The sequence below is a fragment of the Pseudorhizobium marinum genome (assembly GCF_000705355.1).
Classification (GTDB): Bacteria; Pseudomonadota; Alphaproteobacteria; order Rhizobiales; family Rhizobiaceae; genus Neorhizobium; species Neorhizobium pelagicum.
On record NZ_JMQK01000004.1, the window covers coordinates 1 to 57,671 of the forward strand.

The window sequence follows — 57,671 nt, forward strand, 5'->3', positions numbered from 1 at the left end:
AAATCCTGCCCCCGCAACCAAACAAACACACAACGCAAACTTCGACAAAAAAGCTCCTCCGCGTAAGCGTCGAGGAGCTTTTTGCGTCTGTCCTCGGTGTCCAACTCACCAGTGGCCATACGCGCCATGAAGTCGTCCTGAGCCGCGGCCAGAAACTGCCGAGCCATCAGGTCAATGCCCTCCATCGATACCATGATGTTGGCGATCGAGCCATGGACCTGCAGGGCTGCCGGCTGATGACCTGGTGTCTTGCAGACGCGCCCGCAATTCGGTCATGGAAGCGGTCCTGATGCGCACCCAAAAGCAGACATCGCTCGCTGCGACGTCAAGTCGCCTGTGCCGAAGCAACACGGTGCGATGAATTCGGCTTTCGCTAACTTTGCAGGCGCCCTAGACGTCCTCTTTCAGAAAGTCGAATGCCAGCTCGCGGTTCTTCGGACGCTCATAAATGGCGGGATTTTCCAGCGTGCGTCTGGCGTCCTGATAGCCGGCTTTCCAGTGGTCGAGCATTGTAAGCCGCGAGAACTCGTAGTCCTTGGAATGCCCCTCGTGCATTTCCGTCCCGTAGATGAGGTGAACGACGCTACAAACCTTGTGATCCGCCATTTAGGCGAGTAGCTCCACATCCTCGCGGTTCTTCAGTTCTGCTGGCGAGCTTCTTGGGGAAGCCCCAGAGCTCGCGTCCACCGGCAATCGATGGATCGTCATTCAAAAACATGCAGTGCGTATAGCCGCCTTGTCTGCCTTGAAAGGAGACGGGAATGACCTAGCCGCTTTCCGTATAGCTGCCAAAGCCGGTGGAATCCGGCATGCGGATGAATTCGTATTTGACCACCGGATTGTTGCGGGCGATCTCCAGCGGTTCCGGCACCAGCCTGCGCAGAATATCGGATCGGTGCGGTAGGTGATGATCAGGTATTCCCGATCGAAGAACCGGTATGGCCCTCTCGGAATGCAGGGCTGGTGAGAGGCATGGCGAAGGCATGTGTCAGTATCTCTGCTTCATTCATGATGCTCTCCGGCTCCATGGGGACCGTAAATCGCTTACTCAAAAGAGCGCCGCCCGCAGGCGTTGCAGGCCTTGCCCGCCCGACCGGGCAAAAGCGTTCGAACTCCGCGGTTGCCGACGAGGCCATGCCTTCAGATCGACTCTTCTCGGGTGATACTCTGGAACGATCCCCTGGCTGCTTCACGACATCCTCGTCGCCTCGCCGATCGCCGTGATCGACGCCATTGGCATCGTGATCGGAGGGTATGGCTACTGGAAACCGGCTATGCGGGCATCGAAAGCGAGCGCAATAGGTGGACTGCGGGGCGGGACTGGCGGAGATCCGGCGTTACAAGACCGACGGAATGCGCCGGAACGGGTGGATGCCTTCGAAAAACTCGCCTTCGACTGCCACTGCGGAGCCTGCGATCATCGCCGACAGAAGGGGTGCCAGCGGTCAGACTGGCATGGAGCGTCTTCATGTCGAGGTCCTCTTGGGGTTCCGTGACCGTGCTTGCGACCTGGTCACGGAATTGTCCGGTGTCTTGAATGAACAGCGATCAGTTCGGGCGTACGTCGCCTTCGAAATAGTCGCCGCTGTTGATCGCCGACATTTCCTGGCGACCGGCCTTTGCGGAAGCACCCGCGGTCGAGCCGGTATAGCCGAAGCTGCGGTCGACGGTGGACGGTGCGAACTGCTGAGCGGAGGCGCCTTCGTAGTAGTCACCTTCGCTGGCCAGAGCCGGTACGGATGCCAAAGCGGCGAGAACGATGGCGGTCATGGTGGTCATCGACTTCATGGTTTCAATCCTTGTCTGATGCGCGTCTTGCGCGACTGTTGGGTTTGGCATCCATGCTTCCGCTGGAAGCATGTGGCCGCTAAAAATTACCACGATAGAGAAAACGGTGGTTTTGCATTGCCTGAACCTCCTTTTCGCCCGCAATTCCGGTTGAGGTGTGCCGATCAACTGCCATGCGAAAAGGGCGGGGTGGACGGATGATCTTTTAGCCGTCGGCTTCTTCAGCCGGAAGTGAGACGGGAGCATCTCACAGTGAGCGATTGCGTTGGTGATGCTCAGCACCTCCTGCGGCCGCGCCCCACGTTTGACAACTGCATCAGGTGGTCATGCGGCGAAGCGGGCATCAGTGCTGGCCGCGGGTTGCTGTCGGTGGGCGTGACGGCGCCTCAGTCAGTCGAGGCGAGGCGTCATCGTCACTGCCGAGCCTCAACCTGCCGGTAAGACACTCTCCGGATCGTCCACTCGGTCCGCTGTCCTTGCGGAGAATGTCATCTCCTGGCGCGCGCCCGGCAGGGGACTCTCGCGGTCCTCATGGAGGACCCGCTCTGCCCCACCAGAAAGATCGTCGTACTGGCCGTTTGCGAGACTCCATAGGAAGGCGGCGAGAGCCGATGCGCCGAGGATCAACGCCAGCGGCACGAGAAAAAGGGCGTCATCCAAGCGATTTCTCCTTCTCGGGTGCGCCGGCCAGCCGTAGCGCATTCAGGACGACGACCAGGGAGGATGAAGACATCGCGATGGCGGCCAGCAGCGGCGTGAGGAAGCCTGCGACCGCCACCGGCACGGCCATCGCATTATAGGCGAGCGAGAGAACGAAATTTTGCCGGATCAGGCGGGCACTGCTCAACGCGATGCGATGCGCCAGAGGAATGGCGGCGAGGCTTTCGTGCAGGAAGATGAGATCAGCGGCGGTCCGCCCGACATCGGAGGCGGAAGCCGGTGCGATCGAGACATGCGCGCTCGCAAGTGCGGCTGCATCGTTCAACCCGTCGCCGACCATCAGCACCGTGCGACCCTGCTGCTTCAGCTCTTCCAGTCGTCGGACCTTGTCCGAAGGTGTCGCCTCAGCTCTGTAAACAAGGCCCAAACGCCCCGCCAGATCCGCCACGGCGGATGCCCGATCGCCGGACAACAGCTCGACGGCCAGCCCGCGCGCCTTGAGGTCCGCTATCGCCTCTACGGCACCTTCGCGCAGACGATCGCGGAACCGGAAGCTCGCGAGTGGTTCTCCGTTGCGGCTCAGAATGACGCTCGCGTCCGCGGCGACGACGTGTGACGGCGCCGCCCAGCCCGGCCGGCCGAGGCGGAAGACGACGCCTTGGATGCGCGCTTCGAGACCGTAGCCGACCTGCTCGGTCACGGCCTCTGCGCCAATGGCAACCCGTTGCGGACAGGCCGCGACGATGGCGCGGGAATAGGGATGGCTGGAATGCGTAGCCATGCCGGCGGCGACCGACAGAGGGCTGCCTTGATCCTGCTTTTCTGCCTCTGGCCAGGTGAGTTCCGGGACGCCCGTCGTCAGCGTGCCGGTCTTGTCGAACACGACAGTGTCGATTTCGCACAGCCGCTCCAGGGAACTGCCGTCCTTGATCAGGATGCCGTTGCGAAACAATCGTCCGGCAGCCACCACCTGCACCATGGGCACGGCGAGACCGAGCGCGCAGGGACAGGTGATGATCAAGACGGCAATGGCCGTCGTAAGTGCCTGATGCAGGTCGGAGCCCATCGCCAGCCAGCCGAGGAGTGTCAGCGCGGCTGCTGCATGAACGACGGGCGCGTAAAGCGCCGCAGCTCGGTCCGCGATCCTCCGGTAGAGGCCCCGACCGGATTCCGCGGCTTCCATCATCCGTGTCATTTCGGCCAGGAAGGACTGATTGGAGGGCCTGAGCACTCGCACGGTAAGGGGGGCTGCAAGATTGAGGACGCCCGCCTGCAGTTGATCACCCGTCGAAACGACCACCGGCGCGCTTTCGCCATTGACGAGGGAACAATCTGCCTCGGACGTGCCCCCGATGATCTGCGCATCGACGGGCACGCGCTGCCCACGAGCAATGGCCAGCACCATGCCGGGCATCACCTCTTCAAGGGGGACTACGCGCTGCGTGCCGTCCAGCGCGATCACTGTTGCACACGGCGATGCCAGCCGTGCGATGCCGGCGACGGCGCTTCGCGCGCGTGCCCGCATCATGTGATCCAGCGTGCGGCCGATCAGCAGGAAAAAGAGGAGCGAGACAGCTGCATCGAAATAGGCATGCGGACCGTGTTGCATCGTTTCCCACAGGCTAAGCCCGAAGGTCAGCGTCACGCCGATGGAAATCGGAACGTCCATGTTGGTGCGACCATGTCGGACCGCTGTCCAGGCGGAGCGATAAAAGACCTGTCCCGAATAGAGGACGGCCGGCAGGGCAATCAGACCGGACAGCAGGTGAAAATATTGCCGCGTCTGCGGATCTGCCCCAAACCAGACGGCAAAGGAGAGCAGCATGATGTTGCTGGAGGCGAATGCCGCCACCGCAAGCGCCCGCAGGAGGGCGCTCAATTCCGCGTCATGCTCCTTGTCGGCCAGTTCGGCGGCATGTGCCTGAAAACCGATCCTTTCCAGGGTCTCGATCAGCGCCGGCGGATGATCCGTGTCGGTCCACTCAACCGAGACCCGCTTCGTCGACAGGTTGACGCGAGCCTGCCGCACGCCGGGCAGGGTGGAAAGCGCCATTTCCACCCGGCGCATGCAGGCGCCGCATTTCATGGAGGGGACCACCAGTTCCGCACGCCGGGAGGATCCGGCTCCGGCCAGTCTGTTGCTGAAGAAGGCAAGCTCGCGCGCGCGCTCCGCACTTGATGGGGCACAATCGGGTGACATTGACATGATGACGTCCTTAAGCCGGCCTCAGCGCGCGGTAGCTGTGCCATGTCCCGTGTCCAAGCACGGGAAAGACGATGATCAGCGGCAGCAGGCCGAGCGCGACGCTCACGGCAAAAAGCGCCGCGACGATGGCTGCCCAGGCCAGCATGACCCTGAGATTGTGCCAGACGAGCACCAGGCTGGTGCCCATTGCTGTCAATGCATCGGAATGTTCCTGAAGCAGCATTGGAAGCGACAACGCACCGATGGCAAAGGCGAAGGCGGCGAACAGGCCGCCGACGGCGCTGCCGACAATCAGCGTCGCCCAGCCTGCCGGCATGAAGGCGAGCATCGGGACCACCTGGTCGAGCCCCGGGAAGGGCAGAAGACCAAAGAACAATGCATAGAGGATGACGGCGGCCCTGAGCCACACCATCATCAGCAGGCAGAGCAGCGCGCCGGCAAACAACACCTGATAACCGGAGGCCGGACGCACGAAGATCATGTCGAGAAGGCTTACCGGGAGGCCGAGCGACAAGCGCTGGCTCTTCTCGTAAAGGCCCATTGCCAGCACCGGGCCGATCACCATGATGCCCGAGAGCGCCGGAAACAGGATGTAATCTGCGCCATAAGCGATCAGCGACCATAGGGCGCCGGCAAGCAGGACCCAGACAAAAAAACCGTAACACAGGCTGAGGTGAGGGCCGTGCATCAGGTCGCGCCAGCCCAAGTCCAACCAGACGAGAGCCTCGCCCGCTGGCAGGTTGCGTGCCCAAGGGTCGTTCGTGGGTTCGGCCGGCATGATTTGCGGAAGGGCGTCGTTCATCGGTCACTCCGCAGGTGGTGGAACTGCATGGATGATCTGCAGGAGGATGCGGCTGCAGCAAAGGTCTCTCTGTTTGGGCGCTCGCCGATCCGATGGTGCGGAACGCAGTCCGGCTGCGAGGCGAACGAAACATAGAGAAGATGCGCATTGGCACCGATGACGAGCGCAAGCAGTGCTGCGGCGGTGAATATCAGCGTGGTGCGGCCGCGTGCCGCTTCGGTCGGCGCGCTCATGGTCGTTGCGTCCTGAGGTCGGAGATATAGGCTGCCAGCAGCTTGACGTTGCGCGCCCCCAGACGCGCCTCCCAACCGGGCATTTGCCCCTGCCGACCGTACCACACAGTCTCGAAGATCGTCTGGAGATCGCCACCATAGAGCCAGTTGCTGTCGGTAAGGTTCGGCGCGCCGAGCTCGGCATTGCCTCGGGCATCCTCGCCATGGCAGGCGGAACACTGGGCACTGAAGATCTCTGCACCATCGGAGTGGGCAAGGTTCGCGGCGGCAATCCCATCGCGGCCAAGGTCGTGAACATAGGCGATCACCGCATCGACTTCGCGGCGGCTGAGAATGCCATCCTTGCCGAAGGCCGGCATCTGGGCGGTTCGGGTTTCCGGATGGGCGGAGTTGACGCCGATGCGGATCGTTTCCTGCATCACTTCGGGGCTGTCTCCCCAGTTCAGTGTGCCGGTGGCGAGATTTGGGAATCCGGCATTGCCCATCGCATTGGTGCCATGGCAGGCCGCGCAATTCTGACCGAAGAGCAGGCGGCCCGCCTCACGGATCTCGCGCATCACCGCCTCGTCGGCCGCAAGGGCGACAAAATCCTGCCGGTCCAGCAGCTCATGCCAGGGCGCCTTTACAGTGGCGGCGCGGGCGAGTTCGCGTTCGACCACCTGACGTTCGTCATAGCCCAGCAGGCCCTTGGTATATGTGGTGCCGAGCGGCAGGGCCGGCATCAGCAGGCAATAGATCAGGCTGAAGGCGGTGGTGAGGATCAGAAACACATAGACGATGCGTGGCACCGGCGAGTTGAGTTCCTTGATGCCGTTCCATTCGTGCCCGGTGGTGAGGTAGCCCGTCACCGGATCGCGTTCGCCTAGCGCCATGGCCGGTCCTCCCGGTCGAGGATCGCTACGGAAGCATCGTGGAACTCCTTCTGGCGCGACGGCCAGAAGGCATAGGCAAGGACCGCCGCCGACAGGATCAGCAGATAGATCAGCCCGAAGGTCTTGGCGACCCAGACCAGTGTATCGTGGGAAAGATCCATGGGTTACTCCAGGTCCCCGGCAGGAGTGTTGCGACCGGCGGCATCGGTAAGCCGCCCGAGAATCTGCAGATAGGCCACCAGCGCATCCATTTCGGTCAGACGGTCGGGCGCGCCGTCGAAGGTGCGGGTGGTCGTCGCCTCGCCGTAACGCGTGATCAAGTCCGTAACCCGTCCGGTGTCGGGATTGGCCTGTGCATAGGCGTCGCTGGCGGCGTTGTGGATCATCTCCGGCGTATAGGGAACGCCCACTGCGCGCTGGGCGGCCAGTTGATCGGAGAGGTCGTTGGTGCGCAGATCATTCTCCATCAGCCAGCCATAGGCCGGCATGATTGAAACGGGCACGACCTCGCGGGGATTGATGAGGTGGCGCACATGCCATTCGTCGGAATATTTGCCGCCGAGGCGGGCGATGTCCGGTCCGGTGCGCTTGGAACCCCACAGCATGGGATGATCGTATTTCGATTCCACGGCCAGGCTGTAGGGGCCGTAGCGCTCCACCTCATCCCGCAGCGTGCGTATCATCTGCGAATGGCAGGCATAACAGCCCTCCCGCATGTAGATATTGCGGCCGGCAAGCTCCAGCGGCGTATAGACCCGCATGTCCGGTGCCGCCTCGACTGTCTGGTCGATGGTGAAGAGCGGTGCGATCTCCACGAAGCCGCCAATGCTGGCGGCGGCGATGATGGCAAGCGTCATGCCGATTGCCCGCCGCTCCAGCCTGTAGTGCAGTTTTGAACATGGCTTACTCCGCCGGCTGCGTGGCCGCGTGGCCGAGGCCGTCGCGGAGCGGCTCAAGCGAGGCCGTGTCCGTCGCCGGTGCGGCCAAGCGGATCGTGAGATAGAGATTGAGACAGCCGGCCAGCGCGCCGAGCAGAAAGAGCAACCCGCCGACGGCACGCGCGATGTAGTAGGGCTGCATGGCGACGACAGACTCGAGGAAGGTGTAGGCCAGATTGCCGTTTTCGGTGTAGGTGCGCCACATCAGCCCCTGGATGATGCCGGCATTCCAGAGGGCGAAGACGTAGATCGCCGTGCCCGACAGAGCGAGCCAGAAATGTGCCTCCACGAGGGCCGGCGAATACATGCGCTCGCGCTTCCACAGCCACGGGATCGAGGCATAGAGTGCGCCGAAGGTGATCATCGCCACCCAGCCGAGCGCGCCGGCATGCACATGGCCGACCGTCCAATCGGTGTAATGGGAGAGCGAATTGACGGAGCGGATCGCCATGAACGAGCCCTCAAAGGTGGTCAGCCCGTAGAAGACGGCCGCAATCATCATGAAGCGCAGCGTCGCGTCGTCCCGCACCTTGTGCCAGGCACCGTTCAGCGTCAGCAGCGCATTGGCTGCCGACCCCCAGGAGGGCACCAGAAGAACCAGCGAGAAGGTCATGCCCAGCGTCTGCACCCATTGCGGCAGTGCGGTGTGATGGAGGTGGTGCGAGCCCACCCACATGTACATGAAGGTGATGCCCCAGAAGCTGATGATCGACATTCGATAGGAGAAGATCGGCCGTCCGGCGCGGATCGGCAGGTAGTAATACATCATGCCGAGGAAGCCGGAGGTGAGGAAGAAGGCCACGGCATTGTGGCCGTACCACCATTCCGTCAGCGCATCCTGCACGCCCGAAAACAGGGAATGGCTCTTGGCGCTCAGAAATGACACCGGCACGGCGAGGTTGTTGACGATGTGCAGCATCGCCACCACGAGGACGAAGGCCATGTAATACCAGTTGGCCACATAGATGTGTGGCTCCGCCCGGCGCGCCAGCGTGCGCATGTAGAGCACGAAATAGACGGTCCAGACGATCACCAGCCACAGGTCGGCATACCATTCCGGTTCGGCATATTCCTTGGACTGGGTGATGCCCAGCATGTAGCCGGTCACAGCCAACACACAGAAAAGATTGTAGCCGAGGAGTACGAACCAGGGGCTCAGCTGGTCCGGTAAGCGCACGCGGCAGGTCCGCTGCATCACATAGAAGGAGGTTGCAATCAGCCCGTTGCCGCCAAAGCCGAAGATGACGCCGGTGGTGTGGACGGGGCGAATGCGGCCGAAGCTCGACCATCCGCTGCCCGTCGTCCAGGTTGGCTCTACCATCAGCCAGGCCAGCCAGTCGCCGACGAACATGGCGAAGGCTGCCCAGGCGAAGGTCAGGATGACGCCGACCTTGCTCGGATCGTCATAATAAGTGTCCAATCGCTCGGCCGGCGGTTCTGGGTCGTCAAGATGCGTCATGACGAGGAAGGCCAGGGCAATCGCCAGAACCAGAACCAGGGCGCCATGCATGGCGATCGGATCTCCGTCTCCGGCCGCGGCAAAAAGCAGCCCGACGAGCGCCATCACGATCAGGATGAGCAGCGCGTTCCATCGTTCGCCTGTCGTCAAGTTGGAGATCACGTTCAGGTCCTTCCGTCTGGCCGTAACGATGGCCATTCATGCCGAAATTTGCCGAGCTGGCCGGGATGACCGCCGGCGTGAACGCGTGGTTCGCGTTCACGGGCAGATCACGGCCCAGCCGGGCGCATTGCACCGGCTGCTGCCGCGGTTTGATACTTGCTCGTATGATGGTTCCCGACGGACCACGGCCGTCAGGCCTGCATGACTGCCTGCGGCGTTGAACCGCAGGCAGCCTCGTCCTTGTCCCGACACGCGAAACAGCCATGGGGAGGTGGGCTACGGATGTTTCCCGCCGGGTCCGGCATGAACGCAGGAAATGCGAGGGTGGACAGGCAGCTTTCTAGCGGAAGGCTCAGGGTGCCGGAAGTGAGTTCACCGTCAGCTTACTGTAAGTTGCGGTAAGGGCGGCTCAAGCAGATCGTGCGCTCGCGGCTCTTGCCTCGCCCGTCAGCGCTCTGAACCGGTCGAGGTTGCGGATGGCGTCGAACCGTCGGTCCATCCTCAACCAAACGGTAGCCAATTCCCGATGCCGGAAAGCGAGCTCCAGATAGCGTATACCGGCCTCGCTGTCACCAACGGAGCAGGCGAGGGTGGAGTGGGCGAAGTAACTGGCCTTCGGGTTGCCTGTCTTCAACAGGGTGATGGCGCGATCGGGGGATCCCAGCCAGGCCTCTAGTTCGGCATTGGCGAAGATGAGCAGCGGATGCGTCATCATCATCTTGCCAAGCGGCTGCAGACAGCGATGGGCAAATTCCGGATTGCCGGAAAAATGGGCGCCGAGAGCCAGATAGAACAGGGACTCCATCGGCGCGTTGCGCAAAGCCGCGGCGGACGCCGCCTCGGAGAGCTTGGGAAAATTCCGCGACTGGAACCGGCTCAACGCCTCCGCAATATCCTGTTGCTGGGAAAAGGGCTCGATCCGCCTTGCCTCGTTGAAGAGCCGTTCGGATTCCTCGTGCCGGCCGCGCGCCGCAAGATAAGTGCCGAAAACGCGCGCGGTTCTGGCATAATAGCCGTAGTTCATCGCAGCATTGAAACTGGTTTCAGCGGCCACCCAATCCCGCTCCAGCCATGCCTGGACCACACCCAGCGCCGTCAAGGCTTCTGCGGATTGCGGATCTATTTCGAGCCCTTTTTCCGCGGCAGGACGCGCAAGGGAACGAGCAGTGGCCGCATCGACCATTCCGATGCGGAACATATCGCAATAGCAATCGGCAATTCCGGAATGTCCCCGCCCAAAATCGGGCGCATCTTCGGCAATCTTGGAGAAGATGGCGAGGGATTCGCGCAGGCTTTGCGGCACCTGAAGATCGAGCAACTGGCGCGCCCTGTATAACTGACCATACGCGTGAACGGCGGCAGGCCCGGGCTTCAACAGGCGTGCGCGCATTTTGGATGTATCAAACCTGTTGCGGCTGACGAAAGTGGTGGCAATTCGTTCCGGAAGGTCTGCGAGTTGATCGACGGAGCCCTCGAACCGATCGGAGGTGACCACCATGCCGCGAGGATCGGATACTTCGATCGTGACGCGGATAACGTCCATGTGCTCGCGCACCGTCCCTTGAATGACGGCATCGACCCCCAGCTCGGCAGCCAGATCTCGTATCGACGGTTGCTTGTCCTTGTAGGCAAAGGTCGTGGCGCGCGACAGAATGTTCATTCCGGGTTCGGAACCCAACGCGAAGATCAGCTCGTCCGTGATGATATCGGCGAATTCCTGGCTGGCCGGGTCGCCAGACACCGGACGGAAGGGCAGTATGGCGATCACGGCGCCGTGCCCACTTCGAAATAAATCCTTGCCTGGTTCCTGCTGCGGGGGCGAAGTGTCCTGCGAACCGGATTTTATCACAAAAGCGGGAACATAGGTTCCCGTGGGTATCATGATGCTGATCGGGTCCGATTGCCCATAGAGGCGGCTGTGCTCCTCCAGCTTCTTGCGCAATCGCCTCGCTTCCACGCGAACGGTCGAATCGATACGTGGATCATACGGCGGCTCACGCTGATAGACGGCATTGCCGATAACCGCCTCTTTCAGATCCGCTGCCCGTCCGTTCAGAGTTTCCTCCACCACGTAACTGAGCAGTTCGATCAGGCGATCGGAACCCGAAAACGCCGGACTTTTACGCAGCAGGTTCATCTGCTCCCGTATGGCCGAAGCTGGAAGGTCTGTCTTCATGAGAGTCCCGATAAATCAAAGGTTTAGGTGCTGCGCCCGTGTAGAATTCCAAGTCATTCGACGTGCCGCTTCGGGCGTTTCCCCCAACCGCGCTTCAGTCAAATGAGATGAGTTGCGGTGAACTCACGGCAAGCTAACTTCCGTTAATGCAATTCAATATTACTTTCGCGCGGACTTCAACATCAGGTGGTGCCGCAGCATATGGGCCGAACACGGCAGAGGCTCCCTCCCGGCTTTAATGCCAGCCGCAACGAACCCTGTTCATCGGCCATGAGTGGGGACGCTGCTCCATTCAGCCGCAACATCTTTGCGCGCGATGGGCTGCTTTATTGGGCCGTGGATTGCGCTTGGTTTCGGGCCATGCTTCAGATTGCAAGCGTGCAGACTCTCCTCCTGGTGACAAACAATCATTTGAACTTCCGCTTCCTCTGAAAGGTTCTGATAATGGTCAGTAAACTCGGTGCAGCACTCGGCGTCGCAAGCATCGCGGGTCTTGCCGTGCTGTTGTGGTTTTCCACCCGCCCCCCGGAGCTTATCGTGCAGGGAGAAGCCTCCGCGGATCGCGTTGACGTCAGTCCGCGCGTCTCCGGCCGTGTCGCAAAACTGGAGGCCGACGTGGGCGATATGGTGAAGAAGGGTGTCGTGCTTGCCGAGCTTGAAAGCCCGCAGCTGGCCGCGGCCATGCTGTCGACGCAAGCGGCGCTGGCCGTGGCAAGAGCGGATTTGGACCGTGTCAGCAGCACCCGACCCGAGGTCATTGAAGCGCACAAGGCCCAGGTGCGTGCCGCCGATGCCGACGTGGTCCTCTACCTTTCCGACAAGGAGCGCCAGACCAAGCTTGCGGAAACCAATGTGGCTTCACAGGCTCGGCTGGAACAGTCAAGCCGCAATCTGGAGGCGGCGCTGCGGGCTCGAGAAGCGGCGCAAGCCAATCTGGATCTGGCCATCGCTGGTGCCAGCAAGGAAGAACGGGCTCTGGCGAGGGCCAAGGTCGAGCAGTCAGAAGCGATGTTGAACCAGCAACAGACAGACATGAAGGAGCTGACGCTCATTGCGCCCATCGAAGGACAGGTGACCACGCGGATTGCGGAACTGGGCGAGAACTTCAGCGCCGGTGCGCCTCTCTACTCAATTGTCGATATCACGCACCCGTGGTTTACCTTCAACCTGCGCGAAGATCTGTTGAGGGGACTGAAGGTCGGTGACAGCCTGTCCGTCGTCGTGCCCGCACTCGAAAACGCGACGGTAAGCGCGCGGGTGACCGTGATCAACGCCCAGGGCCAGTATGCGACCTGGCGGGCCACACGCGCCACCGGTGATTTCGATCTGCGGACGTTCGAAGTGCGCGCCCAGCCGGTGGACCCGGTGGACGGGTTGCGGCCGGGTATGAGCGCCATCCTCTCCTGGCCCCGACCGGAGCGATGACATGCGCGGAAAAGCCAGTCTGCGGCCGGGTCTCCTGCTCGTCTTCGTGCGGGAGCTCGGGCAATTTCGCAAATATCCGGTCCTGCTCGCTCTGACGGTTGTTCTACCGCTCTTCCTCATGGGAATCTTGTCTGCCGTGTTCAGCCAAGGCCTTGCGACGCGACTCCCGATCGCGGTTCTCGATCTGGATGGCGGGGATCTCTCCCGCACGATAATCCGCACCATCGATGCTACACCGGATACGGCGGTTGCCCTGCCTGTCGGCGACCTTGCCGAGGGCCGCCACCTCATTCTGTCCGGTCGGGTGCATGGTCTGCTGATGATTCCCGCCAATCTCGAGCGTGACGTTTTTGCCGGCAGACGCCCCGAAGTGGTGTTCTTCTACAATACGCAAACCATGACACCTGGCCTTCTGTCCTTGCGCGGCGTCAGTGCCGCTGTCGCCAGCCTGGCAGGCGGCATCCGGCTGTCTCTGCGAACAGCGCGCGGCGAACCCGTCGATATCGCGCGAGCCTCGCTGTCGCCCATCCCCGTCCAGATCAATCCCCTCTTCAACCCGACGCTGAACTACAGCCATTTCCTGCTGGCGGCGCTTATGCCAACGGTGCTGCAGATCATTGTCGCCACATCGACGGCCTATGCGGTGGGGCGCGATGTGGAAACCCGCCATCGCCTGCGCGTGCTGCGTCGACTGGGCGGCGGGCTGTGGCCGGCGATGTTCGGTAAGCTGTTGCCCTATACGCTGGTATTTCTGTTTGTCTTGGGCCTTGCCGATCTCGTTCTCTTTCTGTGGTTCAAGATGCCGCTGCGAGGCGACCGGATGCTGCTATTGATGGCGGGCACGCTTTTCATTCTGGCAAACCAGCTTTTCGGCGCGCTTCTGGCCGTCGTGCTTCGCTCGACGGCCACCGCGATCAGCGTCGCCTCATTGGTCACGGCGTCGGCCTTCGGGTTCATGGGCGTCGGATTTCCGAGATTCGGCATGACGCCCTTTGCCTACTACTGGGGCGGGGCATTGCCGGGCACCTGGTATATGACGGCGCGAATAGACCAGACATTGCGCGGCACGCCGGCGGATCTCTCGCTGCAGCCGCTGGCCGTACTCCTGTTTATGGTCGTTGTGCTTGCGGCATTGACGGCCTTCTGCCTGCAACGCCAGGGCCACAAGCGGCAAAAAGCGGATCTTGCTCTGGAGGCGTTGTCGTGAGTCCTGTGCTCTTCATTTCGCGGATGGAACTTCGTCGGATCCTGACGCTGCGCCCGGTTTTCTCGGTTATGATCCTGGCCGTCGTGATCTATGCCGGCTTCTTTCCGCAGCCTTATCTCGCCGAAGCCCTTCGGGACGTGCCGATCGCGCTTGTCGATCTCGACGGCAGCGACAGCAGCCGCATGTTTGCACGCAGGCTCGACGCCTCCGCCGATGTGGCGATTGTTGCGGCGTTGCCTGATGTGGCGACAGCGCAGCGCGAGGTCTTCGTGCGAAGTCTCCATGGCATTCTGGTCATTCCGAAATTCTTCGAGCGCGACCTTCTGCATGGCCGAGGCGCCCCGCTAGCCCTCTATGCCGATGCCAGCTACTTTCTGATCTATAGCCGTATTTCGGGGGCTGTGACCGCCCTTGCCCGGACGATGGGGGCAGAGATCGAGGCGAAGCGCCTGGTCGCCGCCCATGTCGATCCGGATCTTGCAGCGGCCGCGACTGACCCGGTGCCACTGACAGCGATTCCGCTCTTCAATCCGCAGGGCGGTTATGCGACCTATATTCTGCCGGCAGCTTTCGTGCTCTTGCTGCAGCAAACTCTTCTGATGGGCGTGGGCCTGCTCGGGACCTACCCGAACGAATGGGAGCAAGGCGCCCGTGACCGCAGGATCGGCGCTTTCGACCGCGTCATTGGTCGCCTGTTGGCCTATCTCGTGGTCCAGGCTTTCACCGTCTCCTTCTATCTGATTGTTCTGCCTTATCTCTACGGGATCCCACGTCTCGGCTCCATCGGGCCGCTGGCAGCAGTTGCCTTTCCCTTCATTCTGGCTGTGGCTGGCCTTGGAATGCTGATGGCCCGGTTGTTGCGCAATCCGGCGCTCGTGCAGCTCATTGCCGCAGGCCTGGGCATGCCGTTTATCTTCATGGCAGGCTTTGCCTGGCCCGCCGAAGCGATGCCGGAGATGCTGAAAACAATAGCCATCGCCATACCCAGCACCAGCGCCATCAATGCTCTGGTCAATCTTGGGCAAATGGGGGCAAGCCTGCAGGATGTGGGATCGCATGTGCTGACGCTTTCGAGCCTCGCTGTGATCTATTGCGGGCTGGCGGTGCTTCTCGAAGCAAAGGCAGGCGCGGAACCACGGCCTGAGATGATTTGACTTGGTTCCATCGCCATCTGGGACCCTTGACGTTTCAATCCGATCAAGCCGATCCGGCGGCAGTCATGCAATCTCGGGCCAGTTGATCAAGATAGCACCGCATCATCGCTTGCCGCCATCTTTCATCGTTCTTTCAAAGGGAGGTGTGTCCCTGATTGATGAGGAGATCGTGGTCGCCGAAAGCCCGCTCGCTTGAAGCCTGCCGTGTTCACGCCGCGCTAAAGGCCAGAGATCAATCGCACCATCAGCGCGGGATCGCCGAAGCCGCCTGACTTCGAGAGAAGCGTTAGGCCGTGCCATCTCCCGCCGTGGATACGGGACACAGGCACGCCGGGCGCCGCGTCTCCGATACACTCCAGAGAGTCGGCACCGGTCACCTCGAGAACAACGGAAAGGGTGTCGCCGCCGGTGACCAGCAGGGATGTCGAAGCCACATCCTCGAACACGATCGCCGGCACCTCACGCCTCAAGACATCCGAGGTTTCTTCGGCGTTCGCGGCCGTAAGGCCCGGCGAAAGCAGCCAGGCTTTCCGGTCTGCTTCACCGCGGTACGCGAGTGCCGAGATCGGACGGAGCATGTCGGCTGCCAGCGCCGTCGAGACCTGATCGCGCGTGGCGGGATGGCTCGTACCGACGATCATTCCGCGGAGGGGGGGAAGGGGAGGCATTGCCCCACGCGCGGGCGCAAGGGCAGCCGCAAGGCCCCCGGTGCCGACCCAGAGCATCCTTCCCTTGGCCGAGGATGCAGCAGCAAGCGCTCGCTGTTGCAGGAGGTGCTGGCTGTCGGCTTCAACGAATGTCATCGTCACCGTTGCGGCGACAGAAGGCTGTGCAACCGATCCGAAGGCATGTCGGAAATCGGCCCCGACCGGCTGCGGCGGGCCGGACCGTCCGGTCACGAACTGCTGCGTTCCAACGGTGATCCGCCCCATGTCGGGATAGGCTGGTGCGAAGATGCAATGGGAGAAATTGCCAGCCTCCAACGCCGCCTTCGTTTCGGCGAACGGATGACCGCGCAGGACGCTGTCGATCTTCTTGAACCAGAGGATCGCCGGGTCCTCGCACGCCAGGTCCGCCATCGCCTTGAAGACACGCGCGACGGCATCGGACACAGGCATGTCGCGCGTTTCGGTGCTCACCGCCAGTCGGTTCCCCGCCGGAAGGGGGCGGCCGGGCACCGCGACATACACCGGCGTGTCGGGCGCGGCGAACGCGCAGCCGCTGTCGAGTGCACCGGTCAGGTCGTCTGCCAGCAGCCGCAACCCGGTCATGGGCGCACCTTCGCATCCAGGGGCGATGACGGGACGATTTCAAGCGGGATGCCTCTCGCGCGGATGGCTGCCCCATGTTCGGCCGGCAGCTTGTCATCGGTGACGATCAGATGCACATCCGCCAGCCGCCCGAATGTGCAGAAGGCGGTGCTGAAGAACTTGCCGCTGTCGACCAGGAGGATGATGCGTTCGGCTGCGCGGAGGATCGTGCTCTTGATGTCCGCAAGCTCCGTGGAGGTATCCGACAAGGTCTCCTCTGTCAGGGCGTGGGTGCCGACGAAGGCCAGGTCGGCGCGAAGGCGACCCATCATCTGCACGGCGGTTGATCCCATCAAGGTTGCGGAACCCGGACGCACCTGTCCGCCCGTGACTGTCGTGTGAATGATGCCGCTGCCGGCAAGGATCGCGCCGATGGTGAGGTCGTTGGTCACCGCGGTAAAGGGGATGTTGCGATCCCTGGCGGCTAGGGCGGCCGCTCCCGTCGTGGTGCCGCTGTCGAAGATCACCGTGTGGCCGGGCTGTATAAGGCTTGCCGCCCAGCGGCCGATCGCCAGCTTTTCCCGGCTCGCGATAGCAAGGGCGATTTCCGGTGCCGGTTCCAGTGTCTTCAGCCCCGAGGCTTCCAGCATGGCACCGCCGTGCGTGCGCACGAGCAGGCCAGCCTCGCAGAGATAATCGACATCCCGGCGCGCCGTGGAAATGGATATGCCGACGACATCGACAATGTCGTGCATCGAGACGGCGTGTTCGGTGCGCAGCAGTTCGATGATTCTGGCGCGTCTCTGGGCTTGCAGCATGGGTCCGGTGGTCCATTCGTTGATGCTCTGCAAGGGGTGCGGCGACCCTGAGCCACACCGCGAGCATTCCAACAAAGTTCATAACATTTCAAATTCGCTCATGTCCATGATTGAAGATGGTAGAAAATGACGTAATGTGGTTGAGCAGTCCGGCCCGGACCGCCCGGCCGTTGGTTCCCTATGGCCGGACTGCCAAGATCCTGTCAGCGACGAAAGCAGCGCCATGAACCCGAAGACCCTTGCCATCACCATCGGCGATCCGGCTGGCATCGGGCCGGAAATATCGATCAAGGCCGTCAATGCCCTGGCCGAGAGACTGGCAAACGGAGAGTTTCGCCTCCTTCTCGTGGGCGATGCAGGCACGCTGCAGCGCGCCGCCGACCAGCTCGGCATGGCGTGTCCGCCGGTCATCGGCCGCGACCAGATTGCAGACGGGCCGAGTGCGGCGATCGTTGCGACAGCTGCGCTCGCGACCCCACCCGACATCGGCAAGGTTTCCGCAGTCTGCGGACAGCAGGCTTTCGAGGCGCTGCAGATGGCCGTCGATCTTACGCTTGCCGGGACGGTGGCCGCCGTGGTGACCGCGCCGCTCAACAAGGAAGCGCTCCATCTCGCCGGCCACAATTATGCGGGCCATACGGAGATGCTGGCGCACTTCACCGGCGTTCGAGACAGCGTGATGATGCTGGCGCATGAAAATTTCCGCGTGAGCCACGTCACGACCCACTGCGCGCTGGAAGACGTGCCGAGGAAGGCGACGGCGGAGCGCATCGCTCGCGTCATCGATCTGACGCATCAGGCATTGAAGGATCTCGGTATCGCCGACCCACGCATTGCGGTCGCCGCGCTTAATCCGCATGCGGGTGAAGGCGGCATCTTCGGCCGCCACGACATCGACATCACCGCGCCGCTGGTAGAGCAGTATCGAGAGCGGGGCCTGCATCTGGACGGCCCCATTCCGGGCGATACGGTCTTCGTCAAGATGCGGGCCGGCCAGTACGATGCGGTCATCGCCATGTATCACGACCAGGGCCATATTCCCGTCAAGCTGCTCGGCTTCGGCGTCGATACGGTCACGGGCGAATGGACGGCACTCAGCGGCGTCAACGTCACGCTCGGCTTGCCGATCATCCGGACGTCGGTCGATCACGGCACCGCCTTCGACATCGCCGGCACCGGCAAGGCGCAGGCCACCAGCCTGCTGGACGCAATCGACTATGCGCTGAAGCTATCGGATGCAACGACACGCGACAGGGTGAGCGCTCACTAGAAGGTCATCCTGCCGGGGTCGCGGGCGGCTTTATCAAGGACCTTGGCCGGGAGATCCTCGTGCCTTTACCATTGTGTCTATCAATTTGAGAGTTTCGCCTAATTACTCCACATAGACTGCGCCCATTGAAAATCGCCCAATCCGGTGACCGAACTTTGCGAGGCGGCGTTTCAAGGAGCGGTACTTTCGAATCCGCTCACGGCGAATTCACAAGTCTGTGTGGCTTCAAGCGCCCGCAACCAAACAAAAACACGACGCCAAACCTCGACAAAAAAGCTCCTCCGCGTAAGCGTCGAGGAGCTTTTTGCGTTTGGCGACCGGATACTGGCGATTTGCGGACGGATCGCAACGTGCCGATCGATCAGGTCGCCCGCGTTTAGATACCCGGTTCGATCTGCTCATAGATCCCACGCGCAATGGGGAGAAGCTCCTCACGTGTCACTGGCCCGCTCACGACATAGCCCATGGAGCGATCCCGCCACAGGAAGGCGGACACACCATCTTCTTCGACAAACCGGAAGGCCGTGTCCTCGGTCTCGTCTGTCTTGATGTACAGTGTCAGACGCAAGCCGCCTTCGGAATCATACATCAACATGGCTGCAGGTCCCGTGGTTCCAGGCAGAAGGCGCCCCCCCATCAGGCGATAGCCAAAGGCTGACAGATCGGGAGCCGCAATGTCCGAACGCAGTCTCTTCGAGAGCCATTGAACGAGATGCGCCTCTTCATCCGCCCCGACTTCTACCGGATGGGCGACCTCCACCACATAGGTGCGATAGGCAGCGATGGCATCGTCGGCCATCCGCACGGATCGTGCTGGCGAGGCGGGAAGCGTCGTCAGCACATCCTTCGCCGTCCAGCCTCCAGCCCCGCCAACGACCAGGATGGCGACGGCTGCTACCGCGTTGCGCAGAGTGGACACACGTCGAGAGCGAATGCCTGCCCTTATATTGGAAATACGCAAACGAGCGGGAATGGGCTCATCTGCCTTGAACTTCAGCCGTTCCCGCAGATCCTCGGTCAATCCACGATCACGCTCAAGGCTTGCAGCGACATCCGGATGAGATCGAAGGAACTGCTCGACGGCTTCACGACGATCGGGGGCAAGCCTATTGTCGGCATAGGCCTGGAGATCATCTTCGCCGATGGGAAATGGTGAGCTTGAGCCGGCGGATGTCATTTCACCCTCCTCAGCCCGGGACGTACGCCGTCGTCGATGAAACGGCGCAGTTTTTCTCGAGCGCGGGACAGGCGGGACATCACTGTGCCGATCGGCAATCCGGTCACCCTGGACGTTTCCTCGTAACTCAAGTCTTCAACACCAACCAATAGCAGCACGCTTCTTTGCTCTTCGCTCAGCATGTCAAGAGCGGTGAGCACGTCCCTTGCATACGCAACTTCACCTTGTCCACCTTCGACGGAAGGCTGCTGCGTCAGTTCGTCAAAGGTGACATGGATACCACGCCGGCCCAGCTGACGCATGGCCGAAAGGTGATGGTTTCGCAATATGGCATAAAGCCACGCGCGCAAGTCTCCGTCGGTACGTCGCAGGTGCCAGCGTGATACCGCACGTTCCAGGCAATCCTGGACGAGATCGTCCGCAGCGTCGCCATTGCGCACCAGCGAATAGGCATAGCGCCTAAGCCCCGGGATCAGCGGTTCGACACAGCGTGCGATCTCGTCCTCGCGCATGGAAGCGTCTGCCTTATTTCAAAAGAGCCGGATCGATCTGCCAGATTTCATCCGTAAGCTTGCCGTCGCGATACACGAGCACGTAGCGCACCGGGATCTTGTCCTTGCCTTCGAAGACGACGTTGGCGGTGACGGTTGCGCCCTTCGGGTTCATCGCCTCGACGACGTCGGTGGTCTTGGCCTTGAGCTTCGGCTGGGCCTTGGCGAACTTGCCCCAGACTGAAGCGATCTCGCCTCCATGGTACGTACCGTCGAGCGGACCGCCGATCCAGTGCAGCGTGGCACCTTCGGCATATTCCTTCGAAACGGTCGCGGTATCACCTGCTGCGATGGCGGCGATGCGCGCCTCCGCCATTTCCATGGCAGGTCCCGCGTGGGCTGCAACAGCGGTAACCAGTGTGAATGCAGTGCCGATCATAAGATTTTTCATCGAAGCGTCTTTCCTTTCAGGAGTGATGACACTGCCGAGACGCTATGAACGTCCGTTTATTCCAGCGCTGGTCAATTATTTTTTTGATGTGGCAAGGGGAATATTGGACCCGCCTCGGCGTCTCTTGATGGACACCGGCCGACATTTCCGTCGGCACTGTCAGGAAATGACGAGGAACTCAACATGCAGACACTCTCCTGTTATGCGGCCATCGTGCTCGCAGCCACTGCAACCTTCGCGCATGCGGAAGGGCAGGTGTCCTACGATCCCTCCATCCAGCACCAGCCGAAAGACAATGTCGTCCGTCTCTATGGCGCAGGTGGTCCGCACACCGCCTTTCAGAAGGTTGCCGATCTCTGGATGAAGAAGACCGGCGACAAGGTCGAGATTACTGCCGGTCCGGAGGCGAGCTGGTCGAAAAAGGCGCAAGCCGATGCCGATATCATCTGGGGGACCGCAGAACATGCGATGACCGCCTTCCTGCAGACCTACAGAACCTTCTCCTCGGACCAGGTCCTCCCGATCTACATTCGCCCTACCGTCATTGCCGTCCAGAAAGGCAACCCCAAGCAGATCCACAGCTTCGAGGATCTCCTGAAAGACGGCATCAAGATCGTGGTGACCGAGGGGGCAGGCGTGGCCAATACCTCCGGTACCGGGACCTGGGAAGATGTTGCAGGGCGTCTGGGCAGTCTTTCGGACGTTCGGGCATTTCGCAAGAACATCGTGGCGTTCTCCCCGGGCTCCGGCGCGAGCTTCAAGGCGTTTGCGGAGCTCGGGGCCGACGCATGGATCACCTGGCCGAACTGGCCTGCCACGAAATCCGATGTGCTTGAAGAAGTTCCGATCGCGAAAAAACGTCAGATCTGGCGTGACGTCAGCATCGCCGTTGCACCGGACGCAGACCAGCAAGCGCACGACTTTGCTGCTTTCCTGGAAACACCCGAAGCAGCGGAACTGATGAAAACCGAAGGCTGGACAAGATAGGCCGAACTCGCCTGACCCAGCCCCAGGTCTCCTCCGGCATTGGGTGCCAGAGGCTTTCGCATCAGAAATCGTTCACAGAGGTCACTTTCATGCAGCCAATGATCGGTGAAACCGAAATACGCGAAGAGAGCACTCCGGTCCGCCGCGGTGCCGAGGAATTCGATTTCATCGTCTGTGGCGCCGGCTCCAGCGGGTCCGTTGCGGCGGCCCGGCTTGCCGAATGCGGGGGCGTGCGCGTGCTGCTGCTCGAAGCAGGAGAAGACGACGATGCCGACAGCGTGCGGGAGCCGGCGCAGTGGCCGCTCAATCTTGGTTCATCGCGTGACTGGGGTTTCGTCGCACAGCCTGCCGCCACGCTTGAAGGTCGCCAGCTGCCCTTGAGCATGGGCAAAGGGCTGGGTGGCGGCTCGAGCATCAACGTCATGGTTTGGGCCAGAGGGCACAAAGAGGACTGGAACCATTTTGCGGCCGAGGCGGGTGACGATGCCTGGGGTTACGAATCCGTTCTCGGCTATTATCGCCGAATCGAAGACTGGCGCGGGGCGCCCGATCCTGTCCGCCGGGGCGTGGGAGGTCCGGTCCACGTCGCTCAACCCGATGCGCCGCAACCGATCGCCCGCGCCATGATCCAGTCCGCAGAAGCGTTGGGCATCCCGGTATTCGACAACCCGAACGGCGCGATGATGGAAGCAGACGGCGGTGCCGCGATCGCGGAGCTACGGATACTCAACGGCAAGCGGCAATCCGTTTACCAGTCCTACGTCGCTCCGCTTGCGACGAGACGGAACCTGACGATCATCACGGGTGCACTGGTCTCCCGCCTGCTCTTCGACGGCAAGAGGGTGGTTGGTGTCGAGGTCCTGGTCGATGGACAGCGCCGGCATTTCAAGGCCCAGTTCGAAACCATCCTTTCGCTCGGTGCCGTGAACACGCCGAAGGTGCTCATGCAGTCCGGCATTGGTCCGGAGGATGAGCTCTCGGCACACGGAATTCCTGTCGTCCAGCATCTCCCCGGCGTGGGAAGAAATCACCAGGACCATATCGCCTTCGGCTGCACCTGGGCCTACCGCAAGCCCGAAGCCGTGGGAGGCGGAGGCTGCGAGGCGAAGCTCTATTGGAAGAGCGATTCCCGTCTCGTTCAGCCGGATATCCTTCAGTGCCAGCTGGAATTTCCTGTTCCGTCACCCGCCGAGACGGGATTGGAAACGCCCGAACATGGCTGGACGATGTTTGCAGGACTGGCGCAGCCGAAAAGCCGGGGCCGGCTCAGGCTTTCCGGCCCGGGCGTGAACGATGCGGTCCTGATCGAGCCCAATCCCCTCAGCGAGCCGGAGGATATGGCTGCGGCCATCGCGGCTGTCGAACTTTGCCGGGAGCTGGGCAATGGTGCGGCTTTCACCCCGCTCGTGAGTGGCGAAACGGCCCCTGCGACGCGGGACCGAAAAGGCCTTGTCGAGTTCATCCGCCGGTCGGCAGTGACATACTGGCATCAGTCCTGTACGGCCAAAATGGGTCGGGACAGCATGTCGGTCGTTGACAACGAACTTAAGGTTTATGGCATCAAGGGACTGCGTATCGCGGATGCGTCGATCATGCCGCGGATCCCCACGGGCAATATCATGGCGCCGTGCGTTGTCATCGGCGAAAGGGTGGCGGACATGATCCGCGCCCAGCATGAGCTCTGACAGGGCTGCGTCGGAGGCAACCGATGGCCGACGCGCCAAACGCGTCTGACGTTGAAGACGGCGTCCGAGACGTGCGGCCAAGCGCTCACCCTGCAAAATGCCGGGCGGGTGGCTGCGTCCCTCCTTTTGATCTCGTGATCTCCTGATCGGCCGGGTTGGGCGATAAGTGCAGTCGAGCGTGATCACGTCCATTGGCTCCGGAGAATATTCGTCCGGACATCTTAGGATGCTGCTTACCGTCGCCGCACGGCAAGAATAGATCGAAGCACTGGCCGATACCCTCTGCCAGTTCGGGCTGAAATGATCGAAGCCCGGCAGAGCAGGGTCGGCTTCACTGCTCCTCACAGCACATAGACCAGGGACAGGCGGATTTGAAATCTCGTTGATCGAGGTCTCAGGATGGCCCCGCTGGCCTGATCCTCGTCGGACCGGTCGATGAGAGAAGACAAACGTCCCAAAAAAAGTTCCAGGCGACAAGAGCGAACGGCGACCGGCCGCTAGGTTCGGGTCATCCGATCAGCAGGAAAGCACGCAATGGATCAGAAACACCAAATTCTGTTGTCACGCAGGCAGGCCATGCTTGCGGGAGCCACCCTTTCACTGGCAACGACGCTCCCGGTCTTTGCCTCGGAAACCTCAACTCAACTCCAAAGCCAAGGAACGACAGCAATGACCGAGACCTTCGTAACAACCAAGGACGGCGTCGAGATCTTCTACAAGGACTGGGGCCCGAAAGACGCCCAGCCGATCGTTTTCCATCACGGCTGGCCGCTTTCCTCGGACGACTGGGACGCGCAGATGCTCTTCTTCGTCCTCAACGGCTACCGCGTCGTCGCCCATGACCGTCGTGGCCATGGCCGGTCGCAGCAGGTGAGCGACGGACACGATCTCGACCACTACGCCGCCGATGCCTCGGCTGTCTTCGAAAAGCTTGACCTCCACAACGCGGTTCACATCGGCCACTCCACCGGCGGCGGCGAAGTGGCGCGCTATGTGGCGAACTTCGGTGAGCCGCAGGGCCGTGTCGCCAAGGCCGTTCTGGTCAGCGCCATTCCGCCGATCATGGTGAAGACCGCCGCCTATCCCGGCGGCCTTCCGATCGAGGTGTTCGACGGCTTCCGTTCGGCGCTGGCGGCCAACCGTGCCCAGTTCTTCCGCGATGTGCCAGCTGGCCCGTTCTACGGCTTCAACCGGCCGGATGCCAAGGTCTATCCCGCCGTTGTCGACAACTGGTGGCGTCAAGGCATGATGGGCAGTGCCAAGGCCCATTACGACGGCATCAAGGCCTTCTCGGAAACCGACCAGACCGAGGACCTCAAGAAGATCACCGTGCCCACGCTCGTGATGCACGGCGCCGACGACCAGATCGTCCCGATTGCCGCCTCGGCGGAATTGTCGGTCAAGCTGCTCAAGAACGGCACGCTGAAGGTCTACGAGGGCTTCTCGCACGGGATGCTGACCGTCAACGCCGAAGTCATCAACCCTGACCTGCTGGCCTTTGTGAAGAGCTGAGACAGGAACATCTCGACAAGGCCGCCGCCTCATCCGCGGCGGCCTTGTCGCGTTTGCAGTCGGCTCGAGCAGGCCACGTCCAGAGACCCCCGGCTGAAAGGCTTCAGGCCCTTAACCTTCCTCCATGCGGCAACCATACCAACGTATATCAGGTTAGCACTGCTGGCTGACGCCAGGCGATATACGTACAATTTCTTTCGGCAGCGGTTCGCCCGAAGATTTCTCCATCAGGTACAACCAGATGGGGATCGTCATGTCCGCACTTTCGTTTCAGATCGATAAAAGCAACCACCGAACGGCCCCCGGCGTGGTCACGGCCGCATCACACCAGCAAGTTACACGATTGCTCGCCCATGCGATGTCCCTCGTCGAGCGCGACCATGAAGGTGCCATGGAATTTGTGCGGCGGGCATCCGCTCTCGCGGGCCGTGCCGGCGGCGTCGACGAGAATGCTGCGGTCGCGACGCGTGGTGGACTGGCGCCATGGCAGGCCAACCGAGTGAGGCGTCACATCGAAACGGAATATGCCGGTCGCATAAGCCTCGACGAGCTGGCTCGAATGACCCGCCTCAGCAACAGCTATTTCTCCGCTGCATTCCGGGTGAGTTTCGGGACATCGCCGCACGACTACATCTGCCGTCGTCGCATCGACCAGGCCAAGCATCTGATGATCACCACAGAGACACCGCTTTCAGAGATTGCCCTCGATTGCGGCTTCGCCGATCAATCCCATCTCTCCCGTGTCTTCCGTCGTCTCACAGGACATACACCGGCCGCATGGCGGCGTGTCATGCGGCTTGCCTGATCTTCTCGGCAGGCCATTGAAGCATCCGCGGCCTTCGCCCTCATCAGGACGACCTTCCGGCCTCATGAGAGTGATCCGAAGGGGCTGCTGCAGCGCCCGGTGTAGAACGGTTCTGCGCCAGGCCAGTTTGTCTTGAAAGGCTTAAGTCGCAGGTCGGCTACAGAACTTGGCCGTAGGTGCCCATGGAAGCCAATACACAGACACAAAGATGGGAGCCGCGGAGCCAAGAGGTTGTTGCGAGCCTTGTTAGCCTTGCGCAAGGTCTCGCTTGTGGGTTTCAGGCAGAATGAACCAAAGAATGCCAAAGCAGAAAAGGCTGACAACACTCAGATACCAGGCCGGGGCGTTGGGATCTCCGGTGACGTACACCAGAGTCGCGCTAATCAACGGGCTGGGACCTGCAAGCGCAGCCAGTGAAAGATTGTGACCGAGTGCGGCGCTTGAGGAACGGGTCGACGCTGGAAAAACCTCGACCAACAATACGACGTTCATGACAGCAGCGACGGAGACCAGGATGCCCAGCACCGTCAAGGCGACAAGGATAAGGAAGGTGTTTGCGGTGTTGAGGATCAGAAACAGCGGGTAGGCATACAGGGACAATGCGGCAGCGGCAGCCAGTGCCAATGGACGCCGCCCGATCCTGTCGCTCAGGCTGCCGAACAAGGAGTTCGCGGGTAAGGAAATCGCGAGCGCCAGCCCGCATAGCCAAAGCGATGTTGACCGCGAGAGGCCAACGGTGGTGGACAGATGGCTGCTCGCGTAAACAATCAGGTAGTACAAGGAGACACCGAACAACGATGAGAACGCGAAACTGGTTGCCAGGTTCGTCCATCTTCCACCGATTGCCGCCTGCTCGGATTGCGCGCGACGTCTGCCCTCTACCGCCTGGAAGACCGGTGTCTCAATGAGTTGGCGCCGAATATACATCCCCAAACCCGCCAGAACCACGGAGCCGATGAATGGCACTCGCCAGCCCCAGGTCATCATCGCGTCGTCGTCCAGAAGCCAGGACAAACTGGCCGCTACGGCGATCCCCGCAATGAAGGCAGAACTTGCTGTCGTCGTGATCAGACTTGCCGCCAATCCTCGTCGATCAGGACGCGCACTCTCCACGATATAGATCCCGGCGCTCGACCACTCACCACCAACCATCATCCCCTGCAGAAACCGCAGGATGGAGAGAAGAACTGGGGCGGCCAATCCAATCGTTGCGTAGCCGGGAAGCAGGCCGATCAGCCCCGTCACCACGCCCATTCCTGAAATGGTCAAAGCGAGAACCGCTTTCCGGCCAAACCTGTCACCCATCGGACCGAACACGAGTGCTCCGAGGGGACGCGAGATGAAACCCACGGCGAAGACAGCAAAGGAGGAAATCAGAGCGATGCCGGGCGCTGCAGGCGGGAAGAAAACCTGGCCAATGATGCCTGCGAAGTAGCCGTAGATCGCAAAATCAAACCATTCGATGAAGTTGCCGATGCCAACCGCGGCAAACTGTCTGCGTCGCGTGCGGTCACTGACGGCGGCGACCGTGGCGCTGTCGGCTAAATTGGGCGATCCTCTGAACAAGGCCTATCCTTCGAGCTGCATGCATCTTGGCGCATGCCGAAACCACACCGCAGTCCTGATCAGTCCAGGCGAGGTCACCTTATCAGGCTTTCTCAGGCCGATTGTCGCGGAGCAATAGCCGATTCAGGCGCGCCGGCAAACAGCCTCGACGGGTGTTGAATCTTGATTACGGGCGCTACCGCAACGTTTTAAGCTGCAATACCGGCGCCGCCTAGGGTGCAAGTGTTCCGTTCCACGAATGTAGGAGGGACAAATCCTTGACGGAACGTCCAGTATTCCGCACTGCCGAGGTCGGCCAAACTGCGAGATTTGGCTTTCAATGGCTGCGTTTATTTGGCATTAAGTTGCCGGATGTCCAAGACTTTTGGGTGTAGCGTTAGAGGATGCTGTGAGCGACAATTCGCCGATCATTTACATCATCGATGATGATGAATCGATTAGACGGTCTCTCGATAGCTTGTTTCGCTCGGTAGGCTTCAGCACCCGTACGTTCACCTCGGCTGCTGAGTTCCTGGCGGCCAAACGCTCGGATGGCGAAGGGTGCCTGGTCCTCGACATCCGCTTGCAAGGAACGAGCGGGCTCGACTTCCAAGAGCAGCTTGTTCAATCGGGCATCCTGTTGCCCGTCATCCTGATGACAGGGCACGGAGACATCCCGATGTCAGTGCGCGGAATGAAGGCAGGGGCAGTCGACTTTCTGACGAAACCGTTCCGCGATCAGGACATGCTTGACGCTGTCGCCTCGGCGCTCAAGCTCGATCGCACGCGCCGTGCGGGACAAGGTCAAATTGCCGATATCCAGGTTCGCTTTCAAACCCTTTCGAGCAGAGAGCAACAGGTCATGCTGATGGTGACGAAAGGTCTGTTGAACAAGCAGGTGGCGGGGGATTTGGGCATCAGTGAAATCACCGTGAAGATCCACCGCAGCGCCGCCATGCGCAAAATGGGTGCCCGCACCCTTCCAGATCTGGTGCGGATGGCGGATGCTCTTCATAAACAGGGACTGCCGAACACCGCTAACACTACCGTATGATTTCTTACGCGGGTCGATCGTGCGAAGAGAGAGGGTAAATAACCCGCTTCGCCAAGAAGGCCAGAGACGATGCCGCCGCATACGGACGTGCTGATTGCGATAATAGATGACGACGATTCGTTTCGCACGGCGATGGGCGGACTGATCAGGTCGCTCGGCTATAAGGCTGCCGGCTTTTCGTCTGCGGAGGCATTTCTGGATGCGCGCAGCGACTGCCATGCTGACTGCCTCGTCTCTGATATCCAGATGCTTGGCATGTCGGGCATCGAGATGAAACAGACACTCAACCGGGATGGAGATACGGTCCCGGTCATCTTCGTGACAGCACAGACGGATGCCGTTCTCAGTCGGCGCGTCGACGAATGTGGCGGCCTGCTATTGCTACACAAGCCCTTCGACGGGCAACACTTGATCGACGGGATTCATCGGGCTCTGGACCGGTTTCCGCAATCCAACTGAAGACAGGCTCGGGCCGCGACATTGTCCGGCCGCTCCAGATCTCAGGACGTGCGTTCTTGTCGACGCCTCACAAGCGTATCCGCATATGAAATTCATAAGCCGCCCGCGACACTAGACCGCCGGACCGTGGAAGGCGTGCTTGCACCGCCACGGTCTCGAATAACGCGCTTCTATTGGATTTCCGGAGGTACGACACGCAATGTTGGGATTGGAATGGGCTCGCCCTCACCGAACGGTCCCGGCGTATGGTTTTCGATCGGAGGAAGTGATTGGAGGTAGGCTGCAATCGCTTCCAGATCCTGCGTCTTCACTTTTGCCAGTTCGGGCCAGGGCATTATCGTGGATAATATGCGCCCATCAGGCCTTTCTCCGGTTCGCAGCGCATGTACGATCTCAGGACGCGTCCAATTTCCAATCCCTGTCTCCTTGCTTGGCGTGATGTTCGGGCCCACCACGGTCCCTTGCATGGGAACCTGGAAGCCGACATCCGATCCGGCAAGCTTCTTCGTCTGGTCGCGCTGACCCAGGAAGTGGCCTGGGGTATGGCAATGTTCACAGCTGCCCAGATTGACCAGATAGGCGCCTCGGGCAACGAGAGACGAAGTTGACTGTGCTAGAACAGGGAATGGCATTGAAACAGAAGTGGCGACCAGGGCTGCTGTCGCCAGTCTGCAGATGGCGGCAATCATGCTTGCGGGCTTGTACATAATGAACTCCTCATTGTAATCGCGTGCGGGAACTGCCTCCCAAGCAGGTGGCTGCTTGGGCGCGGGCCGCGGTGATACGAGGAGCTGGTCGCTCGCCTATGTCGAAATCACGCTGCTTTGTTTCGACCGAAATACAACAATGTTGAAAGCCTGCGCTCGTCACGCATTTCTGAGGCGCGGGGCTGCCAGGCAACTTGAACAACTTCTTCCAGTTGCAGATCCTACAATGTATAGCTCTGGCGAGCTCGATGACGACGAGAACAATCAGGGTTGCGGGACGAACAGGCGTGAGTACAAGGCCGGACGACTTTGGCGTCTTCGACATGCTGGACGATGCTGTCATCGTTCGCGACATGGACGGGATCATTCTGGCGTGGAACCGAGCAGCGGAGCAGCTGTATGGAGTCTCGCAAGAAGGCGCGATCGGCAGGTCCGTCAATCATCTGTTCGAGGCCGAGGTTGATGGCATCCTTCTCGCCGCCAAGGCCGAGCTTGCAGCCACATGCGAGTGGGACGGCCGCATCCATCGCCAGAGAAAGGGCAGTCCACAGGTAGTGCCGGTAGCGGCGAAGGCACGTATCCTGAGAGATACGGACGGCTCGCCGTCAACAGTGATTGAAGTCACCAAGCGGGACGCGGCATGCGAGATCGGGAAAAACGCTCCGACCTTAGCTCGACTGCTTTCCGCAACGGGGACAGAGATTTTCGAACTCGATCTATCGTCGGTCGCACAGCGGATCGAGGATCAAGATGGTCTGGCCCATGGAGGCGACCTTCTTTCAGGTGATCGGGATCTCGTGCGGCAGGTCATGTCCGAGACGAAAATTGTGTCGGTCCTGTTCGATTGGAACGAAAGCTCGAGCCCCGCGCCGTCATCTTCCGAACTGGTCGGCGACAATATTCTATCGATCTGGCCGGAAGAAAGCGCAGGAGCGTTCGTTCAGGCGAGCCGTGCTGCGCTGCTGAGCGACAGCGCTGCGTCCAGCGAATGCCGAATGCTGCGCGATGGGACGATGTACCACGCCCAGATTACCTCGGTACCATCCGTCAGTGCCGACGGCCGGAAAAGTCTCATCGTCGGCATCAGAGACTTGTCCGCCGAGAAGGAGGCATACAACCGTCTTGAGGCCAGCGAGAGGAGGTTCCGGCATCTCTTCCAGTATATGCCGATCGGGCTGACGCAGGTGAATGCGGCAGGACTTGTCGGACGGTTTCAGGAGTTGCGCAGACAAGGGGTGGAGGACCTGTCGCGCTATATCGATGATCATCCGGAATTCCTGGAGGAAGCGATTGAAGATATGCATGTGGAGGAGGTCAACGAATACAATCTGGCGATGTTCGGTGCCACTTCCGTAGAGGAAATGAGGGGTCCGATTACCCGGTATTGGCGCAATGGGATGGATACCATTCGCAGATCACTGGAGGCCCGATACCGCGGCGAGCACTTCTTCAAGGAAGAAGTGAAGATTACGCGTATGGACGGTTCCGTCGCCGACGTTCTTTACGTTGCCAGCAGGCATGGAAGCATGCCGGACAGAAGCCTCGTTGGATTCTTCGATATCAGTGATCGCAAGCGGGCCGAGGAAGCGCTCCGTCGCAGCGAACGCCGCTATCAGGATCTGTTCCAGGCGATGAGTGTCTCCTTCTGGGAGCTCGATCTTACCGACGCAAACGATTATCTCGAGCTGCCCATCTTTTCAGGCACAGAGGATTTGAAGGAGCACTTCGGGCACGACGGCCAGGGAGTGGCGCAGATCCTCCAGACTACTCGCGTTGTCGACGTGAATGATTCAACGCTCAAACTATTCGGGGGAGCAGGCAAGGCAGAGCTGATCGGGACAATAGACCGGTTCTGGACCGAGGAAGCTTGGGCCGACTGCGCTACCGCGATCGCATGTGTGCTTAAAAGCGGCGTGAGCACGACCATCGAGACACGACTTCGGCGCTTGGACGGCAGTGAATTCGATGCGCAGTTCACCTTATGGATTGCAGCCGACGACAAGCGAAGGGGCCTGGCTGCGGTGGCGGATATCAGCGGGCGGGTGAGGGCGTACAATCAGCTAGAGCAGAGCGAACAGCGTTACCGCGACCTCTTTCAGCATATTCCGATCCCCGTCTTGCAGGTCAACTCCGGTCCGCTTCTGGAACAGATCCGCGTGCTGAAGGAATCCGGTGTCGATGATTTCGATGGCTTTCTCACTTCCAATCCAGATTTCATCTGGACGGCTATGGAAGGAACGATGATCGAGCAGGCGAATGAGGCAGCCGTCAAGCTACTCGGCGCAACCACTGCCCAGGACCTTGAGGGGCCGATCACGCCTCTCTTCCGTGATCATCCGGAGATCTACGCCCGGCTCCTGCACAACCGATATAAGGCGGCTGCCAATTTCGAGGACGAGGTGAAATTGACGACGTTTGCTGGGGAGGTCAAAGAGGGCATTCTCACGGTTGCTTTCCCATCTGCGCTCGCAGCGCAGGGCATCACCTTGAATGCCTTCGTCGACACGACGGAAAAAAAGCAGGCCGAAAAGCGAATCCGCCAGATCGAGGCGGAGCATGCCCATGCTGCGCGTATCTCCATGTTGGGAGAGCTTACCGCATCGATTGCGCATGAAGTGAACCAGCCGCTTGCGGCCATCACCACCTATGGCGAGGCAGCGCTCCGCTGGCTCAGCCGACCGACCCCGGAGCTGTCCGAGGTTCATGAAATCGTGACACGAATTGTTTTGGACGCTCAGCGTGCATCAAGCGTGATTGCCCGCGTACGAAATATGGCATCGCGTCGAAACCCTGATCAGGAAGTGGTTCTCCTGGATGACGTGGTCGCGGAAGCTCTTCTCTTCCTGAAACATGAATTCCAGGCGTCGAAAGTAACGGTCCAGCATGTTCCCGCCCCAGGCGCAAAACCCGTTGCAGGCGATAGAACGCAGTTGCAACAGGTCATCGTCAATCTTGCTGTCAATGCCGTCCAAGCCATGAGTGGCAGTGATGGCCAATCCCGCGCCATCACCTTCAGGTCAGTCTGTGACACCTCCGTCGTGCGATGCTCCGTCGAGGATTCGGGACCCGGCATAACGGCGGAGAATGCACACCAGCTGTTCCAGAGCTTCTTTACGACCAAGAAGGACGGAATGGGCATGGGACTGCCCATCTGCCGTTCCATCGTTGAAGCGCACGGCGGGACGATTTCAGCGGATAATGAGAGCTCCCGCGGTGGCGCCCGTTTCAGCTTCGTTCTGCCATTGGCATCATGCAGCTAACGTCCAATGCCTGGTTTGGGCGGCCAGAACTCGACATTCATTTTCTGCAGCGCCAATGGCCTGCCTCTGGATCGACGCCAGCTACCTGGCGATCCCGCTACATGACACTTGAGACAATCGCCACGATGAGTGCCTGGGGGAGGAGGAGTTTACTCAGTCGTTCCATCGGTCTCGCCTGAAGCGCGCTTGTAAAAGCGGCGGATCGACAGGTGGGAGGAGCGAATGTCCAGATTGATTGCCCAGCGGGCCGCAGCTCGGTCGCGCCGCGCCACGGCGTCGATCGCGTCATCATGGATCCGGACGCCGATGTTGAAGATCCGCTCGAACATGGCCTCGTCCTTGCGGGCGGATGCAACGATCGGACCGGTGCGAAGCCAGAGTGTCGAGATGATGTCGAGCAGCTGGGGATAGCCGCCCGCCCGGTAAAGTTCGAAATGGAACGCCTGGTTGCCGGCAAGGGCGGCGTCGAAGTCGCGGACGACCAGCGCTTCCGCGATGCTCTCGTTGTGGCGCTTGAGACGATCGATCAGCGCCGGGTCCTTTGGGGCGCTTGCTGCTCGTTCAGCGGCATAACCCTCAAGCTGCATGCGGACCCGGATATAATTCTCATGATCCGACGCCAGATAGGGCGCCACGCGGAGCGTCCGCGGTCCTGACTGCTCGATGGCGCGTTCCGCGATCAGCCGCGCCAACGCTTCACGCACCGGCATCGGGCTGGTGCCGAAGATTTCAGCAAGAGCGCGAATAGATACCTGCTCGCCGGGGAGGAATTCTCCCTTCAGGAGGCCCAGCCTCAGGCTCTGATAGACGCGCTCCTGCACCGTCGTGACATCAACCGGCAGAAGAGTCCGGGAGCTTTTCGTCGTCGGGTCGAAGGTATCCAATGCGCCTGGCCTCTTTGTGCCGCTCGAAGGAGGTCGAGCGTCCGTCCGATGAACGGTGCCTCCGATCATCCAACCATCAGGCGTTCTACGTTCAATTCGCAAAGCAGACAACGGGGCTCTCCGCCCAGCGATCATGTGCCTTTCAGGTGTGATCACATATCTTATAACTTTACAGGGCTTGATTGGTGTGTTTACACTGGCGCCGTGCCAAGGAGGATCGGGGACTGATGCAGCCCTCGTAACGGCATATCGACGGACATCTCTGGGAGGAGAACAACATGAAACGTCTTGTTATGACCGCGGTTACGGTCGCATCGGCGCTTGGCGCCACCGCACTTCATGCCGAACCTTTGAAGATCGGGATCATCGAAAGCCTGTCGGGGGCGCAGACATCGACAGGTCGTCTGTACGCCAACGCCGTCAAATATGGTGTGGACCGGATCAACGAGGCCGGCGGCTTCAACGGCGAACCGGTCATCGTCACCGAGTACGACAATGCCGGCGGCGCCCCCGAGGCGGCCGACAAGTTCCGCAACGCCGTGGCCGATGGCGTGGACATCATCTTCCAGGGCGCTTCGTCCGCCATCGCGGGCCAGCTCACGGAAGACGTTCGCAAGCACAACCTTCGCAATCCCGGCGAGGAGGTGATCTTCATCAATCTCGGCGGCGACGCTATGGAGCTGACTGGTGAGAAGTGCCAATTCTACCATTTTCGCTATACCGCAACCGCACCGATGCGGGTGAATGCGCTGGTGAGCGCGATGAAAGAGGCGGGGGACCTGGGCGAGAAGGTCTATTCCATCAACCAGAACTATTCCTGGGGTCAGGACATGCAGGCGGCAGCGGCCGCGGCCGCAGAAACCGGCGGCTACGAGGTCGTCGATGAAGTCCTGCACGACGTGAACAAGATCCAGGACTTCGCGCCCTTCGTCGCACGGATCAGGGCGACCGGCGCCACGACGGTCTTCACCGGCAACTGGTCGAACGACCTGTTGCTGCTGATGAAGGCGGCCGGCGATGCCGGGCTCGACGTGACGTTCGCCACGGCCTTCCTCGATCAACCCGGCAACATCGCCAATGCCGGCAAGACGGCGCTGGGCCACTACATCGCCAACAATTACGACAATGCTGCCACCGACGGCGCGTTCGCCGAAACCTACAAGGCGGCAACGGGTCACTATCCCATCTTCGTCGAGGGACATTCCACCTTTGCGCTCGGCGCGCTTCAACAGGCGCTGGGTACGGTCGATTTTGGCGGCGGCGACATCGACGTGATCCAGATCGCGCTGGCGCTCGAGAATACCACCTACGAAACTCCGCTCGGCCCGATTTCGGTCCGCAAGGAGGACCACCAGACCATCCGTCCGGTGGTGGTTTCCAAGGTTGTCGAGAACCCGAAGTATCCCGCCGATGATACCACCATGGGCTTCGAGACGGTCAAGGTGATTGCCGGCGATCAGGCAATCTACCCGGTGCAGGACAGCTGCAAGATGCAGCGGCCTGAATAGACATAGCGCTCATCGATCCGGCCGCCGCGTCGCTGGCCGGATCATCGCCGCTGTCACCATCCTGGAAAAGCCATGGAATTCGCTCTTATCTCCACGCTGAACGGCGTGACCTATGGTCTTCTGCTGTTCATGGTCTCCGCCGGCCTGACACTCATCTTCGGCATGATGGGCGTATTGAACTTCGCGCATGCCTCGTTCTACATGCTGGGCGCCTATGTCGCCTATGCCGTGTCATCCGTCTTCGGCTTCTGGGTCGGGGTTCTGGTGGCACCGATCGTGGTGGGCATCATCGGGATGGCCATCGAGCGCTTTCTGTTGCCGCGGGTGCATGCCCACGGACACGCTCACGAGCTCCTGCTGACCTTCGGTCTGGCGCTGATGATCGAGGAGCTGATCAAGCTCTTCTTCGGTGATTTCCCGGTGAATTATCAGATGCCGGCCGCAATGCGGTTTTCCGCCTTCGAGATCTTCGGAGCAAATTACCCCTTCTACCGGCTGTTCATCGGCGCCGTGGCCGTGGTGATGTTCACCGCGCTGTGGGTGCTGCTGACACGGACACGCACGGGGATCGTCGTGCGCGCCGCCGAGCGCCTGCCTGCCATGGCTGAGGCGCTGGGTCACAATATCCCGATGGTCTTCATGTTCGTCTTCGGCACGGGCGCAGCGCTTGCGGGGCTGGCCGGGGCTGTCGCCGGGGCATTCTATCCGACCAATCCGAACATGGGACTGGAGCTCGGCGTCATCGTCTTTGTCGTGGTGGTCGTCGGCGGTCTCGGCTCGCTCAAGGGATCGCTGGTGGCTTCGCTGCTGATCGGGCTCTTCTCCTCCTTCGCCGTCGGCCTCGACTGGTCCCTGGCGGGCCTCTTCGGGTACGTGGGCCTTGGCGACTGGGCCCAATCGATCGGCGGCCTGATGACGCTGAAGCTGTCTTCGGTCAGCGCCACGATACCCTTCGCGCTGATGTTGATCGTCCTGCTGGTTCGCCCTGCCGGGCTCATGGGCGAGCGCAACTGAGATGGGATCCATGCGTAACATTCTTCTGCTTGTCACGGTGCTGGTTCTGCTGATCGGCATTCCACCCTTCCTTGGCCTCGGCTGGCAGAACGCGCTGGTCAACGTGCTGATTGCGAGCCTCTTTGCCCTGGCGTTCAACCTGCTGATGGGACAGGCAGGTCTGCTGTCCTTCGGGCATGCCGCCTATTTCGGGGTGGGAGCCTTTGCGGCGCTGCATCTGATGCGGGCCATCGAAGATGGCCTTGCCTTCCCGACGCCGCTCGTGCCGCTGGCCGGTGCGGCGACGGGTCTCCTGATCGGGCTTCTCGCCGGCTATTTCGCGACCATGCGCTCGGGCGTCTATTTTGCGCTGGTGACCTTGGCGATCGCCGAGCTGTTCCATTCGCTGGCGCCGCAGTTGCAGGGTCTCTTCGGTGGAGAGTCGGGTGTCTCGTCGATGCGGATGCCCTGGAGCGGAATCGTCTTCGGGTCGATGCTCGACGTCTATTATCTGACGCTGGCCTGGGTGCTGATCTGCGGCCTGGGTCTCTGGGCCTATACCCGCACACCCTTTGGCCGTTTGACTCTCGCCCTGCGCGACAACGAGCAGCGCGTGCGCTTCCTGGGCTACAGCGCCCACACCGCCAAGGTGATCATCTTCTCCATCTCCGCGATGCTTGCTGCCGTGGCGGGGTCACTGCAGGCCATCTCGAACGAAACGGCCAACTACTCGCTTTTCGCCAGCAGCGTCTCGGCCCAGGTCGTACTCCAGACCTTCGTCGGCGGTTCGACCATCTTCTTCGGGCCGGTGATCGGTGCCGCAGCCTTCACGCTTTTCTCGTTCCTGGTCTCCGACGTCACGCGCTCCTGGGTGTTTTATCAGGGCCTGATCTTCGTTCTGGTCATGCTCTATGCGCCGACCGGCATCGGAGGTGTCCTGGAGCACCATGTCCGCAATCGCGCCAGGCTCGATTGGGGCCGCCTTTTGCCTCACTACCTTCTGGCGTTGACCGGCGGCCTCCTCCTCGCAGTCGGGATCGTCTTCGTAACGGAAACGGTCGCGGTTCTCTTCGGCGAGGAATACGCGATGACGAGGCGGAACGCAGGCGACGGCCTCCCGGTCTATGAGCTCTTCGGCGCAACCTGGAACCCGGTCGGCGTGGTTACGTGGCTGCTGCCCGTCGTGTTGCTCATCGGCGGTGGGGCAATCCTCATCCGTGCCCGCCGACGGATCAGCGCGCTCTGGGACCGCGAGCACAAGAGGGACGCTGCAGAAGCGGAGCCTGCCTTGCTCGGAGGTGCGAAATGACTGCGATCGTGACGGGGCAGCCGGCGCTGCGACTTGCCGGAGTAACGAAGTCCTTCGGGCCGATCGAGGTGATCAAGGGGCTGGACCTCGACATCCGGGCCGGGGAGCGTCACGCGGTGATCGGTCCGAATGGCGCGGGCAAGTCGACGCTCTTCAACCTGATCTCCGGCATGTTCGCACCCTCTTCGGGAGAGATCTCTCTCAACGGACAGAGTATTGCCGGTTTGCCGCCCCACCGGATCAACCGCGCGGGCCTCGCCCGGTCGTTCCAGATCACCAATATCTTTCACCGTCTCAGCGTGTTCGAGAACCTCCGCATCGGCGTGCTCGCCCGCCATGGCGTTCGCTACGGCCTTTTCCGCTCCGTGGCCCGCATGCGGCAGGTCAACGAGGAGACGGCCGAAGTGCTGGCCCGGGTGGGCCTGGAGGCCCGGGGCCACGATCTTGCAGGCGATCTCACCTATTCCGAGCAGAGGGCGCTGGAGATCGGCATGACCCTGACCACGGGCGCCGAGGTGATCCTTCTGGACGAGCCGACCGCCGGCATGTCGCGGGAGGAAACTGAAAAGGCGATCGATCTGATCCGTACGGTTACACAAGGCAAGACGCTTCTGATGGTCGAGCACGACATGGGCGTCGTGTTCCGATTGTGCGATCGGGTCTCGGTGCTGGTCTATGGAGATATCATTGCGACGGACACGCCGGAGCGGATCAGCGCAAATCGCGAGGTGCAGGAAGCCTATCTGGGCGAGGAGGTGTCGTGAGCTTGCTGGAAGTAAAGGGACTGCACGCGCACTATGGCAAGAGCCACATCCTGCACGGCATCGACATGGACGTGCCGGAATCGGCCATCGTCTCGCTGCTGGGACGCAACGGTTCCGGCCGTTCGACGCTGCTGAAGGCAGTGATGGGACTTGTCCCCCCGACCGCCGGGACGGTGACGCTTGCCGGGCACTCGCTTGCCGGGATGCGCCCCTACAGCATCTGCCGGCAGGGCATCGGCTATGTTCCCGAGGAACGGCTCGTCTTCCCGAACCTGACGGTGGAGGAGAACCTCGCCATGGGCATGCAGCAGGGTGCTACCGGCACGCACCGCTGGACCGTCGACGAGATGTACGACTACTTCCCCCGCCTGAAGGAGCGGCGCGCGATCCGCGCCGGCTATCTGTCGGGCGGTGAACAGCAGATGCTGACCATCTGCCGGTCGCTGCTGGGCAACCCCCGTGTGCTGCTGATCGACGAACCGACCGAAGGACTGGCTCCCCGGATCGTCGAGGTGGTGATGGAGGTCATTCTCGACATCGGTCGTCGCGGTGTCGCGGTGATGCTGGTCGAGCAGAAATTGACCATCGCCCTCAAGGTGGCCCAGCAGGTCATGGTCATGGGACACGGCGAGCTGGTCTTCCGCGGCACGCCGGAGGAACTCGAGGCCGCCCCCGAAGTGCGCCGCAACTGGCTCGAGGTGGCGTGACATGATCATCGACTCAGAAATCATTGGAATGGATTGCAGATGAACATGATTGAACGGATGCGGCCGCGTCAGGGCCTGCGCGTGCTGATCACAGCCGGCGCATCGGGAATCGGTGCCGCCATCGCGCGGGCCTTCCTGGAAGCCGAAGCACGGGTGCTGATCTGCGATATCGACGAGCACGCTCTGGCAGGGTTTGCCGGGCAAAATCCCGCGGTGTCGACAATGATCGCCGACATCTCGGATGAGGGAGAGGTCGATGCCCTGATTGCCGCCACCTCCGAAAGGCTCGGCGGGCTCGACGTGCTCGTCAACAATGCCGGAATAGCCGGGCCGACGGGGGCGATCGAGGAGCTTTCCGTCGCCGACATCCGGCGGACCATCGACGTGGACCTCATGGGTCAGTTCCTGGTTCTGCGCCGGGCGGCTCCCCTGCTGCGGGCCAGCGAGGCCGGCGTGATCCTCAACATCTCCTCCGTGGCCGGACGCCTTGGCTATGCACTGCGTACACCCTACTCGGCGGCAAAATGGGGCATCGTCGGGCTGACGCAGAGCCTTGCCAAGGAAATGGGTCCCGACGGCATCCGCGTCAACGCGATCCTGCCGGGCGTGGTGCGCGGCGACCGGATGGAGAGCGTGATCCGCGAGCGCGCCGCGGCCGCGGGATTGAGCTACGAGGACATGGAGCGGCAGTACCTCACCAACATCTCGCTGCGCCGCATGGTCGAACCCGAAGACATCGCCGCCACCGCGCTGTTTCTGGCCTCGCCCGGGGGCGCCAACATCTCGGGCCAGGCCATCAGCGTCTGCGGCAACGTCGAAACCATCTGAGAGCAGGAAGAGAGAGCATGGCGAAATCACCCCGCAAGGTCATCATCACCTGCGCCATCACCGGCGGCATCCACACGCCGAGCATGTCGCGCTACCTGCCGGTCACGGCCGACGAGATCACCACGCAGGCCATCGAGGCGGCGGAGGCGGGCGCCGCAATCCTGCATCTGCACGCGCGCAACCCCGAGGACGGTCGTCCGACACAGGACCCGGACGCCTTCGCGGCCTTTCTGCCCCGCATCAAGCAGGCAACCGACGCCGTATTGAACCTGACCACCGGCGGCAGCCCGACGATGACGGTCGCGGAGCGTCTGCAACCGGCCCTGACATTTGCCCCGGAAGTCGCCTCTCTCAACATGGGCTCAATGAACTTCGGCCTCCATCCGATGCTCGACCGATACAAAAAATTCCAGCATGACTGGGAGCCGGAGTATCTCGAGAAGACCCGCGATACAGTGTTCAAGAACACCTTCAAGGACATAGAGCACATCATCGAACACTGCGGCGGCAACGGTACGCGGTTCGAGTTCGAGTGCTACGATACCAGCCATCTCTACAACCTCGCCCATTTCCGCGATCGCGGTCTCGTCGATGGGCCTCTCTTCATCCAGACGGTCTTCGGCATCCTGGGCGGCATCGGCACGCATCCGGACGATGTCGCGCACATGAAGCGTACCGCCGACCGGTTGTTCGGCGACAGCTACGTCTGGTCCGTGCTCGGGGCAGGTCGCCACCAACTGCCGATCACCACCATGGCGGCTGCAATGGGCGGCAATGTCCGCGTCGGGCTGGAGGATTCCCTCTGGGACGGACCCGGCAGGTTGGCGCAATCCAATGCCGCGCAGGTGCGCCGGATCCGGCAGGTGCTGGAAGGACTGGGCCTGGAGATCGCCACTGCCGAAGACGCGCGCGCCATGCTGGCGCTGAACGGCGCCGATCGGGTGAGTTTTTGAGCGGAAAGGTAGGAGACGGGAATGACGAGTGAGTTTGCCGGTCGCGTGGCCATCGTGACGGGCGCCGGCGCCGGTCTTGGACGCTGCCATGCCCTGGCGCTTGCCCGCGCGGGCGCACGCGTCGTCGTCAACGACATGGCGGCTGCCGATGGCGCTGCCGGAGAGGCCGCACGATCGGTTGTCCGCGAGATCATGGCCTTCGGCGGAGAAGCGGTCGCCGAGCCCGCCGATGTTTCCTCCTTCGCGGCGGTCGAGGCGATGGTCGAGCGCGTCATCGCGCGCTGGGGGCGGGTCGATATCCTCGTCAACAATGCCGGCATCCTGCGCGACCGGTCCTTCGCCAGGATGGAGATGGCGGATTTCGACAGGGTTGTTGCCGTCCACCTCTCCGGCTCCGCCAACTGCTGCCGCGCGGTCTGGGAGGCAATGCGCAGGCAAGGATATGGCAGGATCGTGCTCACGACATCCTGCTCGGGTCTCTACGGCAACTTCGGCCAGGCAAACTATGCTGCAGCCAAGACCGGAATGATCGGGCTGACGACGACGCTGCAGCAGGAGGGATCGAAGCACGGCATCCGCGTCAACTGCCTGTCGCCACTTGCCACCACGGGCATGACCGAGGGGCTTTTCACAGCGGAGGACGCAATCCGGCTCACCCCCGAAGCGGTTTCCCCTGCGGTTGTGTTCATGGCTTCCGAGGTGGCGCCCGAGAAGACCATCATCGGGGCGGGGGCCGGCGTCTATTCGGTGGTCCATGTGGTGGAGACGGAAGGGGTGTTCCTGCCGCCCGAGGCGCGCAGTCCCGCAGATTTCCGTGCCGTGTTCGCGCAGATGAGCGACATCTCCACGGCGCGCACGTTCAACACCGGCTTCGACCAGGCCGCCGGCTTCATCGCCACCGCCAACCGCGCGCGTGCCCTTGCGGGATAGTGGACGTCGGTGACCGGAAGAACGAGCCGCGATCGACGAGACCCGGTTCGCCGTGCGGTGCGGGTGCCGTCCATCTTCACCGCGAGCTTAACGACGATCCGACGCCAGGAGGCCGACTTGGAGAGCGAAGAGATTAAAACAGTAACCGTGGTCGGCACCGGCATCATCGGGTCCAGCTGGACCTGCCTGTTTCTTGCCCATGGGCTGGACGTGGTCGCCACCGATATTCGTGAGGGCGCGGAAGCCGCGCTGGAGAGTGCCGTCGCCCGTCTCTGGAGTTCTCTTCCCGAAAATGTCGTTGCGACCGGCCGACGCGGGAAGTTGCGGTTCTCCGCCGATCTGGAGGCAGCATGCGAGGGCACGGACTTCGTTCAGGAAAACGCCATCGAGCGGCTGGACGCCAAGATCGAGCTGATGCGCCGCATCGATGCCGTCACGCCTGCCAATGTCGTGATCGCGTCAAGTTCCTCGGCGATCTCGGTATCGGAGATGCAAGCTGCGTGCAGCCACCCCGAACGCGTGGTGCTCGGTCACCCGTTCAACCCGGTGCATCTGGTGCCGCTGGTGGAACTGTCCGGCGGTGCGCGAACGGCCGAGGCCGCCTTGATGCAAGCCCAGGCATTCTACACCCGTCTCGGCAAGGTCCCGGTCCGGCTGGAGAAGGAGGTCTACGGCCATATCGCCAACCGCCTGCAGGCTGCGATTTTCCGCGAAGCGATCCACCTGCTCGAAAGCGGGGTTGCATCCGCCGAGGACATCGATCGCGCCGTGACCGAGGGGCCTGGCGCACGCTGGGCCTTGATGGGCCCTTTTCTGACCTATCACCTCGCGGGAGGGGAGAAGGGCATGAAAGGTTTCTGGGAGATGTTTGCCCCCATGCAGGACAGACTCTGGGGGGACCTTGGGTCTCCTGTGCCTGACGCTGCGCTGCAGGCGCGCGTCACGGATGCCGTCGAGAGCGCCTATGGCGACCGTTCCCTGGATGCTCTTGTCGAAGACCGCGACAGCCGTCTGCGCCAGGTGCTGGCAATCAAATCCTCCAAAGCCGGCAGTCCGTGAGCTCCTGGACATGGCCAGCGCCTTGTCACGCGCCCTAAGACGTTGAAATCTCAAGCTTAACGGCGCTGATCTCGCTGGCTGATATCCCGTTTGAGTTGCAAAGCCGGCTCGTTAACCGCGGCTGTAAACCCTGAAATGTGTTTTAATTAGAAAAATGGAATGATATCGGCAATAATAAATCGAAGGGGGCATGAATATGAAAGTATCATTGGCATTCTTCGACGACCATCCCATTCTCCTGGAGGGGTTGGTGGGAATATATTCCGGGAAAGAAGAATTCGCCGTCGTGGCTCAGGGCGGCACGGCGCTCGATGCGCTGCGGATAGCAGAGGACCTGAAGCCGAACGTCATCGTCATGGATCTCAGCATGCCGGGCGATCCCATGGCGGTCATCCAGCTCCTCAGCGAAAAGCACGCGGATATCCGCATCGTCGTCTTCACGGCTGCTTCGAGCATCGACATGGCGGTGCAGGCACTGAAGATCGGGGTCTCCGGCTATGTCCTCAAGGGAAGCCAGGCCTCCGAACTCTACCAGGCGATCAAGGCGGCGAGTGCGGGGGAAACGTTCATCACGCCATGCTTTGCCAGCAAAGTCATCATGGCCCTGAAGTCGGATGAGGCCCGCAAGGCCGCAGGGGTCGATGCGCGGTTGAGCTACCGCGAGGTTCAGATCGTTCGCCATCTGATGCGCGGAAGCACCAACAAGGAGATCGCCTCGGGGCTGAGCATCAGCGAGAAGACCGTCAAGCACTACATGAGCGTGCTGATGCAAAAGCTTGCGGTGCGAAACCGGCTGGAGGTGGTTCTGGCGGCCCAGAAGCTGACATTGCTGCCGGAGAGAGCAGACGATGGCGGTCGCCAACAACTCAACTGAGCGCAACCCTAGGAACCCGGTTCGAACCGATCATTGTCGAGCGGCAGCCTCGCGAAGACCATCGTTCCATTCTTGCCGCGTCGGACGCGAAGCTTGCCGCCGAAGGCGCGGATGCGTTTTCGCTGGGTGATCGTGCCCAGATGCAGCCTCTTCTTGGCCTTCGACTGCGTCGGTCGGGCGTCCCCCGTGTCGGTGACGGAAATCAGGAGATTGCCTGCCCGTGTCTTGTAGCGAACCTGCCGGCGATTGCCCCTGGCGTGATGGTGGGCATTGATCAGGGCCTCCTGAACGAAGCGGTAGACGCAGATGTTGAGGTGATTGATAGACAGGTCGGGAAGGTCGCCATGCACGCCTACCGGATGGCCCGTCAGGTCCCTGTGACGCTGCACCGCGAGCATGATGGCCTCCTTCAGCGAAAGCCCTTCCAGTTCGGGTAGAATGAGGCCGCCGGAAAGGTCCCTTATCTCCTCCAGGACATCACGGGTCAGCGTGTCAAGGTCCTTCAACGAACTCGACGCGATCCTGATTTCAGCAGCCTGTCCCTGGTTCGCCACCAGATCACTCAGCGAGAGGCCGATCAGCGTCAGGGTCTGGATCGGGCCGTCGTGAAGCTCCCATCCGATCTGGTCGAGAACCTTCTCGTTGAGTTTGCCGGCCTCGCGGCGGGTGCTTTCGGCGTCGTAGCGAAGGCGCTCGTTCTGCTTTGCCAATTCGAGTGCCCGGCGCAGGCCATCCCACATGGCGAGATGCTGTCGATCGATCACCAGGCTGCCTCGTCGCACAATGCAATAGAGGAGCCCCAGCAGCGGCAGGGAGAAGGCGAGAACGTACAAGGTTGTCCGCCACCAGGCTTGCGCCATTTCCGCCAGCAGGAAGCCGGGGTTTTCGTAGAATTCTCCCACGAGCCTGACGGTGCCCTCCTCGTCCTCGACGAGGGGGGCGTAGATTTCGATCAGACCCTGGTCTATCTCGTCGCCAGAGTAGAAATGTTTGGGCTCTGCGGTGCTCGAAACCACGACTTCGCCAGCAAATGCCCGCCCCAGCTCAGCGAAAAGCTCTCCCTCTCCCTCTGCAGTGTCTCCGGAAGACGATGAGTAGAAGAGGGTCCCGTCAGGGTTCCAGATCTTCAGCTGGGCGATATGCCGGTGAAGCACGCCATGGCTGACCACCAGGTCCAGTTGCTTCTCCAGACGAACGCTGGCACGGCCTGCCCGGATTTCGTCTTCGCCGAGCATCGGACCGACAAAAGTCCGAAGATAACCGGTCCCGACACTTCCCGCTCCTCTGAGAACCGCTTGCTCGATGCTTCGCGTCGTCCAGATAGCCAAGCCGGCCATCAACAGCATCACGACCATGGACGCGATGAGGATGAACTGTGTCTCCAGCCGGGCACGGCGAAACATCGTCCTCACGGGCCGAATAAGTCTCGCCGCCCTGCTGTCCCTGAAAAATCCCCTGAGGGATGAATGCATGCCCGAAATCCTGTGTCCGGACAAAGTGATATGCCCATCAGCGGCGGTGTCCGTTACATGCTGCGCCACACCTTAACGAACCATGTGACCAGGCGAGGCGCTAGGGACTTTGGTCCCGATGATTTTCGGACCTTTGGCTGTAATGCGGTGCAGCTTTGGACTCGCCTGGCAGGGCCCCTTGGTCTCGAAGTTCGCCAGCCTTTGTGGCCTGATCCCCAGCTTTCGGTTGCGCTAGCATGATGTGAGTGAATCCGGGAGGCATGAGGCTTTCCCGTCGAGTTGCACACCTCAGGGGGGAATGAAAATGAGTGCTCTTTCTCTTAATCTCGCGGACCTGCAGTTCATCCTGCGCCAGATCAAGATCGCAGAGGCAAACTCGACAGCCCATGCGGCGACGGGTGCAGTCGACCTGCGCGAAGTCTATGTCGATGCCGCCGGCAATACGATGGATGAACTGGGAACACCCTACAGCCCGGACACCCACCCGACCCTTGCCCTCACCCTGGCGATCCCCGATCCGCACGTACCCTACGGGTTGCGCACGGTGGATGGCAGCTACAACAATCTCGTCGAAGGCCGGGAGATGTGGGGCGCATCCGGCGAGCCGATGCCGCGGCTTTTCGAGCCGAATTACATCAATAATGCAGATGGCGACCAGATGCCGTTCGGTGGTCCCGGTGCACCGGTGGTCACCAACACCGATTATGGCGTCATCAACGGTGTGCCGACCAACCCTAATGTGCCCGGTGGCAATGGCGGCCACACCGGAAACGTCGCCGACGCCGATCCGCGCACCATTTCCAATCTCGTCGTCGACATGTCGATGAACAATCCCGCTGCCATCCTGGCGGCGCTGACCTTCGCCGGCTCAGAGGATCCGATGGCGGATCTGGCCGAGATCATGGCGCTGAACCTGTCGCTGGCCGAGGCATCGGCAGCGCTTGATGCTGCGACGACGGCGCTCGAAGACGCCAACGCGGCGCTCGACGCGGCGGTGCTTGCCTATGTAAACAACATCGATTCCTCGCTGACCTCCAGCCTCATTAACGCCATCCAGCAGGAGGCGGAGGATCTGACCGTTGCCGAAGCGCAATATGTGCAGGCGCAGGCCGTCGCTTCCAATCCCCAGGCCGCGATGATCGCGCTGGCTGAAGAAAAGGGCCTGACGTTCAACAACGGCTCGCTCGACATTCCCAATATCGCTCCCGATGAAGGCCTGTCTGCCCCATTCAACGCCTGGATGACCTTCTTCGGCCAGTTCTTCGATCACGGCCTCGACCTGATTTCCAAGGGGGGCAACGGGACGATCTACATCCCGCTGGCCGCAGACGATCCGCTGGTGACGCATGGCCCGGACGGCGTCGCGGGCACAGGCGACGAAGCCGGGCCCAACAACAGCTTCATGGTCCTGACGCGTTCGACGACCGTCATCGGCCCCGATGGGGAGCCGACGCAGCGCAACGTGACGACGCCCTTCGTCGACCAGAACCAGACCTATACCTCGCACGCGTCGCATCAGGTGTTCCTGCGTGAATATGCTTTGGACGCCGAGGGAAAGCCGATCGCCACCGGCAAGCTGCTGGGCGGCGCCGACGGTGGCCTGGCGACCTGGGGCGACGTCAAGGCGCAGGCGCTGCAGAAGCTGGGTATCGAACTCACCGACATGGACGTCTTCGCCGTGCCGTTGCTGCGCACCGATGCCTATGGCGAATTCATCCGCGATCCGGTGACCGGGTTCGCTCAGGTCATAGTCGGACTTGGCCTGGATGGCATTCCAAACACAGATGACGACATCGTCGAGTCCGGCACGCCGGATGCGCCCGTGGACTTGTTCGCGGTCGGCGCCATCCGGACGAACAACGCCTTCCTCGACGATATTGCCCACGATGCGGTGCCCGGGACCGTGTTCGATCCAGATGGCCCCGCCGGACCTGCCGGTGATACCGCTGTAGCGGCCGATGTGGATGAGGGAGTCAATACTCTTCCGATCGACACCGATTTCCGCGGCCGCAAGGTCGCCTATGACGACGAGCTGCTCGACCGTCACTTCATAACCGGCGACGGTCGCGGCAACGAGAACATCGGTCTGACCGCGGTGCATCACGTGTTCCACTCCGAACACAACCGGCAGGTCGATCAGCAGAAGGTCACGATCCTCACCTCGGGAGACCTGGACTTCGTGAACGAATGGCTGGCGATCGATACCGATGCGGCGACGCTTGCTCAGTTCATTGATGGATACGCTGCTGCCACCGACAAGGCCCTGTTCCTCGAGACGTCGACCCTCTTCAACGGTAACGCCTGGGATGGCGAACGCCTCTTCCAGGCGGCCCGCGTTGCCACGGAGATGCAGTATCAGCACCTGGTGTTCGAGGAATTCGGGCGCAAGATCCAGCCCAATATCGATGTCTTCGTCTTCAACAACGTGACCGATGTCGATCCGCGAATCTTCGGCGAATTCGCCAACGTCGTCTACCGGTTCGGCCATTCGATGCTGACGGAGAACATGCCGCGCATCGGGCCCGACGGCCAGATCATGGATTCCGACCAGCTGACCCTGATCGAATCCTTCCTCAACCCCGTGCTGTTCGACAATGACGGAAGCATCTCCCATGACGAGGGCGCCGCGGCGATCGTGCGCGGCATGACCATCGAGCGCGGCAACGAGATCGACGAGTTCATCACCGGGGCTTTGCGCAACAATCTCCTCGGCCTGCCGCTCGATCTTGCGGCCATCAACATCGCCCGCGGCCGGGATACCGGCATGCCGACGCTGAACGAGGCGCGCCAGCAGCTCTTCGACGCGAGCGGATCGAGCTTCCTGACCCCCTATGCCAGCTGGACGGAATTCGCCGCCAACCTGAAGAACCCGCTGTCGGTGGTGAACTTCATCGCCGCTTACGGCAAGCATTCGACGATCCCCCAAAACGGTACGCTTGAAGCGAAGAGGGATGCCGCCTGGCTGCTCGTGTTCGGTGGCGCAGGTGCGCCGTCTGACCGCCTCGATTTCCTCAACAGCACCGGCGCCTTCTCGGCGGCGAATACCGGTCTCAACGATATCGACCTCTGGATCGGGGGTCTCGCCGAGAAGAAGATGCCCTTCGGCGGCATGCTCGGCTCGACCTTCAATGCCGTCTTCGAACTGCAGATGGAGAACCTGCAGGACGGGGACCGCTTCTACTACCTCACCCGCACCCAGGGACAGAACTTCCTCAACTCGCTGGAACAGAACTCCTTCGCCAAGTTGATCATGGCCAATACCAACCTCGCCAATCCCGGCGCCGACGGTATCCGCGGCACGGCCGACGATATCGTTGAACGTCATATCGGCGTCGATTCCTTTGCGACCTACGACTACGTGCTGGAAGTGGATGCGACCAAGCAGGTGGACTATAACGGTGCCGCACCGGGCGTCGACCCGCTCGGGAACGACCCGACGCTGGAGGCGCTCGGTCTGACAAAGGTGGTCCGCGACGACCCCGGTACCGCCGGCGTCGACAGCAACTACATCCGCTTCTTCGGCGGCGAGCATGTCGTGCTGGGTGGCACCGTCGGCAACGACACCATCATCGGGGACTTCGGCGATGACGGCATCTGGGGCGACATGGGCGACGACCGCATCGAGGCGGGCGCCGGCGTCGATCTCGTCAACGGCGGGGCCGGCAACGACATCATCACGGATTCGGGCGACACCGGCGACTTCCTGAAGGGCGACGAGGGCGACGACGTCATCGCCAACTCGAACGGGCTCGATATCCTGATGGGAGGCTCCGGCAAGGACGTCTTCTTCGTCGGGGTCGATGCCACGGAGGTCTTCGCGGGCCAAGGCGACGACTTCATCCTTGGCGGTGACGACATGGATTTCCTGCTGGGCAACGAAGGCGACGACTGGATGGAGGGCGGCGGCGGCTTCGATACCACGGCCGGCGACAATTCCGAGTTGTTCTTCAATTCGGCCATCAAGGGCCACGACGTGATGTTCGCCGGCAATGACGAGCATGATTTCGACGCCGAATCCGGCGACGACATCATGGTTCAGGGCGAAAGCGTCATCCGCAACGAAGGCATGTTCGGCTTCGACTGGTCGATCTACAAGGGCGTCTCGTTCGGCGCCGATGCCGATCTGCGGGTGCCGATCTTCACGACCGAGCAGCAGGACATCCTGCGCAACCGGTTCGACAAGACGGAAGCGCTGTCGGGCTGGGATCACGATGATATCCTGCGCGGCGACGACCGTGTCACGGACGTGGGCGGGGCCGCGACAGTCGGGACGGCGGAAGGTGTCTTCTTCCAGGACGAACTGACTCAGGCCGGCGTCGACCGGATCGATGGGCTGCGCGCCCTGCTTGGTGATCTGATCGACGCGCCGACAGGCGCGACGGACGAAGCGCGCGAACTCGAGATCGCCTTCGACGAAGGCAACATCCTGCTTGGCGGCGGCGGCAATGACCTGCTGCAGGGTAACGGCGGCAACGATTTCCTTGACGGCGATGCCTGGCTGAACGTCCGCATCCGGATCACCGGCTCCGGGGAGGAAAACTCCGCGGCAAACGAGATTGCGACGGTCGACAGTCTGAAGCACGTGTTCGCTGCCGGCGAAGGGCCGGCTGCATGGAGCGGCAAGTCGCTGTTCGATCTGATGATCTCCCGCACCATCGTGCCGGACCAGCTGCATATCGTGCGTGAGATCATCGAGGACGATGGTATCGGCGACATCGACATTGCGGTCTTCAGCGACGTGCGCGCAAACTATACGGTCACGTCCAATGAGGACGGAACGATCACGGTCGCGCAGAACGCCGTGACCGCCGGCGTCATTGATCCGCTGACCGGACGCAACCTGGTTTCGGACGGTGTCGACACGCTGCGCAACTTCGAGGCCTTGCGCTTTGCCGATGGCGAGATTGCCCTGACCCCGCCCGAGCTCTACCTGCAGCGTGCCTCCAGCTCGTATGCGGACGATTTCAACACAGCCTCCTTCGGAAACTCGGTCGGCACGACCCCTTGGGTTCCGGATTGGGTTGAAGTGGGCGACAGTGGCGGTGTCACAACGGGTCAGATCCAGATCGATCCCGGTGGCGCTGGCACCAACGTCATGCGGCTCAGCGGTACGGGGGTCGGTGCCGGTGCCAACAACGGTGCGATGATCACCCGTACAATGGACCTTTCCGGCGCATCGGCTGCCACCGTCAGCTACACCATTGCGGAGTCCGGGCTGGAACAAGGGGAGTGGGTGCGGGTTTTCTTCGCTGCCGATGGCACCAACTTTGTCCAGTTGAACGAGATCACCTCCGCACACCCGAACAGTCAGGCACATACGCATGATGTCGCGGGGCCGTTCTCAGCCAATGCCGCAATCCGCTTCGAAGTGAGCGCTTTGACGTCGAACGACGACATCGTCACGGTCAACGACCTGGCGATCACCTTCTCCTCTGCGCCGTCGATGGACTACATGACGACGTTTACGGAAGGAAACGGTGCGGCGCCCGGCGCCGACGTCGACATCGCGTCGAGCCCGCTCATCGTCGAGGATGGCGTGATCGTGTCGGCCCGCATCGTGCTGACCAACCCGCAGGCGGGCGACAGCTTCGACGTTCCCGGCAACCTGCCGGGTAACATCAACAGCACCGTCGCCACCGTTGGCGGCCAGCTCGTCGTGACGCTGACCGGCAACGAGCCGAACATCGCGCAGTGGCAGGCGGCGATCCAGGCGATCGAGTTCCGCAACAACTCCCAGGCGCCAAGCGAAACGCCACGCATCATTCAGGTCACCGTCAATGACGGTCTCCTGAACAGCAATGTCGCAACCACAACGGTGAACGTCGTGTCGGTCAACGACGCGCCGAACGCCGTCACCGACAACGTCGTCACGAACATCGCCGGGCCGATCGTCGTCCCGGAATGGATGATGTTGCGCAACGATACCGATGCGGAGGGCTCGCCGCTCACGGTAACGGGCGCCGTCGAGAACGACTTTAACTTCACGATTGCCTACGATCCGGCCACCCGCGGCGTGACGGCAACCCGCTCGGACGGCGACAACACCAAGGACTTCACCTACACCATCAGCGACGGCGCACTCTCCGCCTCGGCGGACGTCGATATCACCTGGGACACGGCGGGGGCTCTGGCGGGCGGCAACGGCGCGGACATCATCCTCGGTGATGTCCTGGGGAGCATCATTCAGGGCAATGGCGGCAACGACCTGATCATCGGCGGCCAGGGCGATGACATCATCGATGGCGGCACCGGCGACGACGAAATTCACTGGACTGTCGGCGACGGGCGCGACTTCATCAATGGCGGCCTCAACGAGGATACCGTCGTCATCAATGGCGATGCGGCCAACGAGGCCTTCGTGGTCTACAGCCGCCAGGCTGCCCTGGCGAATGGCATCACGGATATCAACGGCACCACCGAGATCGTGATCACCCGGAACGGCGTGATCGCTGTCGAGCTCGACAACGTCGAGGAGATCATCATCAATACGGGAGATGGCAACGACAGCGTGTTTCCTCTCGGCAATTTCGTCGGTACAAGCCTGAACTTCAACACCATCACGATCAATGGAGGCACCGGCGACGACACCATCGACGTGTCCGGCCTCACCTCGGCGCACCGCGTCGTATTCCGCTCCAATGGCGGCAACGACACCATCGTCGGCACGATCCGGGCGCAGGACGTCATCGAACTGGCCCCCGGCCAGGACATCTCGACCTATTCCCTGATCGACAACGGCAACGGGACACAGTCCTTCAGCAACGGCTCGCACTCCATCACCTTTGCCGGGCCGGTGCCGCCGCAGTTCCAGAACACACCGCCAGCGGGTGGCAATGACGAAGGGGTCTCCGGTGCATTCGAGTACACCCCGACCGACCTCGCAGGGCTCAAGGCGCTGGTCAACGGACTGGTACCTGCCTCCGAGGGCGACGACGAGGTGCCGACCGGGGTGCGCGAACTCAGCGGATACGGCAACAACGAAAGCAACCCGAACTGGGGCTCGGCTGATCAGACATTCATCCGCATCACCAATCCGCATTACGGCGCTCCGGACGCAGATGGAAACCGTGCCATCAACCCGATCTTCGACGGGCTCGATCCACGCACCATCTCCAACATCCTGGGTGCCCAGGAGGCGGATCTGCCTGATGCCGGCAACGATGCCAACATCTTCTTCATGGCAATGGGGCAGTATATCGACCACGGACTGGATTTCCTGCCGAAGGGCGGCAACGGCTCGATTGCCATCGGCGGTGTCGGCGGCGGGGATCCCTTCTCCGGCAATCCGGCGGACCTGACACGCGCGACGGTCGTCGGGTACGACGAGGACGGAACGCCGCTCCACAAGAACCAGACCTCGCCCTATGTCGACCAGAACCAGGCCTACGGCTCCAATAGCCTGGTCGGCCAGTTCCTGCGCGAAAGCGACGGCAACCAGGGCTATGGCATGCGGCTCTTCTCAGGAGCACCCGACCCGTCCAACCCGGACTTCAATCTCCTGCCGACGCTGCGTGAGCTGATCCAGCATCACTGGCAGGCGGACACGATCTTCACCGACCCCGGCCTGCCGGGCGGCCAGATCAGCTTCCGCACCTACTACACGAACTATGCCATCGACGCGGACACGACTGGAACGCTCTTTGACGATGAAGCCGGCACCTTCGATCCGGGCGTCGTCAGCAAGATGATCTCGAACTTCATGGGCTCGGGACATCCGCTGCTGCTCGACACAAACCCGTTCATCGATGTGCTCGACCACTACATCGCCGGCGACGGACGGGCGAACGAGAACTTCGCGCTGACCTCGATCCACACGATCTGGGCCCGCAACCACAACCATCATGTGGACGGTCTGCTGGCTGCCGGCTTCGAGGGGACCGAGGAGGAGGTCTTCCAGGCGGCCAAGATGATCAACGAGGCCGAGTACCAGCGGGTGGTGTTCGACGAGTATCTCGAGACGCTGCTGGGCGGGCTTCGCAGCGAAGGCACCCATGGGTTCGAGGAATATGATCCGAACGCCAATGCGGCCATCTCCCATGAATTCGCAGCGGCCGCCTTCCGCTTCGGTCATTCGCTGATCGGAGAGAAGCTGACGGTGCTCGACGCCGAAGGCAATCCGGTCCAGGTCAACCTGTTCGACGCCTTCCTGAACCCGAGCAATGCACCTGGCGTATTCACCGGACCACTGCCTCCCGGATATGTTCCGCAGCCGGGTTATGCCCAGCATGGGGTCAACGCCATCATCAGCGGCAATGTCAGCCAGCCTTCCGAGGCCGTCGACTTCAACATCGTCGACGCGGTCCGCAACGACCTGGTGCGCATCAGCGCCGACCTGTTTGCCTTCAACGTGGCTCGCGGGTGGGACGTCGGTCTCGGGACGCTCAACCAGATCCGCATGGATCTTGCAGCCTCGACCGATCCCTATGTCAGCGAGGCGGTCGGCTTTGCCGGCGGCAATCTCTCGGCCTATTCGTCCTGGGCGGATTTCCAGGCGCGCAACGGCCTGAGCAATACCGTCATTGCCCAGTTCATGGCGGCCTATCCGGATCTGATCCTCGCTGCAGACGACATCGCAGCGTTCCAGGCAATCAATCCGGACATCCAAGTCGCGATGCAGCAGGACGGCACGGGTATCGTGAAGGGCATCGACCGGGTCGACTTCTGGGTCGGCGGCCTTGCCGAGGCGCATATCAACGGGGGGATCGTCGGCGAGACCTTCTGGGTCGTGCTGAGCGAGCAGTTCGAGCGGCTGCAGGATGCCGACCGCTTCTACTACATCTCCCGCTTCGACGACTTCGACTTCTACCAGAACTTCATCGACGGCCAGGATTTCGCCGACATCGTGGCCCGCAACACCGGGCTGACCGATCTGCCGGAGCACATGTTCCAGGTCGACGAGATCGATGAGGACGAGGGCGAAGACGATACGCCGCCGGTTGGAAACGGTGACGACGACGATGACGATGATACGCCTCCAGTCGGCAGCGGCGACGATGACGACGACGATGAAGATGAAGATGACGACGACGACACCGACGACGACGACACCGACGGCGATGAGGACGACGGTGAAGACGATGACGATGACGATGACCAGGCCGGCAACGAGGATGGTGGAAACGAACCATTGCCGGTCGCGGCACGGATGCTGATCGGCACGGCTGCTGCCGACGTCCTGACCGGGGCGGCTGCAGCGGATACCCTTCTCGGCGGGGGGGCCAGCGACATCCTGGTGGGTGAAGATGGCAATGACATCCTGCGCGGCGAGGATGGCAACGACGTGGTCTCCGGCGGCAGCGGCAACGACACGATCAGCGGCGGCGCAGGCGAAGACGAGCTTCACGGCGGGGCGGGCGACGACATGCTGTTCGGCAATGCCGATGCCGACATGCTCCACGGCGGTCTCGGCGACGACTTCATCGAAGCCGGAGGAGGAGAGGATCAGGCCTGGGGCGGGGAGGACGACGACCTCTTCATCTCCACCGCCAATGACGGCAACGACCGTTATTGGGGCGATGCCGGCTCCGATACGCTCGACTACTCGGTTGCAACGGGGGATCTCACGGTCGATCTGGGCAACGGCTTCATGGGGCGTGGCCAGGTCAGTGGCGGCAACACGGGCACCGACGTGGTGTACGGGTTCGAGAACTTCGTCGGCGGCTCCGGCCATGACGTCATCACCGCAACGACGGCTGTCAACATCATGGACGGCGGGGGGGGCAACGACACCTTCCGGTTCACCTCAGCTGCGGCGGCCGATGGCGATACGATCTTCGGGTTCCGGCCCGGCGACAAGATCGACTTCTCGGCAATCGACGGCAACACGGCCTTGAGCGGCCTGCAGTCCTTTACCTTGAGTGCAGGCTCGACACTGACCGCCGCCGGTCAGGTGGTGGTGAGTGTCGAGATGCGGGATGGAGAAGAGGTGACGGTCATTCACGGCAACGTCGATGCCAACATGGATGCCGACTTCGAACTGACGCTGATCGGAAGACACACTCTCACAGCCAGCGACTTCACCGGCGTCTCCTGACGGAGGGCTTGAGGAGGGCCCCGTCCGGACGCGCTTCGGGCGGGGCATTGCTGGAACGCAAACAAGGGGGACTTGTCATGACGACAAATACGAAGCCACTACAGTATGGAATCGGAAGAGCCCGAGGTATCTTCATCCATCTCTTCTGTCTCTCCGGTGTCATCAATCTTCTGGCGCTGACCGGCGCATTCTACATGCTGCAGATCTACGACCGGGCACTGACCAGCGGCAGCGTCTCGACCTTGCTGGCCCTGTCGGTGCTGGCGATCGGCCTCTACCTGTTCCAAGGTATCTTCGACATCCTGCGTTCGCAGATCCTGATCAGGCTGGGTGCCCGCCTCGACAGCCAGCTTGCGCCGCTGGCGCACACGGTGGCAATCGAAATGCCGCGCTATGGCTATTCGACGTCGGAAGCCATGGAGCGTGGCCGCGACGTCGATACGCTCCGGGGATTTCTGTCGAGCCAGGGGCCGATCGCTCTCTTCGACATTCCCTGGATGCCCATCTACCTTGCCTTCGTCTGGTTGTTGCATCCGGTGCTCGGCCTCCTGACGATCGGGGGGGCGATCGTTCTCGGGTTGATCACGCTGAGTGCCGAACTGATGACGCGGCGAAGTGCCCAGTCGATGATCCGGACCTCGGTGACGCGCAATTCCGTGGCGGACTCCAACGCGCGAAACGCCGACATCCTGCACGCCATGGGCATTACCGGGCGAGCCGTGGACCGTTTCGAGAAGGCCAATCGCAGCCATCTCGAATGCCAGACCCGCACGTCCGACATCAGCGGTACGCTGTCCGGGCTGTCGAAGGTGCTGCGGATGATGCTGCAGTCTGCGGTCCTCGGCACGGGAGCCTATCTCGCCATCCAGGGCGATCTCTCGGCAGGTGCGATCATCGCGTCTTCGATCGTCACGGCGCGCGCGCTTGCCCCGGTGGACCAGATCATCGCCCAGTGGAAGGGTATCGTCAGCGCACGACGCAGCCACCGCCGGCTGGCGGAGACACTTGCGGTCATCAAGGACACGTCGGGCCAGGTCGAATTGCCTAACCCCCACCAGAGCCTCGTCGTCGACAACATCACCACCGTGGCGCCGAGCTCCGGAGCGGTGCTTCTGAGCGATGTCTGTCTCTCGTTGAATGCGGGGCAGGCAATGGGCCTGATCGGCCCTTCCGGCGGCGGCAAGACCACGCTTGCCCGCTCCATCCTCGGGATCTGGCCGGTTCTCAGGGGATCGGTGCGGATCGACGGCGCCGACCTCAGCCAATGGAACGAAGGCTTCTACAACCGTCATGTGGGGTATCTGCCGCAGGACGTGTCTCTCATGGAGGGCACGATCGCCGAAAACATCTCTCGCTTCGCCGAAGTTCCGGACGCGCGCACCATCATCAGCGCCGCCAAGGCGGCGGGTATCCACGAAATGGTGGTGCACCTGCGGGACGGCTATCAGACCGAACTGGGTCCGCATGGGACTGCGCTCTCGGCGGGTCAGCGCCAGCGCATCGCGCTTGCCCGTGCCCTCTACGGCGATCCCTTCCTCGTCGTCCTCGACGAGCCGAACTCCAATCTCGACGCGGACGGCGAGGAAGCGCTGAGCCTGGCGATTGCATCCGTACGCCAGCGTGGAGGCATCGTCGTCATCGTCGCCCATCGGCCCAGCGCGCTGCAGGCCGTCGACATGGTGGGCGTGATGCAGAACGGCCGCCTGGTGGCCTTCGGCCCCAAGGACGAGATCGTCCAGCCCAACAAGGTGCGGCCGCTGGTGGTCGAACGGACTGCATCAGCCGAGCGGCCCGCCCGTGCGGTTGCGGCCGAATAGGAGGGCCAGGTCATGGAAGACAAACTAGTACTGGGCCTCCCGAACGACGGCAGAGCCATGCTCGCGCCTGCCAATGTCTTCCGCCTCAGCGAGAAGGATCAGAAGAGCCGGGCGAAGTATGCCGTGCTGCCGGCTCTGGTCGTCGGCGCAATCGGGGCGGAAATAGCCGGCTCAGACGACGGACAGGAAGAGGAGTTCCGGTCGGCACCCAAGCCCTATGACGACGAGGTCGTCGGCAGCAATCCGTCGGTGGACCAGAACCTGAGGAGGATCGACGAGATTGCGGACTTCCTGCGCCAGATCTCGGAAGAGATGGTGGCGCAGGGTGAGGGAGAGGCCGCAAGCGCCCCCGGTACGATTTCCGTTCGGCTGCGCTATGTCGGCAGCGACGGCGGCTATCCGGCGGCGGCGCACATGGAGCGCCTGTTCAGGGCCTTCAACGACAACGACACCCGCATTTTCGGCGGCGACGACAGTTTCCGGTTCCCGAGCCGCAACGGCCTCAACGTCAGCAGCCCGCCATCTGCCGGATCCAGCGGGCCGTCAGGCTCGCCGACGGCCGCGTCGGACGGCACGCAAGATCCCGATCCGCTCGACCAGGGCAACGGCTCGACGTCCGGAGGCGGTGGCAATGGTGGAAACGGCGGAAATGGCGGAACCGGGGACGGTGACGACGACGTCGAAAGGGTCAACCGGCTTCCGGTGTCCACGGGGCGTTCGGCCCTTCCGAACACCGCCATGAACCTGTCGGCCCTGATCCTGCTCGACGATCTCCTGAGCCGGATTCACGATGCGGACGGCGACAGCTTGTCCGTCTCCGATCTGGGGGTATCCGAAGGACGGATCGAGGCCTATGGGATTGGCCGCTGGCTCTACACGCCCGAGCGCGGCGCGCTTGGCGAAGTGATCTTCACCTACAAGGTCGGCGACGGCTACGGCACCATCACCGTCCAGGCGTCCATGGATCTGGTGAGGCCTGCCCCCCAG

43 protein-coding genes and 3 pseudogenes (1 of these 46 running past the window's edge) are annotated in these 57,671 nt (G+C 61.7%); 24 read left to right on the top strand and 22 right to left on the bottom strand.

The features are described 5' to 3' along the window. The 13 genes and pseudogenes from EO99_RS28065 to EO99_RS0105785 form a co-directional block, all read right to left on the bottom strand. Positions 1-185 (bottom strand): annotated as a pseudogene (locus EO99_RS28065) (hypothetical protein); the annotation flags it as partial. Positions 186-390: 205 nt separating this feature from the next. Beyond that, positions 391-606: a DUF3734 domain-containing protein gene (locus EO99_RS0105730; RefSeq protein WP_029617688.1), complete on the bottom strand. Its 216-nt coding sequence runs from the start codon at positions 604-606 to the stop codon at positions 391-393. A 34-nt stretch (positions 607-640) separates the two neighbouring features. Then, positions 641-1,010 (bottom strand): annotated as a pseudogene (locus EO99_RS25555) (acetoacetate decarboxylase); the annotation flags it as partial. A gap of 538 nt (positions 1,011-1,548) precedes the next feature. Continuing rightward, positions 1,549-1,788: a hypothetical protein gene (locus EO99_RS0105740; protein ID WP_029617689.1), complete on the bottom strand. Its 240-nt coding sequence runs from the start codon at positions 1,786-1,788 to the stop codon at positions 1,549-1,551. A 510-nt stretch (positions 1,789-2,298) separates the two neighbouring features. Beyond that, positions 2,299-2,448, bottom strand: a pseudogene (gene ccoS, locus EO99_RS28185) (cbb3-type cytochrome oxidase assembly protein CcoS); the annotation flags it as partial. Then, positions 2,441-4,654: a heavy metal translocating P-type ATPase gene (locus EO99_RS0105750; RefSeq protein ID WP_081851986.1), complete on the bottom strand. Its 2,214-nt coding sequence runs from the start codon at positions 4,652-4,654 to the stop codon at positions 2,441-2,443. The gene EO99_RS0105750 and the pseudogene ccoS, both read right to left, overlap by 8 nt. A 10-nt stretch (positions 4,655-4,664) precedes the next feature. Beyond that, positions 4,665-5,456 carry a DUF2189 domain-containing protein gene (locus EO99_RS0105755; RefSeq protein ID WP_029617691.1) on the bottom strand — a complete coding sequence of 264 codons (792 nt, stop codon included), beginning with the start codon at positions 5,454-5,456 and terminating at the stop codon, positions 4,665-4,667. Further along, a complete protein-coding gene (locus tag EO99_RS0105760) occupies positions 5,453-5,689 on the bottom strand; it encodes a hypothetical protein (RefSeq protein ID WP_051679711.1) in 237 nt (78 codons plus the stop codon). The genes EO99_RS0105755 and EO99_RS0105760 overlap by 4 nt, the downstream gene beginning before the upstream one ends. Next, positions 5,686-6,561: a cytochrome-c oxidase, cbb3-type subunit III gene (ccoP, locus tag EO99_RS0105765; RefSeq protein WP_029617693.1), complete on the bottom strand. Its 876-nt coding sequence runs from the start codon at positions 6,559-6,561 to the stop codon at positions 5,686-5,688. Before ccoP ends, EO99_RS0105760 begins: the two co-directional genes overlap by 4 nt. Then, a complete protein-coding gene (locus tag EO99_RS26590; protein WP_077067039.1) occupies positions 6,552-6,722 on the bottom strand; it encodes a cbb3-type cytochrome c oxidase subunit 3 in 171 nt (56 codons plus the stop codon). The genes ccoP and EO99_RS26590 overlap by 10 nt, the downstream gene beginning before the upstream one ends. A gap of 3 nt (positions 6,723-6,725) precedes the next feature. Next, entirely contained in the window at positions 6,726-7,451 is a 726-nt protein-coding gene (ccoO, locus tag EO99_RS0105775; protein ID WP_029617694.1) for a cytochrome-c oxidase, cbb3-type subunit II, read from the bottom strand. Between the two features lie 13 nt (positions 7,452-7,464). Next, positions 7,465-9,117, bottom strand: a complete 1,653-nt coding sequence (gene ccoN, locus EO99_RS0105780; RefSeq protein WP_210165068.1) for a cytochrome-c oxidase, cbb3-type subunit I — start codon at positions 9,115-9,117, stop codon at positions 7,465-7,467. A 412-nt stretch (positions 9,118-9,529) separates the two neighbouring features. Then, positions 9,530-11,296: a hypothetical protein gene (locus EO99_RS0105785; protein ID WP_156034643.1), complete on the bottom strand. Its 1,767-nt coding sequence runs from the start codon at positions 11,294-11,296 to the stop codon at positions 9,530-9,532. A gap of 444 nt (positions 11,297-11,740) precedes the next feature. Here EO99_RS0105785 and EO99_RS0105795 point away from each other — a divergent pair, with 444 nt between their 5' ends. From EO99_RS0105795 to EO99_RS0105805, 3 genes are read left to right on the top strand one after another with little or no spacing between them, the layout of a single operon-like run. Beyond that, the gene (locus EO99_RS0105795; protein ID WP_029617697.1) at positions 11,741-12,721 is read left to right on the top strand and encodes an HlyD family secretion protein; all 981 of its coding nucleotides are present in this window, start codon (positions 11,741-11,743) and stop codon (positions 12,719-12,721) included. Between the two features lies 1 nt (position 12,722). Continuing rightward, on the top strand, positions 12,723-13,928 hold the full coding sequence (locus EO99_RS0105800) for an ABC transporter permease (RefSeq protein WP_029617698.1): 1,206 nt from the start codon (positions 12,723-12,725) through the stop codon (positions 13,926-13,928). After that, complete coding sequence (locus tag EO99_RS0105805) at positions 13,925-15,082, top strand: ABC transporter permease (protein ID WP_156034645.1); 1,158 nt, start codon at positions 13,925-13,927, stop codon at positions 15,080-15,082. Before EO99_RS0105800 ends, EO99_RS0105805 begins: the two co-directional genes overlap by 4 nt. A 218-nt stretch (positions 15,083-15,300) precedes the next feature. On the opposite strand, the gene EO99_RS0105810 is transcribed toward EO99_RS0105805, so the two are convergent. Together EO99_RS0105810 and EO99_RS0105815 are read right to left on the bottom strand one after the other, a co-directional pair. Continuing rightward, the gene (locus EO99_RS0105810; protein WP_029617700.1) at positions 15,301-16,353 is read right to left on the bottom strand and encodes a four-carbon acid sugar kinase family protein; all 1,053 of its coding nucleotides are present in this window, start codon (positions 16,351-16,353) and stop codon (positions 15,301-15,303) included. Further along, positions 16,350-17,150: a DeoR/GlpR family DNA-binding transcription regulator gene (locus EO99_RS0105815; RefSeq protein ID WP_077067046.1), complete on the bottom strand. Its 801-nt coding sequence runs from the start codon at positions 17,148-17,150 to the stop codon at positions 16,350-16,352. The genes EO99_RS0105810 and EO99_RS0105815 overlap by 4 nt, the downstream gene beginning before the upstream one ends. A 223-nt stretch (positions 17,151-17,373) precedes the next feature. Here EO99_RS0105815 and pdxA point away from each other — a divergent pair, with 223 nt between their 5' ends. Further along, positions 17,374-18,420: a 4-hydroxythreonine-4-phosphate dehydrogenase PdxA gene (pdxA, locus tag EO99_RS0105820; protein WP_029617702.1), complete on the top strand. Its 1,047-nt coding sequence runs from the start codon at positions 17,374-17,376 to the stop codon at positions 18,418-18,420. Positions 18,421-18,796: 376 nt separating this feature from the next. Here the strand turns inward: pdxA and EO99_RS0105825 are convergent, their stop codons facing one another. The 3 genes from EO99_RS0105825 to EO99_RS0105835 are packed head-to-tail and all read right to left on the bottom strand — an operon-like array spanning position 18,797 to position 20,539. Continuing rightward, entirely contained in the window at positions 18,797-19,597 is an 801-nt protein-coding gene (locus EO99_RS0105825) for an anti-sigma factor family protein (protein ID WP_029617703.1), read from the bottom strand. Next, positions 19,594-20,109 carry an RNA polymerase sigma factor gene (locus EO99_RS0105830; protein ID WP_029617704.1) on the bottom strand — a complete coding sequence of 172 codons (516 nt, stop codon included), beginning with the start codon at positions 20,107-20,109 and terminating at the stop codon, positions 19,594-19,596. Before EO99_RS0105830 ends, EO99_RS0105825 begins: the two co-directional genes overlap by 4 nt. 13 nt (positions 20,110-20,122) lie before the next feature. Next, positions 20,123-20,539: a nuclear transport factor 2 family protein gene (locus EO99_RS0105835; RefSeq protein WP_029617705.1), complete on the bottom strand. Its 417-nt coding sequence runs from the start codon at positions 20,537-20,539 to the stop codon at positions 20,123-20,125. 183 nt (positions 20,540-20,722) lie between these two features. Here EO99_RS0105835 and EO99_RS0105840 point away from each other — a divergent pair, with 183 nt between their 5' ends. The 4 genes from EO99_RS0105840 to EO99_RS26210 all read left to right on the top strand — a co-directional run bounded on the left by EO99_RS0105840 (position 20,723) and on the right by EO99_RS26210 (position 25,528). Further along, positions 20,723-21,526 carry a substrate-binding domain-containing protein gene (locus tag EO99_RS0105840; RefSeq protein ID WP_029617706.1) on the top strand — a complete coding sequence of 268 codons (804 nt, stop codon included), beginning with the start codon at positions 20,723-20,725 and terminating at the stop codon, positions 21,524-21,526. A 98-nt stretch (positions 21,527-21,624) separates the two neighbouring features. Next, a complete protein-coding gene (locus EO99_RS0105845) occupies positions 21,625-23,211 on the top strand; it encodes a GMC family oxidoreductase (RefSeq protein ID WP_029617707.1) in 1,587 nt (528 codons plus the stop codon). Between the two features lie 669 nt (positions 23,212-23,880). After that, entirely contained in the window at positions 23,881-24,723 is an 843-nt protein-coding gene (locus EO99_RS0105850) for an alpha/beta fold hydrolase (protein WP_408002862.1), read from the top strand. A 253-nt stretch (positions 24,724-24,976) separates the two neighbouring features. Further along, positions 24,977-25,528, top strand: a complete 552-nt coding sequence (locus tag EO99_RS26210; protein WP_029617709.1) for a helix-turn-helix transcriptional regulator — start codon at positions 24,977-24,979, stop codon at positions 25,526-25,528. Between the two features lie 246 nt (positions 25,529-25,774). On the opposite strand, the gene EO99_RS0105860 is transcribed toward EO99_RS26210, so the two are convergent. Continuing rightward, on the bottom strand, positions 25,775-27,094 hold the full coding sequence (locus EO99_RS0105860) for an MFS transporter (RefSeq protein ID WP_029617710.1): 1,320 nt from the start codon (positions 27,092-27,094) through the stop codon (positions 25,775-25,777). A 388-nt stretch (positions 27,095-27,482) separates the two neighbouring features. Here EO99_RS0105860 and EO99_RS0105865 point away from each other — a divergent pair, with 388 nt between their 5' ends. Together EO99_RS0105865 and EO99_RS0105870 are read left to right on the top strand one after the other, a co-directional pair. Continuing rightward, positions 27,483-28,127, top strand: a complete 645-nt coding sequence (locus tag EO99_RS0105865) for a response regulator transcription factor (RefSeq protein ID WP_037111265.1) — start codon at positions 27,483-27,485, stop codon at positions 28,125-28,127. A gap of 69 nt (positions 28,128-28,196) precedes the next feature. After that, positions 28,197-28,586 (top strand): response regulator transcription factor, encoded by a 390-nt coding sequence (locus tag EO99_RS0105870; RefSeq protein WP_029617712.1) that lies wholly within the window; start codon positions 28,197-28,199, stop codon positions 28,584-28,586. A gap of 170 nt (positions 28,587-28,756) precedes the next feature. On the opposite strand, the gene EO99_RS26595 is transcribed toward EO99_RS0105870, so the two are convergent. Then, positions 28,757-29,293 carry a c-type cytochrome gene (locus EO99_RS26595; RefSeq protein WP_235776768.1) on the bottom strand — a complete coding sequence of 179 codons (537 nt, stop codon included), beginning with the start codon at positions 29,291-29,293 and terminating at the stop codon, positions 28,757-28,759. A gap of 248 nt (positions 29,294-29,541) precedes the next feature. Between EO99_RS26595 and EO99_RS26215 the strand changes: the two genes are divergently transcribed. Beyond that, positions 29,542-32,553, top strand: coding sequence for a PAS domain S-box protein (locus EO99_RS26215; protein ID WP_156034649.1), 3,012 nt, complete (start codon positions 29,542-29,544; stop codon positions 32,551-32,553). A 149-nt stretch (positions 32,554-32,702) separates the two neighbouring features. Here the strand turns inward: EO99_RS26215 and EO99_RS0105890 are convergent, their stop codons facing one another. Further along, positions 32,703-33,437, bottom strand: a complete 735-nt coding sequence (locus tag EO99_RS0105890) for a GntR family transcriptional regulator (protein WP_051679714.1) — start codon at positions 33,435-33,437, stop codon at positions 32,703-32,705. 278 nt (positions 33,438-33,715) lie between these two features. On the opposite strand from EO99_RS0105890, the gene EO99_RS0105895 reads away from it, so the two are divergent. From EO99_RS0105895 to EO99_RS0105940, 10 genes are all read left to right on the top strand, one after another. After that, positions 33,716-34,945, top strand: coding sequence for a branched-chain amino acid ABC transporter substrate-binding protein (locus EO99_RS0105895; RefSeq protein WP_029617714.1), 1,230 nt, complete (start codon positions 33,716-33,718; stop codon positions 34,943-34,945). A gap of 72 nt (positions 34,946-35,017) precedes the next feature. Continuing rightward, a complete protein-coding gene (locus EO99_RS0105900) occupies positions 35,018-35,959 on the top strand; it encodes a branched-chain amino acid ABC transporter permease (protein WP_029617715.1) in 942 nt (313 codons plus the stop codon). Position 35,960: 1 nt separating this feature from the next. Then, positions 35,961-37,247 (top strand): branched-chain amino acid ABC transporter permease, encoded by a 1,287-nt coding sequence (locus EO99_RS0105905; protein ID WP_051679715.1) that lies wholly within the window; start codon positions 35,961-35,963, stop codon positions 37,245-37,247. After that, positions 37,244-38,011: an ABC transporter ATP-binding protein gene (locus EO99_RS0105910; protein WP_029617717.1), complete on the top strand. Its 768-nt coding sequence runs from the start codon at positions 37,244-37,246 to the stop codon at positions 38,009-38,011. The genes EO99_RS0105905 and EO99_RS0105910 overlap by 4 nt, the downstream gene beginning before the upstream one ends. Next, on the top strand, positions 38,008-38,718 hold the full coding sequence (locus EO99_RS0105915; protein WP_029617718.1) for an ABC transporter ATP-binding protein: 711 nt from the start codon (positions 38,008-38,010) through the stop codon (positions 38,716-38,718). Before EO99_RS0105910 ends, EO99_RS0105915 begins: the two co-directional genes overlap by 4 nt. A gap of 39 nt (positions 38,719-38,757) precedes the next feature. Beyond that, positions 38,758-39,546: an SDR family oxidoreductase gene (locus EO99_RS0105920; RefSeq protein ID WP_029617719.1), complete on the top strand. Its 789-nt coding sequence runs from the start codon at positions 38,758-38,760 to the stop codon at positions 39,544-39,546. Between the two features lie 17 nt (positions 39,547-39,563). Next, entirely contained in the window at positions 39,564-40,499 is a 936-nt protein-coding gene (locus EO99_RS0105925) for a BKACE family enzyme (protein ID WP_029617720.1), read from the top strand. A 21-nt stretch (positions 40,500-40,520) separates the two neighbouring features. Beyond that, complete coding sequence (locus EO99_RS0105930; protein ID WP_029617721.1) at positions 40,521-41,429, top strand: SDR family NAD(P)-dependent oxidoreductase; 909 nt, start codon at positions 40,521-40,523, stop codon at positions 41,427-41,429. A gap of 63 nt (positions 41,430-41,492) precedes the next feature. Next, on the top strand, positions 41,493-42,488 hold the full coding sequence (locus tag EO99_RS0105935) for a 3-hydroxyacyl-CoA dehydrogenase NAD-binding domain-containing protein (protein WP_210165066.1): 996 nt from the start codon (positions 41,493-41,495) through the stop codon (positions 42,486-42,488). Between the two features lie 196 nt (positions 42,489-42,684). Continuing rightward, the gene (locus tag EO99_RS0105940) at positions 42,685-43,362 is read left to right on the top strand and encodes a response regulator (protein ID WP_037111275.1); all 678 of its coding nucleotides are present in this window, start codon (positions 42,685-42,687) and stop codon (positions 43,360-43,362) included. Between the two features lie 8 nt (positions 43,363-43,370). On the opposite strand, the gene EO99_RS0105945 is transcribed toward EO99_RS0105940, so the two are convergent. Continuing rightward, complete coding sequence (locus tag EO99_RS0105945) at positions 43,371-44,765, bottom strand: sensor histidine kinase (protein WP_051679716.1); 1,395 nt, start codon at positions 44,763-44,765, stop codon at positions 43,371-43,373. Between the two features lie 373 nt (positions 44,766-45,138). On the opposite strand from EO99_RS0105945, the gene EO99_RS0105950 reads away from it, so the two are divergent. The 3 genes from EO99_RS0105950 to EO99_RS26220 all read left to right on the top strand — a co-directional run. Beyond that, the gene (locus tag EO99_RS0105950; protein ID WP_029617725.1) at positions 45,139-54,867 is read left to right on the top strand and encodes a peroxidase family protein; all 9,729 of its coding nucleotides are present in this window, start codon (positions 45,139-45,141) and stop codon (positions 54,865-54,867) included. Between the two features lie 77 nt (positions 54,868-54,944). Beyond that, on the top strand, positions 54,945-56,684 hold the full coding sequence (locus EO99_RS0105955) for a type I secretion system permease/ATPase (RefSeq protein WP_029617726.1): 1,740 nt from the start codon (positions 54,945-54,947) through the stop codon (positions 56,682-56,684). A gap of 12 nt (positions 56,685-56,696) precedes the next feature. Further along, on the top strand, positions 56,697-57,671 hold the beginning of the coding sequence (locus EO99_RS26220) for a calcium-binding protein (RefSeq protein ID WP_051679717.1). 1,776 nt of this gene lie beyond the right edge of the window; only the first 975 of its 2,751 coding nucleotides appear in the window; its start codon is at positions 56,697-56,699; the stop codon falls past the right edge of the window.

Bases quoted from the DNA above. Each gene is read 5' to 3' on its own strand.
- EO99_RS0105925 (WP_029617720.1), top strand. From the start codon at position 39,564: ATGGCGAAATCACCCCGCAAGGTCATCATCACCTGCGCCATCACCGGC.
- EO99_RS0105845 (WP_029617707.1), top strand. From the start codon at position 21,625: ATGATCGGTGAAACCGAAATACGCGAAGAGAGCACTCCGGTCCGCCGC.
- EO99_RS0105905 (WP_051679715.1), top strand. From the start codon at position 35,961: ATGGGATCCATGCGTAACATTCTTCTGCTTGTCACGGTGCTGGTTCTG.
- EO99_RS0105730 (WP_029617688.1), bottom strand. From the start codon at position 606: ATGGCGGATCACAAGGTTTGTAGCGTCGTTCACCTCATCTACGGGACG.
- EO99_RS26210 (WP_029617709.1), top strand. From the start codon at position 24,977: ATGTCCGCACTTTCGTTTCAGATCGATAAAAGCAACCACCGAACGGCC.
- EO99_RS0105800 (WP_029617698.1), top strand. From the start codon at position 12,723: ATGCGCGGAAAAGCCAGTCTGCGGCCGGGTCTCCTGCTCGTCTTCGTG.
- EO99_RS0105830 (WP_029617704.1), bottom strand. From the start codon at position 20,109: ATGCGCGAGGACGAGATCGCACGCTGTGTCGAACCGCTGATCCCGGGG.
- EO99_RS0105760 (WP_051679711.1), bottom strand. From the start codon at position 5,689: ATGAGCGCGCCGACCGAAGCGGCACGCGGCCGCACCACGCTGATATTC.
- EO99_RS0105825 (WP_029617703.1), bottom strand. From the start codon at position 19,597: ATGACATCCGCCGGCTCAAGCTCACCATTTCCCATCGGCGAAGATGAT.
- EO99_RS0105795 (WP_029617697.1), top strand. From the start codon at position 11,741: ATGGTCAGTAAACTCGGTGCAGCACTCGGCGTCGCAAGCATCGCGGGT.
- EO99_RS0105755 (WP_029617691.1), bottom strand. From the start codon at position 5,456: ATGAACGACGCCCTTCCGCAAATCATGCCGGCCGAACCCACGAACGAC.
- EO99_RS0105815 (WP_077067046.1), bottom strand. From the start codon at position 17,150: ATGCTGCAAGCCCAGAGACGCGCCAGAATCATCGAACTGCTGCGCACC.
- EO99_RS0105835 (WP_029617705.1), bottom strand. From the start codon at position 20,539: ATGAAAAATCTTATGATCGGCACTGCATTCACACTGGTTACCGCTGTT.
- EO99_RS26215 (WP_156034649.1), top strand. From the start codon at position 29,542: ATGACGACGAGAACAATCAGGGTTGCGGGACGAACAGGCGTGAGTACA.
- EO99_RS26590 (WP_077067039.1), bottom strand. From the start codon at position 6,722: ATGGATCTTTCCCACGATACACTGGTCTGGGTCGCCAAGACCTTCGGG.
- EO99_RS0105950 (WP_029617725.1), top strand. From the start codon at position 45,139: ATGAGTGCTCTTTCTCTTAATCTCGCGGACCTGCAGTTCATCCTGCGC.
- EO99_RS0105920 (WP_029617719.1), top strand. From the start codon at position 38,758: ATGAACATGATTGAACGGATGCGGCCGCGTCAGGGCCTGCGCGTGCTG.
- EO99_RS0105910 (WP_029617717.1), top strand. From the start codon at position 37,244: ATGACTGCGATCGTGACGGGGCAGCCGGCGCTGCGACTTGCCGGAGTA.
- EO99_RS0105750 (WP_081851986.1), bottom strand. From the start codon at position 4,654: ATGTCAATGTCACCCGATTGTGCCCCATCAAGTGCGGAGCGCGCGCGC.
- EO99_RS0105900 (WP_029617715.1), top strand. From the start codon at position 35,018: ATGGAATTCGCTCTTATCTCCACGCTGAACGGCGTGACCTATGGTCTT.
- EO99_RS0105810 (WP_029617700.1), bottom strand. From the start codon at position 16,353: ATGACCGGGTTGCGGCTGCTGGCAGACGACCTGACCGGTGCACTCGAC.
- EO99_RS0105945 (WP_051679716.1), bottom strand. From the start codon at position 44,765: ATGTTTCGCCGTGCCCGGCTGGAGACACAGTTCATCCTCATCGCGTCC.
- EO99_RS0105850 (WP_408002862.1), top strand. From the start codon at position 23,881: ATGACCGAGACCTTCGTAACAACCAAGGACGGCGTCGAGATCTTCTAC.
- EO99_RS0105870 (WP_029617712.1), top strand. From the start codon at position 28,197: ATGCCGCCGCATACGGACGTGCTGATTGCGATAATAGATGACGACGAT.
- EO99_RS26595 (WP_235776768.1), bottom strand. From the start codon at position 29,293: ATGTACAAGCCCGCAAGCATGATTGCCGCCATCTGCAGACTGGCGACA.
- ccoP (WP_029617693.1), bottom strand. From the start codon at position 6,561: ATGGCGCTAGGCGAACGCGATCCGGTGACGGGCTACCTCACCACCGGG.
- EO99_RS0105955 (WP_029617726.1), top strand. From the start codon at position 54,945: ATGACGACAAATACGAAGCCACTACAGTATGGAATCGGAAGAGCCCGA.
- pdxA (WP_029617702.1), top strand. From the start codon at position 17,374: ATGAACCCGAAGACCCTTGCCATCACCATCGGCGATCCGGCTGGCATC.
- EO99_RS0105930 (WP_029617721.1), top strand. From the start codon at position 40,521: ATGACGAGTGAGTTTGCCGGTCGCGTGGCCATCGTGACGGGCGCCGGC.
- EO99_RS0105940 (WP_037111275.1), top strand. From the start codon at position 42,685: ATGAAAGTATCATTGGCATTCTTCGACGACCATCCCATTCTCCTGGAG.
- EO99_RS0105895 (WP_029617714.1), top strand. From the start codon at position 33,716: ATGAAACGTCTTGTTATGACCGCGGTTACGGTCGCATCGGCGCTTGGC.
- EO99_RS0105740 (WP_029617689.1), bottom strand. From the start codon at position 1,788: ATGAAGTCGATGACCACCATGACCGCCATCGTTCTCGCCGCTTTGGCA.
- EO99_RS0105785 (WP_156034643.1), bottom strand. From the start codon at position 11,296: ATGAAGACAGACCTTCCAGCTTCGGCCATACGGGAGCAGATGAACCTG.
- EO99_RS0105840 (WP_029617706.1), top strand. From the start codon at position 20,723: ATGCAGACACTCTCCTGTTATGCGGCCATCGTGCTCGCAGCCACTGCA.